This window comes from Sinomicrobium sp. (assembly GCA_029266035.1).
GTDB lineage: Bacteria > Bacteroidota > Bacteroidia > Flavobacteriales > Flavobacteriaceae > Sinomicrobium.
This window is the reverse complement of record JAJUFH010000007.1, coordinates 57,672-102,382: the sequence shown is the minus strand read 5'-3', so window position 1 is coordinate 102,382 and position 44,711 is coordinate 57,672. Positions and strand designations below refer to the sequence as shown.

Annotated in this window: 40 protein-coding genes, 2 tRNA genes and 1 other RNA gene (1 of these 43 only partly in view); 15 read left to right on the top strand and 28 right to left on the bottom strand. The window is 43.2% G+C overall.

The window, feature by feature from the left end; genetic code table 11:
• Positions 1-490: 490 nt before the first annotated feature.
• From ACYZZR_RS05785 to ACYZZR_RS05760, 6 genes are all read right to left on the bottom strand, one after another.
• Entirely contained in the window at positions 491-1,354 is an 864-nt protein-coding gene (locus ACYZZR_RS05785) for a hypothetical protein (RefSeq protein WP_461533046.1), read from the bottom strand.
• Between the two features lie 145 nt (positions 1,355-1,499).
• On the bottom strand, positions 1,500-7,991 hold the full coding sequence (locus ACYZZR_RS05780; protein ID WP_461533045.1) for a BspA family leucine-rich repeat surface protein: 6,492 nt from the start codon (positions 7,989-7,991) through the stop codon (positions 1,500-1,502).
• 425 nt (positions 7,992-8,416) lie between these two features.
• Positions 8,417-8,869 carry a helix-turn-helix transcriptional regulator gene (locus ACYZZR_RS05775; RefSeq protein WP_461533044.1) on the bottom strand — a complete coding sequence of 151 codons (453 nt, stop codon included), beginning with the start codon at positions 8,867-8,869 and terminating at the stop codon, positions 8,417-8,419.
• Positions 8,870-8,917: 48 nt separating this feature from the next.
• On the bottom strand, positions 8,918-10,297 hold the full coding sequence (locus ACYZZR_RS05770) for a hypothetical protein (RefSeq protein ID WP_461533043.1): 1,380 nt from the start codon (positions 10,295-10,297) through the stop codon (positions 8,918-8,920).
• Positions 10,298-10,999: 702 nt separating this feature from the next.
• A complete protein-coding gene (locus tag ACYZZR_RS05765) occupies positions 11,000-11,512 on the bottom strand; it encodes a hydrolase (protein WP_461533042.1) in 513 nt (170 codons plus the stop codon).
• 88 nt (positions 11,513-11,600) lie between these two features.
• A complete protein-coding gene (locus ACYZZR_RS05760) occupies positions 11,601-12,368 on the bottom strand; it encodes an MBL fold metallo-hydrolase (protein WP_461533041.1) in 768 nt (255 codons plus the stop codon).
• Between the two features lie 421 nt (positions 12,369-12,789).
• Here ACYZZR_RS05760 and ACYZZR_RS05755 point away from each other — a divergent pair, with 421 nt between their 5' ends.
• The 3 genes from ACYZZR_RS05755 to ACYZZR_RS05745 are packed head-to-tail and all read left to right on the top strand — an operon-like array spanning position 12,790 to position 16,338.
• Positions 12,790-14,226, top strand: a complete 1,437-nt coding sequence (locus tag ACYZZR_RS05755; RefSeq protein ID WP_461533040.1) for a TonB-dependent receptor — start codon at positions 12,790-12,792, stop codon at positions 14,224-14,226.
• Positions 14,227-14,272: 46 nt separating this feature from the next.
• Positions 14,273-15,286: a dipeptide epimerase gene (locus ACYZZR_RS05750; protein ID WP_461533039.1), complete on the top strand. Its 1,014-nt coding sequence runs from the start codon at positions 14,273-14,275 to the stop codon at positions 15,284-15,286.
• Positions 15,286-16,338, top strand: coding sequence for a pyridoxal phosphate-dependent aminotransferase family protein (locus ACYZZR_RS05745; protein WP_461533038.1), 1,053 nt, complete (start codon positions 15,286-15,288; stop codon positions 16,336-16,338). The genes ACYZZR_RS05750 and ACYZZR_RS05745 overlap by 1 nt, the downstream gene beginning before the upstream one ends.
• 427 nt (positions 16,339-16,765) lie before the next feature.
• On the opposite strand, the gene trxB is transcribed toward ACYZZR_RS05745, so the two are convergent.
• The 4 genes from trxB to ACYZZR_RS05725 form a co-directional block, all read right to left on the bottom strand.
• Positions 16,766-17,734: a thioredoxin-disulfide reductase gene (trxB, locus tag ACYZZR_RS05740; RefSeq protein WP_461533037.1), complete on the bottom strand. Its 969-nt coding sequence runs from the start codon at positions 17,732-17,734 to the stop codon at positions 16,766-16,768.
• A 159-nt stretch (positions 17,735-17,893) separates the two neighbouring features.
• Positions 17,894-18,964: a sialidase family protein gene (locus ACYZZR_RS05735; protein WP_461533036.1), complete on the bottom strand. Its 1,071-nt coding sequence runs from the start codon at positions 18,962-18,964 to the stop codon at positions 17,894-17,896.
• Between the two features lie 46 nt (positions 18,965-19,010).
• Positions 19,011-20,312, bottom strand: coding sequence for a 30S ribosomal protein S12 methylthiotransferase RimO (gene rimO, locus ACYZZR_RS05730; protein WP_461533035.1), 1,302 nt, complete (start codon positions 20,310-20,312; stop codon positions 19,011-19,013).
• 113 nt (positions 20,313-20,425) lie between these two features.
• Positions 20,426-23,665, bottom strand: coding sequence for a S41 family peptidase (locus tag ACYZZR_RS05725; RefSeq protein WP_461533034.1), 3,240 nt, complete (start codon positions 23,663-23,665; stop codon positions 20,426-20,428).
• Between the two features lie 213 nt (positions 23,666-23,878).
• On the opposite strand from ACYZZR_RS05725, the gene ACYZZR_RS05720 reads away from it, so the two are divergent.
• Positions 23,879-24,973: an endonuclease/exonuclease/phosphatase family protein gene (locus tag ACYZZR_RS05720; RefSeq protein WP_461533033.1), complete on the top strand. Its 1,095-nt coding sequence runs from the start codon at positions 23,879-23,881 to the stop codon at positions 24,971-24,973.
• A gap of 9 nt (positions 24,974-24,982) precedes the next feature.
• On the opposite strand, the gene ACYZZR_RS05715 is transcribed toward ACYZZR_RS05720, so the two are convergent.
• Positions 24,983-26,188, bottom strand: a complete 1,206-nt coding sequence (locus ACYZZR_RS05715; RefSeq protein ID WP_461533032.1) for an NAD(P)-dependent oxidoreductase — start codon at positions 26,186-26,188, stop codon at positions 24,983-24,985.
• A gap of 142 nt (positions 26,189-26,330) precedes the next feature.
• Between ACYZZR_RS05715 and ssrA the strand changes: the two genes are divergently transcribed.
• The 4 genes from ssrA to ACYZZR_RS05695 all read left to right on the top strand — a co-directional run bounded on the left by ssrA (position 26,331) and on the right by ACYZZR_RS05695 (position 29,228).
• Positions 26,331-26,728: a transfer-messenger RNA gene (ssrA, locus tag ACYZZR_RS05710) on the top strand.
• 290 nt (positions 26,729-27,018) lie between these two features.
• Positions 27,019-27,504: a hypothetical protein gene (locus ACYZZR_RS05705; protein ID WP_461533031.1), complete on the top strand. Its 486-nt coding sequence runs from the start codon at positions 27,019-27,021 to the stop codon at positions 27,502-27,504.
• Positions 27,505-27,832: 328 nt separating this feature from the next.
• Positions 27,833-28,483, top strand: coding sequence for a suppressor of fused domain protein (locus tag ACYZZR_RS05700; RefSeq protein WP_461533030.1), 651 nt, complete (start codon positions 27,833-27,835; stop codon positions 28,481-28,483).
• A 595-nt stretch (positions 28,484-29,078) separates the two neighbouring features.
• Positions 29,079-29,228: a winged helix-turn-helix transcriptional regulator gene (locus ACYZZR_RS05695; protein WP_461533029.1), complete on the top strand. Its 150-nt coding sequence runs from the start codon at positions 29,079-29,081 to the stop codon at positions 29,226-29,228.
• A 196-nt stretch (positions 29,229-29,424) separates the two neighbouring features.
• Here ACYZZR_RS05695 and ACYZZR_RS05690 read toward each other — a convergent pair.
• Positions 29,425-29,512, bottom strand: a tRNA-Ser gene (locus ACYZZR_RS05690).
• A 172-nt stretch (positions 29,513-29,684) separates the two neighbouring features.
• Here ACYZZR_RS05690 and ACYZZR_RS05685 point away from each other — a divergent pair.
• Positions 29,685-30,266: a YdeI/OmpD-associated family protein gene (locus ACYZZR_RS05685; RefSeq protein ID WP_461533028.1), complete on the top strand. Its 582-nt coding sequence runs from the start codon at positions 29,685-29,687 to the stop codon at positions 30,264-30,266.
• A gap of 15 nt (positions 30,267-30,281) precedes the next feature.
• On the opposite strand, the gene ACYZZR_RS05680 is transcribed toward ACYZZR_RS05685, so the two are convergent.
• Entirely contained in the window at positions 30,282-30,788 is a 507-nt protein-coding gene (locus tag ACYZZR_RS05680) for a GNAT family N-acetyltransferase (RefSeq protein WP_461533027.1), read from the bottom strand.
• Between the two features lie 174 nt (positions 30,789-30,962).
• Here ACYZZR_RS05680 and ACYZZR_RS05675 point away from each other — a divergent pair, with 174 nt between their 5' ends.
• The 3 genes from ACYZZR_RS05675 to arsB all read left to right on the top strand — a co-directional run bounded on the left by ACYZZR_RS05675 (position 30,963) and on the right by arsB (position 33,005).
• Positions 30,963-31,295, top strand: coding sequence for an ArsR/SmtB family transcription factor (locus ACYZZR_RS05675; RefSeq protein ID WP_461533026.1), 333 nt, complete (start codon positions 30,963-30,965; stop codon positions 31,293-31,295).
• 63 nt (positions 31,296-31,358) lie between these two features.
• Positions 31,359-31,970 carry an arsenate-mycothiol transferase ArsC gene (locus ACYZZR_RS05670; protein WP_461533025.1) on the top strand — a complete coding sequence of 204 codons (612 nt, stop codon included), beginning with the start codon at positions 31,359-31,361 and terminating at the stop codon, positions 31,968-31,970.
• A 3-nt stretch (positions 31,971-31,973) separates the two neighbouring features.
• Positions 31,974-33,005, top strand: coding sequence for an ACR3 family arsenite efflux transporter (gene arsB, locus ACYZZR_RS05665; protein WP_461533024.1), 1,032 nt, complete (start codon positions 31,974-31,976; stop codon positions 33,003-33,005).
• A gap of 59 nt (positions 33,006-33,064) precedes the next feature.
• Here the strand turns inward: arsB and ACYZZR_RS05660 are convergent.
• The 5 genes from ACYZZR_RS05660 to idi all read right to left on the bottom strand — a co-directional run bounded on the left by ACYZZR_RS05660 (position 33,065) and on the right by idi (position 35,484).
• Positions 33,065-33,138: transfer RNA gene (locus ACYZZR_RS05660), tRNA-Thr, on the bottom strand.
• 71 nt (positions 33,139-33,209) lie between these two features.
• Positions 33,210-33,479, bottom strand: coding sequence for a hypothetical protein (locus tag ACYZZR_RS05655; protein WP_461533023.1), 270 nt, complete (start codon positions 33,477-33,479; stop codon positions 33,210-33,212).
• A gap of 47 nt (positions 33,480-33,526) precedes the next feature.
• Positions 33,527-34,498: a type I phosphomannose isomerase catalytic subunit gene (locus tag ACYZZR_RS05650; protein WP_461533022.1), complete on the bottom strand. Its 972-nt coding sequence runs from the start codon at positions 34,496-34,498 to the stop codon at positions 33,527-33,529.
• Positions 34,499-34,546: 48 nt separating this feature from the next.
• The gene (locus ACYZZR_RS05645; RefSeq protein ID WP_461533021.1) at positions 34,547-34,957 is read right to left on the bottom strand and encodes a 6-pyruvoyl trahydropterin synthase family protein; all 411 of its coding nucleotides are present in this window, start codon (positions 34,955-34,957) and stop codon (positions 34,547-34,549) included.
• Positions 34,954-35,484 carry an isopentenyl-diphosphate Delta-isomerase gene (gene idi / locus ACYZZR_RS05640; protein ID WP_461533020.1) on the bottom strand — a complete coding sequence of 177 codons (531 nt, stop codon included), beginning with the start codon at positions 35,482-35,484 and terminating at the stop codon, positions 34,954-34,956. Before idi ends, ACYZZR_RS05645 begins: the two co-directional genes overlap by 4 nt.
• Positions 35,485-35,655: 171 nt before the next feature.
• Here idi and rlmB point away from each other — a divergent pair, with 171 nt between their 5' ends.
• Together rlmB and kdsA are read left to right on the top strand one after the other, a co-directional pair.
• Positions 35,656-36,399: a 23S rRNA (guanosine(2251)-2'-O)-methyltransferase RlmB gene (rlmB, locus tag ACYZZR_RS05635; protein ID WP_461533019.1), complete on the top strand. Its 744-nt coding sequence runs from the start codon at positions 35,656-35,658 to the stop codon at positions 36,397-36,399.
• Between the two features lie 36 nt (positions 36,400-36,435).
• Entirely contained in the window at positions 36,436-37,254 is an 819-nt protein-coding gene (kdsA, locus tag ACYZZR_RS05630) for a 3-deoxy-8-phosphooctulonate synthase (RefSeq protein ID WP_461533018.1), read from the top strand.
• A gap of 89 nt (positions 37,255-37,343) precedes the next feature.
• Here the strand turns inward: kdsA and ftsY are convergent, their stop codons facing one another.
• The 10 genes from ftsY to recR all read right to left on the bottom strand — a co-directional run bounded on the left by ftsY (position 37,344) and on the right by recR (position 44,519).
• Entirely contained in the window at positions 37,344-38,297 is a 954-nt protein-coding gene (ftsY, locus tag ACYZZR_RS05625; protein ID WP_461533017.1) for a signal recognition particle-docking protein FtsY, read from the bottom strand.
• 213 nt (positions 38,298-38,510) lie between these two features.
• Positions 38,511-38,660: a DUF4295 domain-containing protein gene (locus tag ACYZZR_RS05620; protein ID WP_461533016.1), complete on the bottom strand. Its 150-nt coding sequence runs from the start codon at positions 38,658-38,660 to the stop codon at positions 38,511-38,513.
• 8 nt (positions 38,661-38,668) lie between these two features.
• Positions 38,669-38,851 (bottom strand): 50S ribosomal protein L33, encoded by a 183-nt coding sequence (gene rpmG, locus ACYZZR_RS05615; protein ID WP_112373121.1) that lies wholly within the window; start codon positions 38,849-38,851, stop codon positions 38,669-38,671.
• 27 nt (positions 38,852-38,878) lie between these two features.
• Positions 38,879-39,115: a 50S ribosomal protein L28 gene (rpmB, locus tag ACYZZR_RS05610; protein ID WP_461533015.1), complete on the bottom strand. Its 237-nt coding sequence runs from the start codon at positions 39,113-39,115 to the stop codon at positions 38,879-38,881.
• Positions 39,116-39,192: 77 nt separating this feature from the next.
• On the bottom strand, positions 39,193-40,440 hold the full coding sequence (locus ACYZZR_RS05605; RefSeq protein WP_461533014.1) for a competence/damage-inducible protein A: 1,248 nt from the start codon (positions 40,438-40,440) through the stop codon (positions 39,193-39,195).
• Positions 40,440-40,778, bottom strand: coding sequence for an Hpt domain-containing protein (locus ACYZZR_RS05600; protein WP_461533013.1), 339 nt, complete (start codon positions 40,776-40,778; stop codon positions 40,440-40,442). Before ACYZZR_RS05600 ends, ACYZZR_RS05605 begins: the two co-directional genes overlap by 1 nt.
• A gap of 50 nt (positions 40,779-40,828) precedes the next feature.
• Positions 40,829-41,437 carry a fumarylacetoacetate hydrolase family protein gene (locus ACYZZR_RS05595; protein ID WP_461533012.1) on the bottom strand — a complete coding sequence of 203 codons (609 nt, stop codon included), beginning with the start codon at positions 41,435-41,437 and terminating at the stop codon, positions 40,829-40,831.
• A gap of 44 nt (positions 41,438-41,481) precedes the next feature.
• A complete protein-coding gene (locus ACYZZR_RS05590; protein ID WP_461533011.1) occupies positions 41,482-42,258 on the bottom strand; it encodes an exonuclease domain-containing protein in 777 nt (258 codons plus the stop codon).
• A gap of 154 nt (positions 42,259-42,412) precedes the next feature.
• Positions 42,413-43,723: a dihydrolipoamide acetyltransferase family protein gene (locus tag ACYZZR_RS05585; protein WP_461533010.1), complete on the bottom strand. Its 1,311-nt coding sequence runs from the start codon at positions 43,721-43,723 to the stop codon at positions 42,413-42,415.
• A gap of 178 nt (positions 43,724-43,901) precedes the next feature.
• Positions 43,902-44,519, bottom strand: a complete 618-nt coding sequence (gene recR / locus ACYZZR_RS05580) for a recombination mediator RecR (RefSeq protein WP_461533009.1) — start codon at positions 44,517-44,519, stop codon at positions 43,902-43,904.
• Between the two features lie 81 nt (positions 44,520-44,600).
• Between recR and ACYZZR_RS05575 the strand changes: the two genes are divergently transcribed.
• A protein-coding gene (locus ACYZZR_RS05575; RefSeq protein ID WP_461533008.1) for a sodium:solute symporter crosses the window boundary here: on the top strand, positions 44,601-44,711 show its start. Its footprint extends 1,383 nt past the window's final position; 111 of the gene's 1,494 nt are visible here — the first part of the coding sequence; its start codon is at positions 44,601-44,603; the stop codon falls past the right edge of the window.

The window sequence follows — 44,711 nt, the reverse complement described above, 5'->3', positions numbered from 1 at the left end:
TTGTAAACCGCTGTAGAACTCAGTCCATAAACTGCACATACCTCTGATACTTTTAATTCTCCCTTTTCAATCTGACTTACCAAACTTAATTTTAAATCCAAGTCAAAAACTCGTCGGGTTCCTGATTTTTTCATGTTGTATCTTGCGAAAAAGGGCAACCTATTTCAGGCGTAGTCAAAACAACTCAACTCCTCCCTTTAGACAAAGGGAGGTGGTATACCGAAGGTATGACGGAGGGTTCTGAAAACCCAGACCATCCCGATATCCCAAACCTTTAATGCTACTCCAGAAATTCAGGCTATCAAAACCCTCCCCCATCGCTGCGCTCGGGTACCTCCCTTCGTCTGAACCTGCACGCCGGCTGGCACTACGCTAGGGCTCCGTTCTGAATGACATCCCACGTCTCCTCATCTCCACGTCTCCTCATCTCCCCTTCTCCATTTCACCCCATCTCCTCATCTCCCAGTCTCAAAATCCCGATCTTCAAGCTTTACCAACCAAATCCGTACCTCAATTTCACTCCTGTGGCAAAGGTGCGTACATCGTCGGTGTATCGTTGGCTGTTGGAGGTGGAATTAAAGACGGGATTATAAAGGAATTCTCCGGGGTTTGCTAGACTGTACTCTACGAGTGAAGCATCGCCCGTGGTGTTGATGGTATTGAGTCCGTAGGTGATAAAAACACCGAGATAAATAGCGCTCTTATTGCCGATAAGTTGCTTGATACCAACCTCTGCAAGCAGACTATAAGAATTGTCCAATTCCAAATCGGCTGCAGCAGATTGCTGATCTCCAAAATTTCCAAAACCCATAAACTTTGGCGCTTCCAGAAAGGCATTCCACTCCGGATAGTAGCCGCCGGTACGTAGTTTACTAATGCTGCTTTGATATTCCGACGCCAAGGCTAGTCCGAGTTGAACTCCGGCAGAAGCGTAAAAACGGGTGTATTGACCTTTGGTCTGATAGCTTACCGTAAGCGGAATATTCAAATAGCTCACTTCTTGCTGTTCCTTATACCCACTGCTGCGGTATCGGAACTCAAAAGCATCTCCTTCACTATCGGTAACAGCCTGACTCCCCTCGAAGTTTTGAAGCAACATTCGGGTATTGTAGGTCTGATATTCTAAACCAAGCCCTAAACTCCAGTACTCGTTAAGGAAATACGCATAAGCAAGCCCCACTCCCATATTGTCGTCTCCGCTGCGCTTGCCTTGATGTACTTTGTACTGTAAGGAGGCAAACACCCCACTCACATGGGCAGACAATTCGTGGCGTTGCTGACCATAGCTTTGAGAGAAAGTCAACACACAGAGTAATAGCAATACACCAATTCGGAATGAGTATGTTGTTGTCATGTTTGTTGTTCTTGTTTGGTTTTTAGTTTTTTTTACTGTTCTTTTTGAGCTCGCAAAGAGATTCTGCACTGTGCTCTGAATGAACCTTTGTCTCCTCATCTCTCCTTCACCACTACACCACATCTCTCTATCTCAAAACCTCCTCCTATCTCACAATTATCTTGAAGGTCTCCTGCCTTCCGGCGGTAGTACATCTCACAATATACACTCCCGGAAGCAAGTTTGACACCGAAAGTTTACTTTTTACATCACTGGTCGTGTAGCGGTGGACTTCCCTTCCTCTCTGGTCAAATAACTGTACCTGCATATCCTTGAGTTCTTCACGAGAAAGATCGGCGCGGATGTTTACTACATCCCCACTGATAACAGGGTTGGGATATACCACTATCTCTCCGCTGCGCTCCAATTCCACCTGACCGACACAGCTGCGAAGCACGCTTCCATCGGAAGTGGTGAGTTCTACCTCATAGAGTGCATTGGGGTCTAATAAATCAGAAGCCCTATCCCCTGCCGAATAGTACTGATCATTACCCACTACACTGCCGTTGCGATACCAGGTGTACGAAACAAAATTATAGCCACCGTTGGTAGCGGGATTGTTGTTCACCAACAGTACGTTGTTAAACTTCTGCTCTACAATATCCGCAAAGCTAAATCGCTTTTCTACACGAATGGTGTACCTCTGTATATGCTGCCCGTCTTGGGTGGTCACACTCAGCTCACGGATGTAGATACCTGCCTGGGGAGTAGATATAGTAAACTCCGGTGACGGAGATACTGTGGCGCCAAGTGTTGCCGTAATGCTTATCGCAACTTCCGTATCCGAACTGCAATCCACAAGGTAATTGATTTCCTCATCGGGATGCGGGTAAAAAACTTGACCTTCTATCACTACAGTCACCTCCGTAGTCGTGGCTGCACTTATTTCTAAGGTAGCGGTCAATTCTTGGGTTTGATAATTCGATCCGCTAATGGTAGCTACTACACTATAAATTCCCACATCGGTAGCGGTATTACCCGGAATGCCATCAATGGTATAGGCCACCGTACTGCCCTCGGGCAGGGTACCTGTAATTTCCAGTGATTTGGACGTGCCATCGTATTCATAGCTGTCGTCTGCCAAAGTAATACCGCTGATCGCTGCAGGGCTTACTTCAAGGGTAGCAATCAATTCTTTGGTTTGATAATTTGATCCGCTAATGGTAGCTACTACACTATAAACTCCCACATCGGTAGCGGTATTACCCGAAATGCCATCAATGGTATAGCTCACCGTACTGCCCTCGGGCAGGGTACCTGTAATTTCCAGTGATTTGGACGTGCCATCGTATTCATAGCTATCGTCTTCCAAAGTAATACCGCTGATCGCTGCAGGGCTTATTTCAAGGGTAGCAATCAATTCTTGGGTTTGATAATTTGATCCGCTGATCGTAGCGGTTACACTGTAAACTCCCGCGTCGGTAGCGCTGTTGCCTGTTTCTCCGTCTATAGTATAGGCTACCACAGTACCCTCGGGTAAGTCGCCGGTGATTTCCAACGATTTTGGTGTGCCGTCGTATTCATAGCTGCCGTCTACCAAGGTAATACCACTGATCACCGCAGGGAGAATTGTAAAGGCATTGTTGTCCTGTTCAAAGTCAATAGCGTAATTGGCGGCTTTTGAACCTTCAAATACCAACAGGATATCGTATTCCCCTACAGCTTCTCCTTCCTCTCGTGATACCTCTGAAACGATATCTGAAAGTACATCGCTAAAGGCCAAGGGCGTATCTTCTGAAAGCTGGTAATCGAAAGTATCAGGATCTGATTCGCCGTATACCTTTTCGCCCACTACAGCTTGCAGGCTAATAGCCTTAGGCGCTACCGTAAGAGGAATCTCAACAGTGACCGCCTCATAATTAGCCGTAGCCTCTTGGGCTATGGTCAGGGTGGCTGCTCCCGCCTGTATGGCAGCTGCATTAGTGAGATCGCTCATATCCAGTATTTCCGGGTCTTCTGTACCCAAAGTATAGCTTAGTGGTACTTCTTCATTGGTCGTCTCAAACGTCAACGCTCCGATATCCCCATAGGTAAGTGCAAGGCCGTCTTCGGGAGATATACCTGTACCCTTCCAGGCGACTGAAAGCTCGGGAAGTCCTTTACTTAGGGTGATGGTCAACTCGGCGGTCAGATGATTGGGATTGGTAAAATAAGGGGTCTCGTCTACCTCCGGTAATACAAGAGGTATAGAAAACTCGTAGGTACCGGCTACTTGGGCGTCGTAACTACCTCCTTCGGGACTGGTAACCGTCCAAAGAGAGGGTTCGGAAAGCGCTACAACTAGCGGTGTATCATCACTTAAAACAACTTCAACTTCTTCCGGAAGGTTTTCTACAGCATCCAGCTCCGTACCATAGGCTACCTCAATGGATTCCAGAGGTGTCACCTCTTTTACAATAGGAACCGGTTCCCCTTGATATTCGTAGTCGCCCATATCGATGATATCACTATCGGCCAGGCCATCGTATAGACGAGGATTGCCCGTTAAATCGAGGTCATTATCCAAATCTCCTCCGGCATCGAGATAGGCTTGATTGTCTCCGGCATTGATGGCCAAACTGGTATTAAGCAAACTAAAATCACCGCTGGAAGGATTGGCAAAGCCCGGGTCAGTATCCGGAGCGAGATTGTGGTTAGCTTCATCAAGGTACCCCCCGGTCTGTCCCTGCACCAGACTATATTGTGTATTATATAGCTGCCCATCGACACCATTGCCCCAAATAATACTATTGCGAATTACTGGAGTACCACTACCATTATACCATTCCGAACCACCATCGGCTGTATTGGCTGTGATGGTCACATTGGTCAAAACTGGAGAACTATTAAAATTATACACACCACCCCCTTGATTATTAGCCTCATTACCCGTAATCACCACATTGGTCAAAACGGGAGAACTATTCAAATTACGCACACCGCCGCCACGACCATCAGCATTATTCCCCGTAATCACCACATTGGTCAAAACGGGAGAACTTCTCATATTATACACACCGCCGCCATTACCATTAGCCACATTATCCGTAATCACCACATTAGTCAAAACTGCAGAACTATATCTATTATACACACCACCACCGCTGTTTGAATCCCCTCCCGTAACAGTAAAACCGTCCAATACGGCGGTATCGGTCAAAGGATTGTCTTCGGTGTACTCATTGTGAATCACACCACTACTATTGCCCTGTAAGGTGGTTTTATTGTTTTCCCAATCGCGGTCTTCAAAACTGCCTCCTTCTGCGGGAAAACCGCCGTATATTTTTACGTTATTGACCATAGTAAAGGACGCGCCTTGCTCGGGTTGGTAGGTTTCTGCAGCTACCCATATTTGAAGCGGTTCTGTTTCCGTCCATCGCTCTTCGTTTTCTTTGGCCCAGGCCAAGGCATCGCTAAGTTCGAGTATGGCGTTATCCCAATTACGACCACTGCCATCGCTATTGGGAGCTTTTTTAGCGACATAGAGGATGTTGTTGTCGGGGGTGATCGTCACAGGGGTTCCCTGATATTCGTAGGCGCCTATATCGACAATCCCACCGTTGTCAAAGTCATATACCCTAAGTTCGCCGTCTAGATCAGCTTCGGCTCCATTTAATGTTCCTCCATTACCGTAAAGAGCCTCTGCCAATAGTTGGTTGTCTCCGGCGTTAACAGCGGGGCTTTCGAGAAACAAATGACCCGTTGCTTCATCCACTACACTACCCGAAAGTGTTTGTTGGTCTCCCGCTTGATCGTACAAAGTGTTGTTGACCACGGTATTTCTCAAGATGTATTCTGTGGGAAAGGACTCCTGATTTTCATCTCCTTGTACAATGCTATTGTATATCTTCGGGGCTACCGGCTGGTTTGATGTCCCTATGGTCCAATTGTCGAGCATAGTAACATTGGTCAAATTAGGACTACCATTGGCGTGATACCAGCTTACACCATTATCTTTAAACAACACATTGGTCAGACTGGCGTTGCCGTCATTATTATACCATCCACCGGAATTATTTCCTTGATTTCCTGAGATCTCTACATATTTCAATACCGGATCACCTATCAAATTCCCCCATGCGCCGCAAATCGTTCCTCTGTTTTTTGTGAAATTGGTATAGACTACCTCAATAGTACTGGCATTGATCATTCCCCCACCTACGGCAGGGATAATCCCTTCCACACCTCCTACAGTGATGGGGCTATTAAAGCTTCCATTGGCATTTCCTCCCTCTACCGTAAAGCCATCGATCAGAGCATTTTGCATCTCACCGACAGCAATCAACACATGATAGGCGTTATCTTCGTAATTTGTAAAATCCGCTGCATCATCGCCATTCAAATCACCACTAAGTGTCGTTTTGTACATTTCCCGATTGCGGTTCTCAAAACTGGCTCCTCCTTTGGGAAAACCACCGTAGAGCTGTACGTTATTCACTATTACAAAAGCATTGTTGCGGTCATTGGGAGTGGCTGTGGTATAATTGCCATCTTCGGCTCTGTACAAAGGTTTATAGATTCCTTCGGCTACGTATATCTGCAGACTGTCGTTTTGCAACCAGGTGTTGTCGGCATCGTATTGCTCCCGGGCCCACTTTAGGGCATCGGCCAGCTCGGGTATGGCATTTGTCCAACTGCTGCCATCGCCGATATAGTCCACAGCATCGGTATCCACATTGATATCCACGAAGACAACACCTTTGTTGTTGGGGTTAACGGGAATTGTGCCATCACAATCCGCTGCCTGTCCCCCATCGGTGAATGTCCAATTGTGTTCTGTTTCCAGCGTCGCCCGGGCAACTGCACTGGCACAATAGGCGACACCGGATGCCCCAAAAGTGATTCCCTGCGGTATATCCTCCTGCCCTGCCCAACCCGTTAAGGTGGCATCGTAATTTGCGGTCGACATACCCGATCTATTAAGCATTGTAAACATATTGTTCACCTTAGATATATCCCAAGTTCCCAAGTTCTGGTCGAAGGATGCTGCATCAAGGAACATACCGCTTAGAGTACAGCTGGCATCCAATGACAGCCCCGGTGTCCAGCCTGACAGCGAACCATTGAAAGCTTTGGCACCCCTGAACATTTGGAACATACTGCTTACCTTAGATACATCCCAGCTGCTCAGATCCTGGTTGAAGGATGCTGCGTCAAAGAACATACCGCTTAGAGTACAGCCAGCGTCCAATGACAGTCCTGGTGTCCAGCCTGACAGCGAACCATTGAAAGCTTTGGCACCCCTGAACATTTGGAACATACTGCTTACCTTAGATACATCCCAGCTGCTCAGATCTTGATTGAAGGATGCTACATCAAGGAACATACCGCTTAGAGTACAGCCAGCGTCCAATGCCAATCCCGGTGTCCAGCCTGACAGCGAGCCATTGAAAGCTTTGGCACCCTGGAACATTTGGAACATATTGCTTACCTTAGATACATCCCAGGTACTCAGATCCTGGTTGAAGGATGCTGCATCAAAGAACATACCGCTTAGACTACAGCCAGCATCCAATGCCAATCCCGGTGTCCAGCCTGCCAACGAACCATTGAAAGCCTTGGCACCTCGGAACATTTGGAACATATTGCTTACCTTAGATACATCCCAGGTACTCAGATCCTGGTTGAAAGATTCTGCTTGAAGGAACATATTGCTTAAATCACAGCCAGCATCCAATGCCAGTCCTGGCGTCCAGCCTGCCAACGAACCATTGATGTCCTTTGCACCTGCAAACATCTCCTCCATCGTCGTCACTTTGGATACATCCCAACTACTCAGGTCTTCCTGAAAACCTTCTGTACTTGCAAACATCCGGGTCATATTGGTTACCGATACTGGCTGCCAATCGCGGATATTCGCACTAAAATTCTTTGCACCTGCAAATAGCTCCATCATCGTAGTCACTTTGGATACATCCCAATTACCCAGGTCTCCCTGGAAGCCCTCTGAATTTGCAAACATCCGGATCATATTGGTCACATGGCTCAGGTTTGGTGCTCTTGTATCCTTGATAAGCAGATCGACCGTGGCAGAAAACGCACCTTCCATAGATTTCCACTCCAAATTTCCCCACTGCTCAATGGTTTTCAACTTTGGCCCGGGTTGATACAATGCAGGGAAGTCTCCACTGATGGTTATGGTATATTCATTAGCTCCATCGGCATAGTGGTGGTTTAGATTGCCATTTTGGTTTTCGCTTACATTGCCATCACCCCAATCCACGGTAAAATTATAACCTGACACATTGGGATTGACAATAATCTCAACCATTCGATCTTCATCAGTAACTTCCCAAGTGGTGATAAAAGCATCCCCTTGATCGTATATCACCAAATGTAGCGTGCTCTCCTTTTGTACGTTGTAATCCGACAAAGTGCGTTCGTCTTCCAACAGTTTTCCATCAAAAATGAGCCGCTGCAGCTCTACTGGAAAACCTTCTTTATCTTGTATTTTCTGTTTGACTTGTTCAATAGTATCACCGCTCTCCACCTCCAGAGTAAAGGTATGATCTGTCAGTGTTTTTACAAAAATTTCCATGGCTTCGGCTCGAATTCCTGAAGCCAATAACAAAATTAAAAGACTGGTGTATTTCAGTTTTAAGAGGTAGCTGTTTATCATAATTTTTTACTCATTTACAAACACCCAATATTCCAAAGCCCAGTCAAAACTGTAGCAGTTGTTAGTTGTAATTGGTGTTTAAGTTGAATTTTAGAGTATCTGAACCAACTTATTTTACAGTAATATCGACTATGCCTACCACAATTGACAATATGGTAGCGGCATGCCTATAGCGAACTCTACTGCTGATACTAGATAAGAGATGAAATACAAAAAACACTCTCCAAAAGAGTAGCTGAATTGGGGTGCGTAAAGTATTTTTCACATGTTTAGATTTTTGGATGTAACATTTGTTGTGCAATAGTCCATAAAAAACCTAAAAAATGTAATATTTCGAGCGTTACAAAAGCGTTACATTTCACAACACACTGATTACAAGTGCCTTAAAAACCAATTCCTTTATTCTAAAAAGATAAGAGATTGCTCTAATTTTGAGGTTTTTCGGTTTGCATAGACGACTGTTTATCCAATTTTTCAAAGCGTTTGAGAAATTCTTCCGGTGTTTTAGTCTTGTCTATTTTGAGCTTTTTGCGTATTCGATGCCAGGTAACTCTTATGGTGGAGTCGGACACAGCCAGAGCTGAAGCGATTTCGCTTTGACTCAGGTTGAGCTTTACCAAACACAGATAACGAAGTTCCGATCGGGAGAGTTGAGGGTAAGTTTCTCTCAGCAAATAATAGTAGTTAGGGTAAACTTTGTTAAACTGCTTTTTAAAATTGTTCCAATCCTCTTTGGTGAGTATTGTAAAGGTTCTGATTTCAGCATAATCTGACTCATCGAATTTTTGACTGTCTCTTTTAAGCTTTGCGATCAGCTCACTATTTTGTTTTAATTTGGTACGGAAAAGTTGAAGTTGCTCTCTCGCTTCCTTTATCATTTCCTGACTCTTGCGGTAGTTTTCTTTGGCGATTTGGTGTTTTTGATTCTATTTGAGGATTTTAATCTGTTGTCTTTGCCGGTAACGGTAATAGAAGAACCCTCCCAAAGCCAGGCTTAGAAGACTGGCGGCAAGTATAAGGTTTCGTATGTTTTTCTGACGATTGGCCTTGCTCTCTGCCTGACTTATAGCTGTTTGTGTTTTTTCGTGTTGCAGCCGACTTTCTACCGATAGAAGCATACTGTTGTTTATGGCCTGATTAGACTGACTCTCAAATGCGTGTAGCTTTTTGCTGTAAAAATAGGCGCTGTCGTATCGCTGTTGTTGTATATACAGATTTTCGATTCCACGGGTTGCCACTATAAGTTCGCGAAGTCGGGGAGCTTTTGAGGCATTACTATAGGCCTTTTTTCGCATCAGCACAGCCGAGTCCAGACTATTTTGCTGTTCATAAACCTCGGCGAGTAAGTTTTGGGCTTTTGCAAGATCACCAAATAAACGGTGTTGCTCACTCTTCTCAATATTGTGCTTTAGATAAGGAATAGCCTCTTCATACTTTTTCTGCATCACCAAACCTCTTCCAATCCCTCCTTCTGAAATTCCAGTCCATATCTCATATAGCTTAGAATCGTAAGTATCATAGCCTTCTTTGTAATTCTTGTAATTTACAGCGTATTTCTCCAACTCCTTATAAATATTTTCATAGGCCTCTATACCTTGGTCTACTTTACCCAATTCATAACTTGCAGCCCCAATCAAATCGGAGTTGAGAATGTAAATTTTGATATTTTTTTCGGGAGCTCCTAAGTTTTCGAGGCTTTTTTGAGTATAGCTCAAACTCTCGTTGTAAAGAGATAGATTGTAATAACTGATACCGGCTGAAAGCAATCTGAGGTAGAACTTAGGAAAGTATTGGGCACCTATTTTCTCCTGTATTTCAATGGCTTGAACGATGTAAAAAAGACGGTCTTCTAAGGTTCCTTTTCTGTCTTGACTGTGGAGGGAGTAGAGCTCGGAAAGGAGCTGTTCGTCTTTTAAACGCTCCGCTTCTATAAACAGACGCGAAATATCTATTTCAGTTTCCCTTTCTTCTCCACTCTCAAACTTACTCAAGAATTCATACATCGTCAGGCGAATAGACAGTCGAGTATCGGGATGCTGCTCGAGATAGGCTTTTACTTCGGAGATGTTTTTGGCTAAGGCTTGAGGGTTGTATTCTGTTTTTAGATCTGTATAGGTTTTTTCAGCTGCTGTAGTTTGCTCTAATCCCGTAATTTGCCGCTTTTGAATAAGTTCAGTCGAACTCATCTTCTGAGCGTGTAACACCGAACCTATACACAAAGTAAAAACAACTATAAAAATAGTACTGTACTGCTGCTGCAATTTTGATCTTACAATCTTTCTTTTATTCAGGTAGATTGGATTCATATCAACTTTTAAGATTTTCGGCACAGCACGAGTATTTACTGATAACCATGGAGAAAACCACAATTTAAATAAAACCTTGGGAGCACAATTTATAAACAACGATATCTCTATTGATAGAGTGATGAGTTTAAAATTGCTGCACACTCCTAAGGCTTGGGGAATTATCAATAAAACACCCCATCTCTAAGCTTTCTATCTAATAATAGCTGACAGTTGGCCTTGTTTTTCCAAAAAGTTTAATGAATGTAAAATGAGTAGTTTTATTTTCATAAATACAGGTTTAGGTTGAGATTTTTTCCGGAATTCTAATTGGATTGGCAGGGTTTACCGCATCTTTATATCCGTATCAAAAACAAGAATTAAGCTGTTTGCCACAAAAACATATCAGACCTCCAAGGGTTCAAAAATCATAAATAAAACCCCAATAAACAAATATTTAACAATATTACCCTTATAAATATTGTTTTTTTAATGGACGTGTGTTGTGACTTGGAGACATAGAGATTAGGGGATGGGGAGGTGGGGTAGTTGATTAGTTCTTAGTTCTTAGTTCGCAGTTCGTAGTCGTCAGACTTCTATGTACTATTCCCAAAATAAATTGGACATCCTTTCACAGCTCCTCCCCTTAGACAAAGGGAGGAGTTTTTGTTACACTCCTGCGAACACAGGATCACATTGGCTTCTCAAAGAGAAGATTGCAGGTTATTTTTTTGCGTATAAAAGGTGATCTACCAGCGTAAAGTCGACACCGAGATCTTTTTTGAGTTCGTAGCGTATAAAGAGCTCCCCCCAGTGTTTCCCATCTGAAAAGTCGGCTATTATCCACCGGTGATTCAACACCTTGATCTTGTTAATTTTTACCGGTCCTTCCATACCTGCGTAGGGCACTAAGGGGTTATCCCCTTCCCTTTCATTGGTTTCCAGAAGTTTATCTGCTATATATCCGGCGGGGTTTTCTACGTCGTAATCGTCGAAATAAGCCAGTGCTTCATCGTTGTTTTCCAATGAAAAGTACTGTAAATCTGCAGTGTCAATCAAAAGAGATTGGGTGGAATCTAACAGCTTCTCTGCATCGTTTTCCAAATTGGAAATCTTTGTCTGTAGTCGTTCTATTTCTGTGTCCTTCGCCTTCAACATACCGTTTGAACTAACATACAGAAAAAGAGCTAGAAGAGCAGTGAACACAAACAGGTATAAAAACAAACTTTTTTTCATAGTTATAATATTACAATTGCCAGAAGCTTATTTGTTTCGAGTATGGCAGTTGCAAAGATACGATATCCCTGCACTCGACAGTGTATCCTTAGAGCTGTAATTGCAAATTGTCGTAGGCCAAGAACACACCTTCGGGCAGTTCCTTTTCCACTTCAGCATGAAATCCGAGCAAGTGGCTGATATGAGTAATATAGGCTTTTTCGGGTTTTAGTTTTTCTATAAGTTGGAGGGCTTCTTCAAGGTTTAAATGAGAGGGATGTGGCTCTGTACGAAGGGCATTGATCACCAATACCTTTAGCCCCTTAGCTTTTTCCATCTCCTCATCTGAAATGGTCTTTACATCGGTGAGATAGGCAAAATCCCCAAAGCGATAGCCGAATACTTGGAGTTGGTTGTGCATAGCACTTATCGGCACTACGGAAATACCTCCGAGTTGGAGGGGGCGATTGTCGACTACCTCGATTTCCTTTACGCCCGGTGCTCCCGGATATTTTTCAGATCCACTTACAAAAATATAGGGGAAGCGTTTTCTGAGTTCGCCCAGCACTCTTTTATGAGCGTAGATAGGAATATCGCCCTGGCGAAAAAAGAAGGGGCGAATATCGTCGAGCCCCATAGTGTGATCGGCGTGTTCGTGAGTAAAGAGAATCCCGTCTATACGACTAACTTCTGCCCTGAGCATCTGCTGCCTGAAATCGGGGCCACAGTCTACCACAAAACAGAAGTCATCCCACTCTACCAATACAGACACCCGAAGACGTTTGTCTCTCAAATCTGTACTGAGACAAACGGGATGACTGCTCCCGATTACCGGAATACCCTGTGAGGTGCCTGTACCTAAAAATGTAATTTTCAACGGAGAAGCCTTTGCGTGATTAATGTCTTTTTGCAGACTTTGTAAAACCATAGGCTAAATTACAAAAAAACAGCGACTGGAAAACGGATACACAGCAAAATTCACTTTAACACAATAAGTCGTTTCTCCAAGTGCGGATTATTCAATTCAGCTACCCTTTTTTTGCACTATATTCACCGCAATACTTGGCGATAATTTTTAACTTTGTCTGACCAAAAACGCTCCTAACTTAATGGTTTTAGTTAAAAAAAGAGAGTGATTTTGCAACAGTTATACAGTTGTTGAAACTATTGGTTATTCCAATAAAAATCAACAACTTAACAAACCAACTATTTGACCGTAGAACGTTTACAAAGGATCTACACTGTAGCAGTTGCAGTTACAGAACTCAGATTCAACTCGACAACAAAACACTTAGACGATGACGATTGTTTTAAAGGGAGACAAAGAGATAGAACACATTCCATCTACCAAATCCAAAACCCTTAGGGTAAACCTTAACAAGGATATCTATGGCACCTTTGCAGAGATCGGTGCAGGTCAGGAAACAGTCCGCAATTTTTTCAGAGCTGGAGGGGCTTCCGGTACAATTGCCAAGGCGATGAGTGCCTACGACAAGGATTTTAGTGACGCTATATACGGACTTGAAGACGACGGTCGCTATGTCACTCAGTCGCGACTAAAAAAAATGCTGGATCACGAGATACGGCTGGTTGAAGATCGCATCTCGAGAAAAAGGCATCCCAATAAATTGTTTTTCACCTATGCCAATACCGTTGCTACCATAGATTTCAGCAAGAAGTACAAAGGACACGGCTGGGTAGGTCTGCGGTTTCAGGCCGACCCCACGGAGAACTACAACGAGATTATCATTCATATCCGATTTCACCAAACCGATACGCAGATGCAACAGGAGACCCTTGGTGTTTTGGGGGTAAACCTGATTTACGGGGCTTATTATATGCACGATCAACCCAAGAAGTTGCTAAAAAGCCTGTACGACAATATAGATAAAGACGACTTGGAGATCGATCTGATCAATTTTTCGGGACCGAGGTTTCTAAAGGTAGACAACCGATTGATGAGCTTGCAACTGCTAAAAAATGAAATGACAGAAGCAGTAATGTTTGGTCCCGACGGAAACAATATCTTTCCCGAAGCATTGCTCTACAAGAAAAACCTGCTCACACTACGAGGCAGTTTTAGACCGGTTACCAAGGTAAATATGACCATGTACAAGAAGGCCTACGAAATGTTTATACAAGAAAACAAGGTAGACCGAAAAAACACCGAAGTTATTTTTGAGATTACCTTGTCTAATTTAAGTGCGGAAGGTGAGATCGACGAACAGGATTTTATGGATAGAGCAGAATTGCTGTGTTCTCTCGGTCAAACCGTTATGATATCAAATTTTAGAGAGTATTACAGGCTAGTAGAATACTTCTCCAAACACACCAAACATCGCATGGGGCTGTCTATGGGCGTAAGTAGCTTGGTGAATATTTTTGATGAAAAATATTACAGGCACCTTAGCGGTGGTATGTTTGAAGGTTTTGGAAAGCTTTTTTTCAAAAACTTAAAAATATACCTCTACCCCATGAAAGATGCGGAAACCGGAGAAATTTTAAACAGTGAAAGCCTGAAAGTGCATCCTGATATGGAAGACTTATACCATTATTTCAAGTTGCACGACAAGGTGGCGGATATAACTGATTTTGACCCCGATACCCTCGACATCTATTCTAAAGAGGTGCTCAAAATGATATCGGAAGGCAAGAGCGGCTGGGAAAATATGCTTCCAAAAGGTGTTGCTCAACTCATCAAAGAAAAAAAATTGTTCGGATATAACTGCGATTAAGAAATAAAGAAATTAACCAATAAATCCACAAACTTAAATTGGCATTATGGAGATTACACTAAAAAAACACCAACTGGAACTAAAACATACTTTCAATATTTCCAGAGAATCTCACGACTTTCAAGATACTCTTATTGTCTGTCTGTCTCTAAACGGAAAAACAGGCTACGGTGAGGCGACTTCCAACCCTTATTACAATATTACCTTGGACTCTATGACCCGCGAAATTCTGACCATAGAAGATCGCATCAAAAACTTTGAATATAGTACTCCCGAAGCTTTTCACGAATTTCTTACCAAAGAAAATTTGAGCAATTTTGCCATCTGTGCACTCGACCTTGCAGCTCATGACCTCTACGGAAAATTACAGGGGAAACCTCTTTTTGAAATATGGGGAACCAATACCGACAAATACCCCATTACCAACTATACTATAGGTATTGACACCATAGAAAAAATGGTGGCAAAAATGCAGGAACAACCCTGGCCGTTGTACAAGATAAAGCTGGGTACCGATCGCGATGTGGCCATTGTACAGGCACTTCGCAAACACACCGATGCAACCTTTAGGGTAGATGCCAACTGCGCCTGGACTCCGGAAGAAGCCATAGAAAACTCTCACCAACTCAAAGAACTCGGAGTAGAGTTTATAGAACAACCTTTAAAAGCCGATAACTGGGAGGGTATGAAAAAGGTTCTGACAGAGTCGGCTCTTCCGGTGATTGCCGACGAAAGCTGTATAGTGGAGAGCGATGTGGAAAAGTGTAAGGATTACTTTCACGGAATCAATATTAAACTCACCAAATGCGGCGGACTAACCCCTGCGCTGCGAATGATAGAGAAAGGGCGTTCTTTTGGGTTGAAGGTTATGGTAGGCTGTATGACAGAATCTACTGTTGGAATTTCTGCCATTGCACAACTGCTGCCACAACTGGACTATGTAGATATGGATGGAGCTATGTTGCTGAAAGGAGATATCGCTACCGGAGTAGTTATAGAAGATAACGGAAAAGTCATCTTCCCGAAAATACCAGGATCGGGAATAACGCTCAATATATAATGTTTACCATTGATTCCTCTCCCGGCCGCCTGCTGGTGTCCGGGGGAAAACAATACCTCTATTTTGGAGGTACTGCCTATCTGGGACTCACTACCCTACCCGATTTTCGCGATATCCTAATTCGGAATATCCACCGCTATGGCTCGGGCTATGCTGCATCGCGAAAAGCTAATGTAAGCATCGATATTTACGAAACATCGGAAGCGGAGTTTGCCACACTCATAGGAAGTGAATCGACTCTTTCGGTATCTTCCGGATTTCTCGCAGGACAACTCACGCTCAAGGCTTTTGAAGAAGACATCTACTCCTTATTTAGCCTAAAGGGAACGCATCCAGCACTTTATCATCCAAATACAATCGTAGCAACTACAGTAGAAGATCTTATAAGCTCGGTAAATACCTTTGCCTCTTCCCATCCCGATAAGATTGCCGTGGTGCTATGTGATTCGGTCAGCACCAAAAACAATCTTTACGAAAACGACTGGTATACCAAATTACCCTTAAAACAAACTGTTTTTGTAGCCGATGACTCTCACGGATTGGGGGTGATGGGCGAACGAGGAGGTGGTGTTTTTAAAAAACTGCAAAAAACACCCTTTCGCGAACTTCTGGTATGTGCATCCGCAGGCAAGGGATTTGGAATACAGGCAGGGGTAATATGCGGGATTTCATCCCGTATCAAAAATTTACAGAATCACCCCTTCTACGCCGGTGCCAGTCCGGCAGCTCCCGCTGCCATGGCCAGCTTTGTCGACGCGTTACCTTTATACGACAAACAACGGGAAAAGCTACAGCGCAATATGAAGGTATTCGACCGGTTTCTGGCCGACTCCGATATTGCTTTCAACCGTATAGAAGGACATCCAGTATACGCTCACAATCAGGACGTCCTCACCCATCATCTGATAAACAACAATATAGTGATCACTGCATTTCACTATCCGGACAATACCACTCCTATGGTACAGCGCATAGTGCTATCGGCCGCCCATGAAGAAGAGGATATAGCAATGCTGTGTAATGCTTTGGGGAGTTTGGAGTTTGGGGGTTGAAGTTTGGAGTTTGGAGTTTGGGGTTTATGGTTTATAGTTGGCTTCAACTACCTTTTCAGGGCGATGTGTAGAACAGCGATACGATATAAACCAGACGCTGTAGAGACGCAAAATTTTGCGTCTCCCCCCCATAGACGAATTAGTGTGGTACCATTTGTAGTTGATTAGTTCGAAGTTCTTAGTGTTTTTTGCTTAATAGTTATAAAAAAGACTCCTCCCTTTAGACAAAGGGAGGTACCCAAGCTTACAGTTTGACCTTAAGATGCTTTGAGCTGGAGAAGAGATTCTTCCCAGCCTGCCGGCTGGCAGGGACAGGCTCAGGACACCGGCTTCATACATATTATTCCTATTATACAGTAATAAAAAACTCCTCCCATTTTGTCCACCGGACAAACAGGAAGGAGTTTTTTGATTATAGCGTAATATTTTAGCTTTCTACTTCTTCCGGAGCTTTTACTTCAGCTAGGTATCTCTCGGTATCGAGTGCGGCCATACATCCTGTTCCGGCGGCTGTAACGGCCTGACGGTAGTCTTTGTCTTGTACGTCGCCACAGGCAAATACTCCCGGTTTACTGGTTTGAGTGGTTTTTCCTGAAGTGAGTATATAACCGGTTTCGTCCATATCCAACTGCCCTTTAAACACATCCGTATTCGGTTTGTGACCGATAGCGATGAAGAGTCCGGTGATCGAGATTTCTTCTTTTTCTCCGGTTTGATTGTTTACAATTCGCAGTCCTTCCACCACTTGATCTCCGAGCACTTCGTCAATTTCTGAAAAATACTTCACTTCCAAATTGGGCGTACTGTTAACTCTATGCTGCATAGCTTTGGAGGCTCTCATCTCTCCCTTGCGCACCAACATAGTCACTTTGGAACAGATATTGGCGAGATAGGTAGCTTCTTCGGCAGCGGTATCCCCTCCTCCTACGATGGCAACGTCTTGCCCTTTGTAGAAAAAGCCATCACAAACGGCACAGGCAGAAACTCCACCTCCTCTAAGGCGCTGCTCACTGGGGAGTCCCAGGTACTTGGCAGATGCTCCTGTAGCTATGATAATGGCTTCAGCTTCTATTTGCTTGTCGTTGTCTACCACAACCTTGTGTATTCCTCCTCTTTCTTCGCTGAGCTCAACCTCAGTCACCATTCCTATTCTCACTTCCGTCCCGAAACGCTCTGCTTGTTTTTGCAATTGCAACATCATAGTAGGACCGTCTATCCCTTCCGGATATCCGGGAAAATTATCTACTTCTGTAGTGGTAGTAAGCTGTCCGCCCGGTTCCATTCCTGTATACATCACAGGCTTGAGATCGGCTCTCGACGCATAGATGGCCGCCGTATATCCGGCCGGACCAGACCCTATAATAAGACATTTGATTTTTTCTACTTGATCTGACATAGCTGTTTTCTTATTTATTGTACCTAACAAAATTAGAATAATTTATATAGTAATAGTCATAAAAGACAATCAAAAGTTATTATGACACCATTGTGTAAAATGATATTTTATTATTCAGGGGGCAATTGATTTGCTCAGACTTGCAATGCAACCTTCTCACTAATTGCTCGTGTTTACACCATTTTTGCGGAGCAATACTCTCGCCACCCTCCCCTTACCAGCAGCATAGGCTGTGGAATCGTTGAGAAACCTTATGGTGTAAAAGCCCTCATCCGACAATTGCTTCCAGTACGCTCCTCCATCTTGAGAAAAGGCTATTCCCTCAAAGCCCACAGCTACCAACTCATTACCTTTTTGGTTGGGAACGTACTGCACACACGATCTATATCCCGGACCTCTGTTATTGGCTGCGAGTTGCCAAGTTTTTCCGCCATCTTCGGTGCGCAGCTTATTGGCGGTATGATATTCCGGTCGAGTATAATCTCCTCCTATGGCATATCCGTGATCTTTGTCCCAAAAATCTACCGAATACATCCCCATAGTAGGTTCTCCTTGAACTACCGGTGTATCGTACACTTTCCAGCTACGCCCCTTGTCGGGGGAATAAAAAACCCTGCTTCGCACTCCTCCGGTAATCAGCCAAGTATACTCACCCGAAATGGCGATGTTGGTATTACTGGCAGCAAAGGCAGCTTCTCCTTTTGCTAAAGGAGGCAGGAGATCACAAGGCACTTTCGACCAAGAATTTCCGCCGTTGCGGGTAATCAATACCGAAAGACATCCCTCCTCAACGGGATCGCCCATCGCTATTCCCTCTTCACTGTTCCAAAATTTCACCGCATCGTAAAAAACCGCCGAATCTTTTTCCTGATACACTAGGGTAGCTTCTAATTTGTCATCAATCTTGTACAATAGCGCGGGGTTGCCTATACTCAACAGAAAGATATTCTCGCCATTTGATGCTATTGCTCTAAAATGAGGCACTATGGTATCGTATTTTACAGAGTCCATAACCACCTTATCCTTATAGTCGAAATAACCAAACCTCCCCCTGTTGTCGGCAAACCACAGGCTTCCATCTCGAGCTATTTCGACGGCTCTGACACTCATAGAATCTTCCCATATCGTATTCACCTCAATTCCTGATATATCTCGGAGCTCATAGTTCTGGGTAGAGTTACCACAGCTAAGCAGTAATAATAGGGCTCCTGCAAAAAGCAAGCTCTTCATAGCTCAGACATTTTAAAAATTGCCTACAAGATAAGACAAATTATTCTCAGGCAGGATCTCCGTACAGATCAAAATCGGAAGCATCTGTAATTTTTATATCGGCAAACTCTCCTATTCTCAGATAGTGTAGGCTCGCATCGATAAGCACCTCATTATCCACATCGGGCGAATCGAACTCCGTACGTCCCACAAAGTAGTTTCCTTCTTTGCGGTCTATGATACAGCGGTAGGTATTTCCTATCTTTTCCTGATTGAGCTCCCAAGAGATACGAGACTGTATTTCCATAATCTCTGAAGCTCGCTGTTGTTTTACTTCTTCGGGGACATCGTCTTCCAAGCTATAAGCATGTGTGTTCTCTTCGTGCGAATAAGTGAAACAGCCTAACCTTTCAAAACGCATTTCCTCTACCCATTCTTTCAGTACTTGAAAATCTTCTTCAGTTTCTCCGGGATAACCCACGATAAGCGTGGTACGGATAGCCATTCCCGGCACTGCTTTTCGGAACTCCTGTAACAGTCGAGTGGTCTTTTCTCTCGTAGTTCCCCTTCGCATTGATTTGAGTATAGGATCGGCGATATGCTGGAGGGGAATATCCATATAGTTACATATTTTGGGCTCTTCTCGCATCACTTCTAACACATCCATGGGAAAGCCAGTAGGAAAGGCATAGTGCAGGCGAATCCAAGAAATTCCTTCTACAGCTGCCAGTTTGCGGAGCAATTCGGCTAGATTGCGTTTTTTATAGAGATCGAGTCCGTAATACGTCAGGTCTTGTGCAATAAGGATCAGCTCTTTCACTCCGTTTGCTGCGAGTTTTTCAGCTTCCTTCACCAAGTCTTCCATAGGAGTACTTCGGTGTTTTCCCCTCATTAGAGGAATAGCACAAAACGAACAAGGACGGTCGCAGCCTTCGGCTATTTTTAGATAGGCGTAATTTTTAGGAGTTGTGGTGATTCGCTCTCCGATTAGCTCGTGCTGATAGTCTGCTTCCAACGCCTTGAGCAATATAGGAAGATCAGAGGTACCAAAATACTGATCCACATCGGGGATTTCCTTTTCCAAATCGGGTTTATAACGCTCGCTAAGGCAACCGGTAACAAAGACCTTGTCTACCTCCCCTACTTCCTTTTTTTGAACGTATTCGAGTATGGTATTGACACTTTCTTCTTTGGCGTTGTTGATAAACCCACAGGTATTGATAACGACAATATTTCCTTCTTCTTCGTGAACCACCTCTTTTCCTCCGGCCTTTAACTGCCCCATCAGCACCTCACTGTCGTAAACATTTTTAGAACACCCTAGGGTTACTACATTTATTTTATTCTTTTTCAGAGACTTGGTTCTCATATATTCGCCGTTTTAAAGGATTGCAAAAGTAAGGAAGATAAGCGACATTTTACAAGTAATGCCCAAAAAACAAAACTCCCGATTGCAGGTCGTACCATCGGGAGTTTTTAGTATTACTTCAAGTCTTTTAGCAATTCGTCGACAGCGGTTTTTAGCTGCGGATCTTTGCCTTTGAGAAAATCGTTGTAGGGAAGTGTCACCTTTATATCGGGATGAAGTTCCATGTTTTCAGTAGTTCTACCTTCCTTTCCGATAGTGCCTATCATAGGGATACCGAAAACGATGGTAGGGTCTATCTGACGTTCCCACCACACAGCTGTTCCGGTACCGGCTACGGGCATTCCCACCAATTTGCCTATACCGTTCTGTTTGTACACATAGGGAAAGATAAAGGCATCGCTATAATTGCCTTCACTCATTACCACTATACTGGGTTTACTCCATCTCGACACAGGCTCTCCTCCTTTTATCACATTGCCCTGTGGAGAAAACTTCAGGTATTCTTTTCCGCTGAGGAATGTATTGAGATCGTCGTGAAGCCATCCTCCACCATTAAATCGGGTATCTACTACCAAGGCTTTTTTGTCAATATTTTTCCCGAGTACATTTTCGTATACATCCCGGAAACTACCGTCGTTCATACCTTGTACGTGCACATAACCCAACTGACCTCCACTCAAAGAGTCTACCATTTTTTCCATGGTTTGCACCCATCGCCGGTACATCAGATTGTTTTCCATTCCGAGTGAAACCGGTTTTATGCGCTCTTCAAAAGTTCCTGATTTTCCCCTTACAGTAAGCAGTACATTCTCGTCCTGCAGATTGAGCAAATATTTGTTCCAATTCTCATCGGCCTTTATATCCTTACCGTTGATTTTCACAATGACATCTCCAACTTGTATTTTGCTCTCCGACTTGTGCAAGGGTCCTCCTTTAATCACTTCAGATACCTTGATCCCCTCTCCTTCGAAGGTCTCGTCGAACAGTAATCCTAGAGATGCAGTTCGGTCTGCATTCTTATTAGATGCATAGTAACGCCCACCGGTATGCGAAGCGTTGAGTTCGCCAAGGAATTCACTCAACAGCTCCTGGAAATCGTAATTATTGTTGATATGCGGTAAAAACTTGGTATACTCTCTATAGTACATATCCCAATCTACGCCGTGAATCTCAGGGTCGTAGAATTTCTTTTTCACCTGTCTCCAAGCGTGTTCCAATATATAGCTTCGCTCTGCGCTGTGATCTACTGCCATATCGGCATCGATAGCGATATTGCTCACTTTTCCACTCTCAGCATCCACCTTGACCAGTCGCCCTCTATTGCTTAGATAGAGGGTTTTTCCATCGTCGCTGATTTCTATTCCACTCGGACTCCCTCCTAGTTTTGCTAGGATTTTAGTTTCGCGAGTGCGAGGTTCAGTAACCCAGAGGTCGTATCCTTTTTCAAAAGCCGCGAGATAAAAGACCTTATCCCCTTCTTTAGTCAATACATAATCGCTGATACTAGAGCTATTTATAGTGAGTTTCACTTTTCGAGTGTCGAGATCTTCAAGATCCAGCACTAGAGTTTCGACCTTATCTTTCTTGTCTGATTTTTTATTTTTCTTTTTGGAATTCTCCTTCTCTTCCTCCTCTTTTTTCTTCTCGTCTTCCTCTTTGTCTTTAAGAAGTTTAAATTCTTCTTTACTAAGCGTATAGCGATCGTAAGCATCCCTATCGAAGAAAACCGCGTATATATCCGACTCTCGACTTCCTTGGTATGCCAGAGATTTTCTTCCTTCCCGACTACTCATATAGGTCATCATCTTTCCTTTCATCGCCCACTTCGGACTATCTTCTCCAAAACCTCCGTTTACAGGGTGAAAAATTTCACCCGAACCATCGGCCTTTATCAGTGCGGCATTGGTCTGCATAAAATATCCACGACTGTCGTCTACCAACAGCCATTTGCTATCCGGACTCCACTGATAAGACCAGTCTCCATCGGAATAGGAATAGTTTCTCCCTTCGGGGAATACCGTAACTTTCTTCCTGCTGTCGAGATCGAGTACCTTGAGGATATTGCGCTCTTCTATAAAGGCTATCTTTTTTCCGTCGGGGGAGTATTCTGCCTGAAATTCTTCGGCTTCGGTAGCTACCACGGCTTCGGTATTGACCACTGTCGCAGCGTAGAAATATTTTTCGTCAGCTCTGCTCAAAGTAGCCTTATAAATATTCCAACTCCCGTCTCGTTCACCTGAAAAAAGTAGTGTCTTTCCGTCGGGTGACCAACTGATCATACGCTCCTGCTCGGGTGTATTGGTGATGCGCTTGCTGCGCTTGTCATCCATCCCGGTTACAAATACCTCTCCGCGGTTTACAAAGGCAATCTCCTTGCCATTCGGACTGACTGCAAATTCGGTAGCGTTGGAAATATCGGTATTCTTTACCACCTGATAAGCTGCATCGTCCATTATCTTGACCTCCAATTTTCGGGCTTGCTCTCCAGGGGGTTGGACATAGATATCTCCTTTCCAAGTAAAGGCCAATGTATTGTTGTCAGCTATACTGAGATGGCGTACCGGAAAATCGGTAAACGAAGTAATCTGTTCTTCGCTACTATCAGAAAGTGATCGTTTATACAGATTTTGAGTACCGTCTTTTTCATTGAGGTAATATACCACTCCTCCGGAATGATCAAAAACCGGATTGCGGTTTTCACCTTTAAAATCGGTGATTTGCTGATAAGTATCAGCTTCTGTGTCGTATATCCAAATATCTCTAGTCACCCCAGATGTATGGTGCTTTCTCAAGGCGTCTTCATAGCCTTTGCGGTCTTCAAAAACGATGCGCTTACCATCGGTACTGTAATGCGCCTCGTCCGCACCTGCTGCAGTGAGTAAAAGCGGCCTGCCTCCGTTAACTTCTATGGTATAGAGGTTTTTAAAAAGTCCTGTACTCGGAAAACGCACACTCGATGCCGGAGCGGCTCTTCCACTTCCGAAAAGCACTTTGCTGCCGTCGGGAGTAAAATCGTATGGGTAATCTGCTGCACTGTGATAGGTAAGCCGAAGCGGCGTACCTCCCGTTGCCGGCATGGTAAATACGTCGAAGTTACCGTAGCGATCACTGGCAAAAGCAATAGTCTTTCCATCCGGACTCCATACCGGGCGCATATCGTAGGCCTCCCCTACAGTGATAGGGATAGCGGCACCTCCAGATGTACTCACACGGTATAAATTTCCCATGTACCCAAAAACAATGGTTTGCCCGTCAGGGGAAACAGCCGGATATCGCAACCAATGAGCGGTTTCCTGTGCTCCGACCCATCCACTTAAAAGGCAAAAAACAAAAGCTATAGTAATTTTCCTCATGAAGTTGGTCATTTAAATTAATTAAGGTTGTGAAATTATAACAATAGACATCAAAACCGTAATTCTGTTACATCAAAACCTTTAAATTAACACTCTTTAACACATCCCTTATCGGTAATAATGTTCGAATATTGCTCACTTACCTAGAATACCGTATCTTAGATTAATTAAGCTATAGATTTGCCCCCATGTACTAACACTATTAAAAACACTATGACAATCCTGCAAATAATCTCCATTGTACTCTCATCTTTTTTTGTATTTGCCACACTGGCCTCGCGTATTCGGTGGGACAACTGGTGGATACGCATATTCGATTTCCCCAGAGTACAGCTGTGGTGTATGGGAGTGATTGGACTTATTTTTACTGTGTATTCTTTCAGCTCCGTTTCTCCATGGCTCTATATCATATCTGCAGTAGTTGTACTACTCTTGGTATATCAAGGGGTAAAAATATGGCCATACACCCCTTTGCACCGAAAAGAAGTGTATCGCTTTAAGGGAAAAGAGGACAAGAACAACCGCATTGCTGTACTGGTAAGTAATGTGCTTACCCCAAACCGAAATGCCTACAAACTGTTGCAACTAGTAGACAGAAAACAACCCGATATAGTGCTCACCTTAGAATCGGACTCCTGGTGGGAAGAGCAATTAGCCCCTTTGGAAAAACACTATCCATATACTGTAAAAATTCCGCTCGACAATCTCTACGGTATGCATCTGTATTCAAAACTCGAATTGGAAGAGGCCAAAACCATGTATCTCGTCAAAGACGATATACCGTCGATTGAGGCTTATGTACAATTGAACTCCGGTAAAAGAGTTAAAATATACTGCCTGCATCCCATGCCGCCCAGCCCTACCGAAAGCGACACCTCTACCGATCGGGATGCCGAATTGCTATTGGTGGGAAAAAAGATAAGTAAACGCGATGAAACCACTCTTGTTTTTGGTGACCTCAACGATGTAGCTTGGTCGAATTCTACAGTGCTGTTCCGCAAAATAAGTGGATTGCTCGACCCCAGGATAGGCAGAGGCATGTTCAGTACTTTTCACGCCGGGTATTTTTTTTTGAGATGGCCCTTAGACCATCTATTCCACTCCAACGACTTTATGCTAAACAACATAAAGCGTTTGCCCAGCATAGGCTCTGATCACTTTCCTATTTACGTCGATTTACAGTATAAACCAATCGCTGAAAAAGCGCAGAAAGAGCCTGAAGCTGACAGAGAAGATAGGGAGCTGGCAGACGAAAAGATAGAAAAGGCAGAACCAGTACGCAAAAAAGACAACACCCAATACCTATAGGGTCTACCCTTATTCCTCTGCGTCTACATAATCCTGGAGATAGGTATAAGTAGGTGTTAACCTACCTTGATATGTCATCCTTGCCCGATCGAGTATCCCATTTTTATCACCGTCAAAAAAGGCCGGTATAAGGTGTTCTTCAAACATCTTCCCAAAGCCTTCACTGGCATCACGCGGCAGTTCGCAAGGCAGATTGTCTACCGCCATTACAGCTATGGCATTTTTGGCATTGTACTCCACCTCCTCCCCACTGTTGGGGTCGTATCCGTACAGTGGATCGGCTATGGTAGATGCTCTGATGGTCGAGGCTATTGGTCCGTCTATATCACAACTGATATCGGCAATCACCCGAATGCGAAAATCGGGCGACTGCATCTCTTGTCGCGTGATAATAGAAGGCGCTCCCTCACCGTAAAAATGTCCCGCAATATATAAATCGGTCGTTTTGGCAAAACGAAAAAAATCGGAGACATAATCACTTGGATTTTTGTAAAAATCGCTTGAATCAAACTCCTTCCCATCTTTTCTCTTGTTGTATTCCGCTACATCAATTTGGCAATATACAGGGCCATCACTCTCAGAAGTCAGATATTCTTCATACCCCACCTCTTTAATTCCTATTCCTTCCAGGATCTCTCTTGCACCGCCACCTACTCTGCCTTTTCCGGTAAGTAGTATTTTCATATTTGGAAGTTGTACACTCCTTAACTCAGTCAGCAATGCCTCCATATCAGACAAAGTCTCCGCCTTGGGCAATTCGAAAAGATCAAATTTCAAACCGTAGGCTCTAAAACCGTTGTAGGCACCTACAATACCGGCATAACGCCCAAAAGCCACTAAACGCTGTCCCGAAGGTGCCGTAATCAACTCGTGATCGTAGAGCTCTATGTTCTTTTGGAGGATAGCGCGCAACAATTCGCGGTTATAGGGTTGTTTTTTTATAGTATGTGAAAAGAAAAAATACTTCTTTCCCTCGATCAGGGCATCGACAGGGACTTCTTTTACCCCGAGCAGTACGTCGCAATCCTGCATATTTTCGGTAATCGGAATATTGACAGCCTCGTATTCTTCATCGCTAAACACTCGTATTTCAGATGGCTCCACATACCACTCTATTTCCGGAAACCGTCGTCTAATCCTGTCGCAGGCTAAAGGAGAAAATACCACCCTTCTGTCGGGCGGATTTTTTCGCTCCCTGATGATTCCTATCTTCATATAGATGTAATTTTATAACTTTATGGCACACTATTTGTTTCAAATGTAACCGTTGTAAATATTTTCTACAAGGTTTCCGGTGAATAATTTTTGTCGTAACTTTGCAGTGTTGTTCAAGTTACAACTACGTTCTATACTTATTGGGGTCGACTGGTTTTGACAGCGGGTCGAATTGAATTGTAAGCATACAGAGCGCTGAAATACAGCTCTTAAATATCATGTTTCAAACCTTTTAAATGGCGAGAATAACTACGCTCTTGCTGCCTAATCTGAATTACAGTAGGATTTAGCCACGTTTCCGCAAGGCGGAAAAGCGAGATGTCTCCAGACAGCCCTTGTTGACGGCGGTCTGCAAGGAGGCACCATAAAAGTCAACATAGGAACACTGTAGCTTCGCCGGTGTTTCAAACCTTTAGAAGCTAAGCATTGGGTGGGCGGTTTCCGGTCAGCCCCATGTCGAAAATCAAACGGAAACTAAGTATGTAGAAAGCTTTTTGGTTGCCTGTTTGGACGAGAGTTCGATTCTCTCCGACTCCACTAATACCTCCCTGTAGACAACGAGTTTACAGGGGAATCCTAAACCATAGGTAAGCCACTCCCCCGGAATGTGGTACTTTGATAATCTACTCGATGTAGGGCTGCATAAATATTTTCGGGGAGCACCATGAGTACAAATGCGATGAGTAAATAGGCAGTCAATCACTCTCCTTTAGCTATACAATTTGCAGAATTGTATACTATCTTCTCAAAAATCAAATCAGAGCGATATAGCGGAAAGCAGGGATTTTATTTGTGCAGACAAGCCGATATCTTTGTTGAAAATCACCTCTATGAAATCCATACAAAAGATATGCTTTTCGATTGTTGTACTGTGCAGTACTTCCGCTTCCCTTGCTCAGGAAATGGGATTTATATTCCCGAGTAGATTGGGAGTATCCGTCCAACAGACCACAAGTATAGATGTAGGGCTGATCTCATTTAACCAATACAACGAACGCGGAGCTCTTAAATACTACGATATTTCGCTCGGTGTGGAGTCGTATTTCACCAAACCCTTTACTATGGCTCCTAAGCTCAATTTTGACTTTGGGGTCGGACTGCTGGCCGGAGGGGTAAATGTATCGCTACCTACCGATTTTTCACAGACCACCTGGATGGTCACTCCTAAAATTGGTTTAAACCTGTTCTCCATCGTGAGAGTGTATTACGGCTATCATATATTTCACGAAATGGATGGTTTTCCAAACTTAGGAAAACATTATATGTCGTTGGAAGTGAATATTGCGGCCTTTCACGATTTTAAAATTGGCTTGTAAAACACATAACTTTCGCAGGACAAATACCTATAATATGTTTTGCTCTTGCGGTAATTTCTATGTTACAACCATATTATTTCCCTAACATAAAGTTTTTTACAGAAAAACAATATCTTCAATTTGTGGTTTGACCATTTTGAGGATTGTTAATAATGTATTGTGATATGCGCTCGTATATCGTCGGGGCAACAGCTCCCCCAACTTGTAAATTCTCAGTAAACAAATGGTTATCTTTCTCGTTCTGAGACAATGTCACTATGTTGTTTCAGACAGGTTTTCTATTTTCACATCAATTATTAAACAATGGATAAAACTAAAATATAATGCTATGGACTTAGAAACTTATAAAAAGCAATTTACCGAAGACGACGCTGTGGGATGGGACTGTATTGACGAAAAACTGGCTGATATATACGGAGAGCAGGAACCAGGTCATTACGCCGCAGAGCTGCCTTATGAACTTGGAGGGGAAGACCCGTTAAACGGGGTGAGTTTTTATACCAGCGCAAAACAGCAACCACATTTTCATTTTGTCACTTATGGGTTTTCAGAACTTTATTACGACGAGAACAGTGCAGGATCGGAGTACAGCAAATTTGGTTTTGAACTGACTTTCCGGCTAAAATTGGAGAGTGAAGAGGACGATGAAATTGGCTGGGTTTACAATATGCTGCAAAACATTGCGAGATATGTATTCCAAACCGGAAAATGGTTTGAACCATTTCATTTCCTACCGGCAGGAGCGCCTATAAAAATGGACTCCGACTCAGAAATAACCGCCTTGGCATTTGTGTCCGACCCCGAGTTAGGCAAAATTGACACTCCTCACGGCGAGGTTGCGTTCTTGCAGATCGTGGGTTTAACCACAGCCGAATTTCAGGAGCTGAAAAAAAATCCAACAACCACCGAGGTTGAAAAGCTTATTGATAAACTTCAGCAAAACAACAAACTATTGATTACCGATCTGGAACGGAAGTAAGTTGAGCTGATTTACCCCCCTTAACCATTTTGAAAATGAAAGAAAAAAAGAGGGACTTCTTGATGAAGCCCCTCTCAGCGGAGGAAGAGAGATTACAGTCGAACACCTTATTCCGTTTTTGACGTTTATGGATGAGCTTAAGTAGTCTTAAAAATAAAAGTTAATAAACTGAGCATTTAAACACTCATATTACTCTCGACCAATTGGTTCCATTCCATTCGCCTTTTCTTTCTGATATGTCGGCTATAAGGTTGAAACTTTTATTATTACTGAATGATTGTACAAAACCATTAATACGTTCAGTTTTAAAAGTGTCAACAAATGGGGCTTACACAAATAAAAATATTTTCACCGTTAAAATTGGATTTAATCAACTTGATCAGGTCGGCCATAGAGAAACCGTGGGGCAACCCCTTGTGGGTTCCCCTCCCCATTTTGGACGCCCATGAGGGGCGCCCTACGATTTGCAATAATCCGTGAAAATGGTCTGCCATGATAACGTATTCGTGTAATTCAATATGGGGAAGGATTAATTGTTTACGAAATCAGCAATATCTTGCAGTGTTTCTTTCGATACTTCTGAATCAATATCAGTTTGGAAACAGACGGTTTGGTAGAACGGACAGTATACGCAACCGTACCTCCAACTGTTGAGTACAAATTGACAAAGGTGGGCAGGTCTATAAAGCCAATGATAAACGAGTTGGAAAAATGGGGATTGTATCATCAAAATTTAAAGAGATAAGATTGTAATTTATGTGCGATCGGATAAGACGGGATTACCTACGCAAGGCTCCGGTGATCCCTAAGAGGGAGGCTTTAATGAGAGCAAAACCTGGCACACTGCGTGTGTGGTTTTGTCGTTTATAGCCGTGCTCAAGTGAAAACTTGGCGCGGCTATAAACGACAAAACCCCGCTATTCGCGAGGTTTTGTTCTCATTGGCGGAGGAAGAGGGATTCGAACCCCCGGAGGTGTGACCCTCAACGGTTTTCAAGACCGCCGCATTCGACCACTCTGCCATTCCTCCTGAACAATCTTGCCTTTGTCTTACAAGCGGGTGCAAATATAGAAAGCTTTTCTTTTTCAAACAAGAGATTTTTTGGGCTTTTTACAGCTTGACAATTTCCAAATGCTTACATTTATATTTTAATCACACCAAGACTTTCTCCAATTAACTGAAAAATACTTAATTGACTATTATGAACGGACAAGCGGAACAATTTTTTACGAATGCGAAAAAATGGAAAGATGAATTTCTGTTATTGCGCGAAATCGTAAGTGAAAACAAATTGCTTGAAGAAGATTATAAATGGATGCACCCTTGCTATACTTTTAAAGGTAAAAATATAGTGCTCATTCACGGGTTTAAAGAGTATTGCGCCTTGTTGTTTCACAAAGGCGCTTTGCTCAAAGACCCTGATGGCGTTTTGATACGGCAAACCGAAAATGTTCAGTCGGCCAGACAAATCAGGTTTACCAGTGTAGAACAGATTTCAACATTGAGCACTACCATTGCCGCATACATTAATGAGGCTATCGAAAACGAAAAGTCGGGAAAGAAAGTGGCGGTAAAAAAGGTCTCAGACTACCCTATGCCTGAAGAATTTCAGAGGGTATTAGATGGAGACCACAACCTAAACGCAGCATTTTACGCATTGAGTCTGGGGAGGCAAAAGGCCTACCTCTTCTACTTCAACCAAGCTAAACAAGCTAAAACAAGAGAGGCGAGAATTGAAAGGTACTACACCCACATTCTAAACGGCAAGGGTATAAACGATTAAGTCAAAGCCCGATGCTTAACTCAGTTTTATTTGGAAGTAACAAACATCTGCATCGTGATAATGCGATGGTAAGTTTCCGGCTTCTTCGAGTTTTTTCATACCCAAAAAGTCAAACCCGCAACTCTGGTAATGAGCGATTAGCTTCTTGTTGTCGCCACAGGTGTCCATCCGGATGTATTTTTTATCCTTGGCAAATGCCTTGGCCCAATCGACGATTATCTTCACGTAATTATTCCCTCTAAAATCGGGGTTTGTAGCTATTCTGTGAATATAGACTGAAGATACACCGTCATCGTCTGCCCACAACTCCGGGTCGCTGTAAGTTATGGCCCATACGCAGGCAATCTCACCGTCGATGATCAACTTAAACTGCCGCTTTTCCGCAACTTCATTTTCTATGAGCTCTCTCTCAAACTCCGGCCATAGATTTCCCGGAAATCGCTCTCTTTGGAATTCAGTAGCCAATTTGTAAAGCCTGAATATTTCGGCTATATCGCTATCTGTACTGTTTGTTATTGTCATCGCCAGTTGATACTTATCTGTTACTTACCACATGAGAAATGATAAAAATCTCTGTCCAAAACAAGGAGTATAAGCCGCAAATGTGTGTATTTTTTCTTCCGAAGACAAATTATAATCTAAAGTTTTGTCTCTTTTACTTTATTATCGTAATATTGCGATATAAAAAATAGAGTTATGGGACTCACTAAATCGGAAATTTTTACGGACGAACAAAACAGTTTAGCTTCTCTGTTTAAGGCTTTAGCGCATCCTGCAAGGATAGCCATACTGCAGCACATCATCAATCAGCAAGCCTGTATCTGCAACGATCTGGTGGAAGAATTGGGATTGGCACAAGCTACTATTTCACAGCATCTAAAAGAACTCAAGAGCATTGGTATTATAAAAGGATCAACCGAAGGCAAGTCAATTTGTTACTGTATAGACGAGCTGGTCTGGGGAGAAATCCAGAAAAAATTAAATGCGTTTTTTGATCAGGAGGTCAAAATAACTCAATGCTGCACATAGTGTTTTTTTAGCGTCTATTATCGCAATATCACAATACATAAACTACAAATATCTACAGTCAAAATGTTTGAAACACTATCGCAAACCATCGGGCAGCTACAAGTTCAAGATATCAGCGAAGAGCGCAAGGCCGTCCTAAGGCCACTGATTGATTTTGTACAGCAAAAAGTAGACGACAACCAGGAGATCAACCTGAATTTTATCTGCACTCATAATTCGCGTAGAAGTCATCTCGCCCAAGTATGGGCACAGACGGCAAGTGCTTATTACCACATTCCCAACCTGCATTGTTATTCGGGCGGAACGGAAGAAACAGCCTTATTTCCCAAAGTAGTGGAAACACTGAGCGGTCAGGGTTTTTCTATTGCAAAGCTCACGGAAAAAGACAATCCTGTATATGCTGTCAAATACGATGAGAATGCCCTGCCGATTATCGGTTTTTCAAAGAAATACGACAATCCTTTTAATCCTGTATCGGCATTTGCGGCGGTTATGACGTGTTCTCAGGCCGATGCTGGCTGTCCGTTTATCGCAGGTGCAGAAAAGAGAATCCCCGTCACCTACGAAGATCCCAAAATTGCCGACAGTACTCCTGAACAGACAAAAGTATATACCGAAAGGAGTTTGCAGATAGCCGCCGAAATGTTTTACGTCTTTTCCTCCATCAATAAATAATCTATGCAACCTAAACTAAAATTTCTCGACCGTTATCTCACGCTGTGGATATTTCTCGCAATGGCCATTGGTGTAGGACTGGGATATTTCTTTCCGAACATCTCTAACATCACAAACAGTCTGTCGGTGGGCACCACTAATGTTCCCCTCGCCATCGGACTGATACTGATGATGTACCCTCCCCTTGCGAAAGTTGATTACTCCTTGCTTCCCGCAGCATTCAAGGACAAGAAGCTTATCGGTCTATCGCTACTTCTAAACTGGGTGGTCGGCACGGTGCTGATGTTTGGCCTTGCTATCTTGTTTTTGAGAGACGAACCCGACTATATGAGCGGACTCATACTGATTGGGTTGGCAAGGTGCATTGCAATGGTTATTGTATGGAGCGATCTCGCAAAGGGCAACAGAGAATACACGGCCTTATTGGTGGCTTTGAATAGTATCTTCCAAATATTGAGCTACAGCTTTTTGGTCTGGTTGTTTATCAATGTCTTACCAAACAAACTGGGCTTGGCCAATTTTGATGTAAGCGTATCGATGAGCGATGTTACCGAAAGCGTCCTGATATACCTCGGCATTCCCTTTTTAGCGGGGTTTATAAGCCGCTATCTCCTCGTCAAAGCAAAGGGAATACGCTGGTACAACACTAAATTTGTACCCAAAATATCGCCAATCACCTTGTACGCTCTGCTATTTACTATAGTGTTGATGTTTAGCTTGAAAGGTGACAAGATACTGGAGTTGCCTACAGATGTGATAAAGATTGCCGTCCCATTGATCATCTATTTCGTCTTGATGTTCTTTGTGAGTTTCTTTATAGGCAAGGCCATGAAGATTCCATACGACAAGAACGCGTCTGTAGCATTTACAGCTACGGGAAATAATTTTGAATTGGCTATAGCCGTAGCTATCGCTGTATTCGGCATTCACTCACCTCAGGCATTTGTAGGAGTTATTGGTCCGCTGGTAGAAGTTCCCGTACTCATACTATTGGTAAAGGCGAGCTTGTGGTTAAAGAAAAGGTATTACCCCTGAGTCCGTTTAAGTCCAAATAGTCCCAAACAAAAAACCCTCCGTTTCCGAAGGGTTTTTTGAGCCGGCAGAGGGATTCGAACCCACGACCCCGAGATTACAAATCACGTGCTCTGGCCAACTGAGCTATGCCGGCTTCTACGCTTTAAAAGCGGTGGCAAATATAAAATGGTTTTTATTTTTTACCAACCTTTTTTAGAAAAAAAATTACGCCAAAGCATTTACTTTTTCTATGAGCGCATTAGCGCGCTTTTCAAGCTCTTGATTTACCTCCTTTAAATGGGCTTTTCTGTTCTCTTGATTTCTGTCGTTTACTTTTTCGATCAGGCTATCAAAGACTTCTATCGATTCGTCTATAATAGCATTGCCAGCTTCCGAATTGTGGTTTCCGGTAGCGGCCTCCCAGAGATATACTGCTTCTATTATATCGCCTAGAACGTTGTTGATATTCTTTTTAAGGTCTTTTACACTTGCCATAATTACACTATTTATTTTCCTGCAAAGTTACATCAAATTAATCTATCCTATCCGATAAATACCTCGAGAAGTTTAGCTCCTTCGGCAATAATTTCTACTTTATCGACACTTGCTGGAATAAGGATGGTCTCTCCTTTGTTCATCTGTTCACTCACTCCTCCCGCAACTACTGTAGTCTTCCCCCCTACACACATATAGATGGTAAAGGAATCTCTTTGAGACAAATCGTGCTCCAAATGTCCTTCTACTTCCATATAATCGGTGTTGAAATACGGGCAGTGTACCATTTTGTTCGACACGTTCTTCTCTCGGGTATAGTTTACCTTAAAATCGTCTTTTTGCGCGTAATCTATAGCGTCTAAAGCCAATTCGGTATGTAGTTCTCTCAGTTTTCCTTCTTTATCTCTCCGATTAAAATCGTATATGCGGTAGGTAATGTCGGATGTTTGCTGTATTTCGGCCAGCAATACCCCTGCCCCAATGGCGTGTACCTTTCCAGTATTGATAAAAAAGGTATCTCCCGACTCTATTTTCTCATAATTTAGAATTTCCGAAAGTGTATTGTTGTTTAGGTGAGTGGTGTATACTTCACGGCTCACATCTCTGTTAAAACCCACGATAAGCTCAGCTCCTTCATCGGCCTGTACAATATACCACATCTCCGTTTTCCCAAAGGAATTGTGACGCTTGCGAGCCAGCTCGTCATTGGGGTGCAACTGTATAGACAGGTCTTGTTTGGCATCGATAAATTTGATGAGAATAGGAAATTCTGCACCAAACCGTTTGTAGACCTGTTCTCCTAGCAATTCTCCTTTGTAGGTATCAATCAGCTGCTGCAAGCTTTTATCTTTATACACCCCATTCATCACTACAGACACATCTCCTTCTACAGCAGAGAGCTCCCAACTCTCTCCTGTAATCTCACTTTCAATCTCCTTTTTGAATTCGTCGCGCAATTTGGTACCTCCCCAAAGACGCTCCTTGAGAATGGGAATAAACTTTATAGGATAAGATTCCATAATTTAAATGGTTAAATATAATACCTTGATTTTTTCTTCGAGATTTTACTACCCGCCAGAATAGGTGACAAAATTTCGGGCTGTTTCGTATAAAACAACCTCCAAATCGTGTTCTTTTTTTATAGAAGGCCTCAATTTGTTCCAAATTACCACAGCAATATTCTCGGCCGTAGGGTTCAAATTGGCAAAATCGGGCACATCGAGATTGAGGTTTTTATGGTCGAAAGCTGTCTCTATCTTATCGGCTATAAGATCTTTGAGCACCTTAATATCTATTACAAAACCTGTTTCCTCATCAATTTCTCCGGTAACACTTACAACGAGTTCGTAATTGTGTCCGTGATAATTTGGACTGCTGCACTTGCCAAATACTTCTTCATTTTTTTTCGCTGTCCAGTTTGAATTATACAATTTATGAGCAGCATTAAAATGTGCCCTCCGGCTTACTTTAACCCTCATAGCGGTACATTTTGCATTAGGTGATCGTAAAATTTTCCAAATATAATCCTAAACCAAGCCGTATACCGTTCGGGGTGGGCTTCCATATCTCTCCTCACCTCTTCGGGGTACACCCACTTCCAGTTTGCTACCTCATCAGGGTTGAGACGAGGAGTTCCCTCGTATTTTCCCACCAATACATGGTCGTATTCGTGTTCGGTAAGTCCGTTGTCGAACGGAGCTTTGTATATAAACGAGAACACCTCTTCCAATTCGGTAGTAAACCCCATCTCTTCTACCAATCTTCGCTTTCCGGCTTCTACTGAGCTCTCGCCTTCTCTTTGGTGGCTACAACAGGTATTGGTCCACAGTCCCGGCGAATGGTATTTTCCTTCCGCTCTTTGCTGCATCATGGTCTGCCCTTTGTCGTTCATCACAAATACGGAAAAGGCGCGGTGTAACAATCCCTTTTCATGGGCTTCCATTTTTGGCATAAGCCCTAGAGGCTCGTCATTTTCATTAACCAGAATCACTCGTTCTTCTCGCATAGCTGTACTTTTATCCGTTGACACTTTCTCAGACAAGAGGGTTTTCACCTCCTTCTCTGAGTGGAATTCAAAAATACAAAACCCCATCCAGCTGTCATAACGAATTAAGAGCTCTTTTAGATTTGCAGCGGGAATACACAACCACAACTTCTTTTTCCTACCTTTGCACCTATGCAAAAAGACCATCAGATATTTGGCATCAGGGCAGTAATAGAAGCTGTAAATGCCGGCAAATCAATAGACAAAGTATTCCTTCAGAAAGGACTTAGAGGTCCGTTGTTCACCGAATTGGAAACACTGTTGCGACGAGAACAAATCAATATGTCGTTTGTTCCCGTTGAAAAACTCAATCGCTTTGGCAACAAAAACCATCAAGGAGTAGTGGCTCACATATCTCCTGTAGAATTTTATGAGCTTGAAAATCTTGTTCTGCAGACGATAGAATCGGGAGACACTCCTCTTTTTCTGCTCCTCGACCAGGTATCTGACGTAAGGAATTTCGGAGCCATTATACGCACCGCCGAATGCACAGGAGTACACGGCATCATCGTCCCAAATAAAGGTGGTGCTCCGGTTACGGCAGACACTGTAAAAACTTCGGCCGGAGCTGTTTTTAATGTTCCACTGTGTAAAGTGTCCCATATAAAAGACGCTGTATATTACCTACAAGCATCGGGGATACAGGTAATAGCGGCTACCGAAAAAACAGAGACCTCTGTATACGACACTCCTTTATCGCAACCCACAGCCATCGTTATGGGAGCCGAAGACAAGGGAATATCTCCCTCCATCCTCAAAGTTGTAGACCACAAGGCTAAACTTCCTATGTATGGCAATATAGGCTCTCTCAATGTATCGGTAGCCTGTGGAGTATTTTTATACGAAACGGTCAGACAAAGGCAAAATAAACTGTAAATTTGACATTGCGACAACACTTTTAAAATCGTACTTATGAACATCAATGCCATCCCTCAGATAAAACACACCGCCTCCGGAAATTTCTTTCTCCTCGCCGGCCCCTGTGCCATCGAAGGAGAAGATATGGCGCTTCGCATTGCAGAAAAAGTAGTCGGCATTACCGACAAGCTGCAGATACCCTATGTTTTTAAAGGGAGTTTTAAAAAGGCCAACCGAAGCCGTATAGACAGTTTTACTGGTATTGGCGACGAAAAAGCGCTCAAAATACTACACAAGGTTTCTGAGACTTTTCACATACCTACAGTTACTGATATTCACGAAGTAGAAGATGCCGCCAAGGCTGCCGAATACGTCGATGTACTGCAGATCCCTGCATTTCTTGTACGCCAAACCGACCTCGTGGTTGCCGCAGCAAAGACGGGAAAAACAGTAAACCTCAAAAAGGGACAGTTTATGAGTCCCGAAAGTATGCAGCACGCTGTACAAAAAGTATTGGATTGCCAAAACGAACAGGTAGTAATTACCGATAGAGGTACCATGTTTGGTTATCAAGATATGATAGTCGACTTCCGAGGCATACCCACTATGCGACAGTATGCACCAGTGGTATTGGATGTGACTCACTCACTACAACAACCCAACCAAAGCAGTGGGGTTACAGGTGGAAGACCCGACATGATAGAAACCATAGCTCGAGCAGGTGTGGTTAACAATGTAGACGGAATTTTCCTAGAAACACATTTCGATCCTGCCAATGCCAAAAGCGACGGAGCCAATATGCTTCACCTGGATCACTTGGAAAAACTGATGACCAATTTAGTAAGTATCAGAAAAACGATAAACGGGCTGTAGGCTTTTTGGTCAGCGGATACGGATCAAAAAATCTCAGCGTCGACTCCTATCGTCATCTCTTTGTGCTAAAATTTTAACCGAGGAGACTTTTACTTAAAGAAAGAATCTACAAACTCGTATTTGTTAAACACCTGTAAATCTTCTATCCCCTCACCTACGCCGATATACTTTACCGGGATGCGAAACTGATCGGATATACCGATAACCACTCCTCCTTTGGCGGTACCATCTAGTTTGGTCACGGCAAGTGAAGTCACCTCAGTAGCTTTTGTAAACTGTTTCGCTTGTTCAAATGCATTTTGTCCGGTAGATCCGTCGAGTACAAGAAGAACATCGTGAGGAGCGTCGTCTACCACTTTTTGCATCACTCGTTTAACCTTGGTGAGCTCATTCATCAGGTTGACCTTATTGTGCAGCCTTCCAGCTGTATCGATAATCACCACATCGGCATCCTGGTTTACGGCAGACTTAAGGGTATCGAAAGCCACGGAGGCCGGGTCGCTTCCCATCTGTTGCTTTACAATAGGCACCTCTACCCGATCTGCCCATACCTGCAACTGGTCGATTGCTGCTGCACGGAAAGTATCTGCAGCTCCCAGCACTACTTTTTTACCCTGCTTCTTAAATTGATAGGCGAGCTTACCTATGGTAGTAGTTTTACCTACGCCATTTACCCCAACCACCATAATCACATAAGGTTTTTTGTCTGAAGGAATAGAAAAATCGGTGGCTTCACCTATATTGGTTTCGGAGAGCAAACCAGCTATTTCTTCACGTAAAATACGATTGAGTTCGTCGGTCCCGAGATATTTGTCTTTAGAAACTCGCTCTTCTATGCGCTCTATAATTTTCAAGGTTGTATTTACGCCAACATCACTGCTCACCAATACCTCTTCCAGATTGTCGAGAACTTCGTCATCTACCTTCGACTTGCCCGCTACGGCCTTACTCAACTTGCTGAAAAAACTGGTCTTGGTCTTCTCCAATCCCTTATCTAGGGTTTCTTTTTTCTCTGAGGAGAATATTTTCTTAAACAAATTCATTTAATAAGACTATTGAGTTGATATACTTTGATACTGTAATGCTGTGTTACAATATCAGCTACCAGAAAAATATTTAACGACTTTTCCCATCAAAGATAAAGAACTCGCTTAAACTTTTTAGATTGAAGCCAAAAAGTTTAAGGGGAACAAAAAACAAAAAGCTACTTCCAATTTGGAAGTAGCTAATATATAAAAGTATTGTGATCTTTTCTATTATTTGTTTAACCAGTCATTGACCTGTGTAGGATCCATAACTGATTCCACAAAAGTATAAGCTCCTGTTTTAGGAGATTTCACCATCTTAATGGCCTTAGTCAGTCTCTTAGACTTGGTCTGTAAGGTTGCTACGGTCTTCTTTGCCATGACTCAGATTATTTTATTTCTTTGTGAACAGTCATTCGCTTCAAGATAGGGTTGAATTTCTTAATCTCCAACCTATCGGGCGTATTCTTCTTGTTCTTGGTTGTTATATATCTCGACGTTCCAGGCATACCAGACTCCTTGTGCTCAGTGCACTCCAATATTACCTGTATTCTATTACCTTTCTTTGCCATCTCTCTATGCTTTTCTTAAAAAAACGATTATTTGTAATATCCTTTAGCTCTGGCTTCTTTCAGCACGGCTGAAATTCCTTTCTTGTTGATGTTTTTCAACGCAGCGGTAGATATCTTCAGCGTAATCCAACGATCTTCTTCTGGAATGTAAAAGCGTTTTTTGGTAAGGTTGATATCGAATTTACGCTTCGTCTTATTCATAGCGTGAGAAACATTGTTTCCCACCATTGCCTTTTTTCCGGTAAGCTCACAAACTCTTGACATTTCTTCTATACTTTTGTGTTTATTTAAAACAGGGTGCAAATTAACGAATTTTTTTAGTGACGGACAAGAGAGACCAATCAATTTTTTAAAATTTCTTTTCCGAGTATTTCCAAAGCCTTGGTCACAGCTCTGTTCACAACTTTCTCCCGGTGGTTTCCGAAGTTAAATTTTTGGGCATACACTCGTTCTGGAGTAGCTAGTCCTATAAAGGCCGTTCCAACAGCAGCGTCGGATTCTCCCTTTGAAGGACCTGCATTTCCTGTAGTCGCTAAGGCATAGTCGGTTTTTAGCAACTTGCGAATGCTCTTTGCCATGGCACATGCTACTTCTTCACTGACTACGCTGTACTTATCGATAAGAGAAGATGGTATGCCGAGTATATCCTTCTTGAGCTCGGTGGCATAACTCACTATTCCTCCTTTAAAATAAGCCGAAGCTCCCGGAACGGAGGTCAGCTGTGCAGCGATTCGCCCACCGGTACAACTCTCCGCCAAAGCTAGGGTATTCCCTTTTTCAGTCAGCAATCGTTTGAGCAGTATTTCCAATGGTTGCCCCTGTTCCACATCGAAAATCACATCGCCAAGTATAGCGTATAGTTCTTTCAACTTCTGGTCTACAACTGCCTCTATCTGTTCTCTATCACTTCCTTTGGCGGTGAGTCGCAATCGAACCTTTCCTATATCCGGAAGATAGGCCAGTTTCACAAAGTCGGGAAGTGCATCTTCCCAAGCTTCCAACATATTGGCAATATCACTTTCCCCCATACCATAGGTGATAAGGGTGCGATGTAGTATAAATGGGCGTTCGAAAGCATCTTGCAATCTAGGCAACACCTCATCCCTTACAAGCGCCTCCATTTCCAGAGGCACTCCGGGCAGAAAAATATAGACTTTACCAGCCTTCTCCATCCACATTCCGGGAGCGGTTCCAAAGCGGTTTGTCAATACCTCAGCTCTCGAAGGCACTAGAGCCTGACTGCGGTTTAATTCGGATAACTCACCGTTCACACGTCCTTTAAACAATTCTTCTATATGCCTTAATACCTCCTTATTCTGAACCAGGCTATCTTCAAAAAAGCGACATAAGGTGCGTTTGGTAATATCGTCTTTGGTAGGCCCTAGACCTCCTGTAATCACAATAATATCCGCTCTCTCTCCGGCTTCCTTCAAGGTGGTTAATATGTGCTGTTCCTCGTCTTGCACAGAGGTAATCTGACATACAGAAATTCCAATACTATTGAGTTCACCTGCAACAAAAGTGGCATTGGTATCCACTACCTGCCCTATCAGCAGCTCATCGCCTATAGTTATTATTTCAGCTTGCATCAGTTTCCGAAATCAGCGATTAATTTTTTTATCGTCTCTTCTATCACTTTGCCAACGCGCTCAGTCTTCTCTTCTATAGCCGAAAGAGGGGCGCTATTCTTGGCGTCCTTCTCAATTTCGAGAATCAACTCTATTCCTTCTTCCATCCCCAACAGATCGAGGTTGGGTTTTATCTTGTGCGCTTTCCGGTATATCTCCTCAAAGTCTCCCGACGCCACCGCCAGCTTCAAGTCCGCGAGATCGGCAGGAGTATCGTCTACAAAAACAGTGACAATCGAGTTTATAAACTCCTGATCTCCCTCTGACAGCTCTTGTAGTTTTTCCAGATTATACATCATATCCTAAAAGATCGGGCATCGCCCTTCATTTCACCAGTATTGAAATTGCTTTATTTTATCCCGAGAGAAAAAGACATTTCGTCTTCAAGAAAGCCTTCCAGACGATCTCCAGCCGTTACCGGTCCTACCCCAGAGGGAGTTCCGGTAAAAATAACATCTCCCTTTTTCAAGGTGAAATACTGCGATATATAGGCGATAAGTTCGTTTATTTTCCACAACATAAGAGCGGTATGCCCCAGCTGAACTACCTCCCCGTTCTTCTCTAATCGGAAACGGATATCATTCAGATCTTTAAAACGCTCTTTGGGATACCATTTACCCACTACCATAGAACCGTCGAAACCCTTTGCTATTTCCCACGGCAAACCTTTCTCCTTCAGCCTACTCTGAAGATCTCTGGCGGTAAAATCCAACCCAAGCCCCACCTCGTCGTAATACTTATGCGCAAAACGGGCGTCTATATACTTCCCTACTTTTCCTATCTTGACGAGTACTTCCACTTCGTAATGCACTTCCTTGCTGAATTCTGGAATATAAAAATCCCTCTCCCTTAAAAGAGCCGTATCTGGCTTCATAAACAATACCGGATTCTGTGGCCTTTCATTAGCCAACTCTTCAATATGTTCGGTATAATTTCGCCCTACACATATAGTTTTCATGGTTTAGTTTGTAGTTTGTGATTTATGGTTGCGGTTTGATCTTCTCAAGACAATTTGTTGTTTAGCTTGCGAAGTTTTATTCCTGTGAGCACTTTTTTGGTGTACAGGGGAAAATCGGCATTGAGCAACCAGCCGAAGTATCCGGGTTCTTTTTCCAAGACTTCCTCCACCAATTTGCCTTTGTGTTTTCCGAAACCAAAAACCTCTTCCTTATTTTCGTTATACACTATATAGCCCGCAAAATCTGCAGTTTGCTTACGGGTTGTAAATTCAGAGAGAAAAGCGATGTCGTTTTGCAATTCATCATAGCGATCCAACTGTGCCTTAAGCACTTCGTAGGTAGCTGTAGTATCGGCTTCTGCAGAATGTGCATTTTCTAGGGTCTTGTCGCAATAAAATTTGTAAGCTGCTTCGAGCGTCCTTTTTTCCATCTGGTGAAAAACAGTTTGCACATCTACGGCAAATCTGTTTTTCATATCGAAGTCTACTCCTGCACGCAGCATCTCTTCTGCGAGTAGAGGAATATCGAAACGATTGGAATTATACCCTGCCAAATCGCTGTCTTTTATCATATTGTAAACCTCTTTAGACAAATCCTTAAAAAGCGGTTCTCCAGCTACCTTATCGTCGGTAATCCCGTGAATAGCCGAAGAGTGGGGAGGTATTGGAACTCCGGGATTAACCAGCCAAGTTCTGCTCTCTTTATTTCCATTGGGGTATACTTTGAGTACCGATATTTCTACAATACGATCTTTTGCCACATCAGTACCTGTGGTTTCCAGGTCGAAAAAACAGATGGGTCTGGTGAGTTTAAGTTCCATGAATACGATAAAAATTTCTGTGTATAAATATCGGTAAAGATAAAAATTGTAAAAGAAAACCCCGGACAATGCCGGGGCTTTTTTCCAATAAATCTAAGAGTGCTAATATTGCTTTTTCGGGTATATGCATCTGTTCGTCTATACCATTACTCCTCTACACTGTTCTATCCGTGTCCCAAGCTTCGAGATACTCGGCAACACGCTTTACAAACATTCCGCCGAGAGCGCCGTCTACCACCCTGTGATCGTAACTGTGAGACAAGAACATTCTATGTCTTATTCCTATAAAATCTCCTTCGGGGGTTTCGATAACTGCCGGCACTTTTCTTATAGCTCCCAATGCCAATATACCCACTTGCGGCTGATTGATAATCGGTGTTCCCATAATACTGCCAAAGGTACCCACATTAGTCACCGTATAAGTTCCATCCTGAACCTCATCGGGCTTCAGTTTATTCTCTCTCGCTCTTCGGGCAAGATCGTTTACTTGTCGGGCCAGCCCCACCAAGTTCAGCTGATCGGCGTTCCGAATTACCGGAACTATGAGGTTACCACTCGGCAAAGCTGTAGCCATACCGAGATTGATATTTTTCTTTTTGATAATCTTGTCTCCATCCACCGAGATATTCATCATCGGATAATCGCGTAAGGCCTTGGCTATCGCCTCCATAAAAATAGGAGTAAAAGTGAGCTTTTCTCCTTCTTGTTTTTCAAATGCCACCTTAGTTCTGTTGCGCCAGTTTACAACATTGGTCACATCGACCTCCACAAAACTCTGAACGTGGGCCGAAGTTTGCACACTTTGTATCATATGGTGCGAAATAAGTTTTCGCATCCTATCCATTTCTATGATTTCATCCTCTCCGGTAGCCGTATTCGTCAAGCTCACAGCAGTAGAGACTGCCGCCACCGCCTTCTGTGGTGCCGATTTTTCTTTTGTCGGAGCCGCTGTCCTGTTTTCGATATAGCTCAGCATATCGCTTTTAGTCACCCTTCCGTCTTTTCCAGTACCGGATATTTTTTCGAGTTCCTCAAAAGATATCCCTTCTTCCCGGGCTATATTCCTTACTAAAGGAGAATAAAACCTCCCCGAAGTTGGCAGGTTTGAGGTTCCGGGAGCTACTACAGACACTGAAGCTTTTGCAGTTTCTACAGCTTTTTCTACTTCAGTCACAGAACCCTCATCAACCGTCTCAACTTCTTCACTGCTCGCTACGTCTCCTCCTTCTGTTTCTATAATCGCTATGGTTTGCCCTACTTGAACTACCTCATCTACTCCAAAACACTGCTCTACCAACACCCCTTCTACCTCGCTAGGCACCTCAGAATCGACCTTGTCGGTAGCTATTTCCAAAACAGCTTCATCCATCTCTATACGGTCTCCTACCTCCTTCAACCACGAAGTAATCGTTGCCTCAGCGACACTTTCACCCATTTTGGGCAACTTGAGTTCAAATTTTGCCATAGTACCGATTTAAAATTTATTGTTGCGAAATTAATTAAAAAAAACGTATTTCATTGAAAAAAAAGTATTCTAACCTCGAAAAAATAGCCCTCAATCGTCAAATCATCAAATTTCGATGTTTAAAAAATCGAAATCCTCAGCTTCTTCTTTCAAGATATTGGCTCTCCATTTACCACTTTCAACGTTTTAGCGAATTCTCAAAAGGGATGCGATTCAGTATACTTCTACCCAGTGTCACTTCGTCGGCATATTCCAGTTCATCCCCTACAGCAATACCCCTCGCTATAGTGGAGGTCGTCACCCCATAAGCCTCTATCTGCCGATAAATATAAAAATTAGTAGTATCCCCCTCCATGGTAGAGCTCAAGGCAAAAATAACTTCTTTTACCTTTCCTTCCTTCACCTTATCTACCAACGAGGAAATAGTCAGATTATTAGGTCCAACACCATCCATAGGAGATATTTTGCCTCCCAATACGTGATAGTGCCCGCGGTACTGACTTGTGTTTTCAATCGCCATCACATCGCGAATATCTTCTACCACACACACCAACGAGCTGTCTCTTTTCGGATTGGCACATATCTCACACAGGTCGCTGTCCGAAATATTGTGACAATTGGAACAGTACTTCACCTCATCCCTCAAACTCCTAAGAGCATAAGTGAGACGCTCCGTTTGCTCCGAGGGTTGTCGCAGCAAATGAAGTACCAATCGCAGGGCTGTGCGCTTTCCTATACCCGGAAGCTGAGACATTTCCCTGACCGCATTTTCCAATAAGCCTGAAGAGAATTCCATAAGCACAAAAGTAAAAAATTCGCAACAGATATTAGGGTACTGTTTAAGTTTTGTATTTTGGTCTCCTTAAAATTTCACCTTATGCAACCCGCTTATATCCTCTTAATCATAGCTGCTTACTTCGGACTTCTCATTCTGATTTCATACTTCACCGGAACAGATGACAACGACAACGACACCTTTTTCAAAGCC

Bases quoted from the DNA above. Each gene is read 5' to 3' on its own strand.
- ACYZZR_RS05685 (WP_461533028.1), top strand. From the start codon at position 29,685: ATGAACGGACAAGCGGAACAATTTTTTACGAATGCGAAAAAATGGAAA.
- recR (WP_461533009.1), bottom strand. From the start codon at position 44,519: ATGGAATTCTCTTCAGGCTTATTGGAAAATGCGGTCAGGGAAATGTCT.
- trxB (WP_461533037.1), bottom strand. From the start codon at position 17,734: ATGTCAGATCAAGTAGAAAAAATCAAATGTCTTATTATAGGGTCTGGT.
- ACYZZR_RS05650 (WP_461533022.1), bottom strand. From the start codon at position 34,498: ATGGAATCTTATCCTATAAAGTTTATTCCCATTCTCAAGGAGCGTCTT.
- ACYZZR_RS05750 (WP_461533039.1), top strand. From the start codon at position 14,273: ATGGAGATTACACTAAAAAAACACCAACTGGAACTAAAACATACTTTC.
- ACYZZR_RS05725 (WP_461533034.1), bottom strand. From the start codon at position 23,665: ATGAGGAAAATTACTATAGCTTTTGTTTTTTGCCTTTTAAGTGGATGG.
- ftsY (WP_461533017.1), bottom strand. From the start codon at position 38,297: ATGAATTTGTTTAAGAAAATATTCTCCTCAGAGAAAAAAGAAACCCTA.
- rpmB (WP_461533015.1), bottom strand. From the start codon at position 39,115: ATGTCAAGAGTTTGTGAGCTTACCGGAAAAAAGGCAATGGTGGGAAAC.
- ACYZZR_RS05745 (WP_461533038.1), top strand. From the start codon at position 15,286: ATGTTTACCATTGATTCCTCTCCCGGCCGCCTGCTGGTGTCCGGGGGA.
- ACYZZR_RS05680 (WP_461533027.1), bottom strand. From the start codon at position 30,788: ATGACAATAACAAACAGTACAGATAGCGATATAGCCGAAATATTCAGG.
- ACYZZR_RS05700 (WP_461533030.1), top strand. From the start codon at position 27,833: ATGGACTTAGAAACTTATAAAAAGCAATTTACCGAAGACGACGCTGTG.
- ACYZZR_RS05720 (WP_461533033.1), top strand. From the start codon at position 23,879: ATGACAATCCTGCAAATAATCTCCATTGTACTCTCATCTTTTTTTGTA.
- kdsA (WP_461533018.1), top strand. From the start codon at position 36,436: ATGAACATCAATGCCATCCCTCAGATAAAACACACCGCCTCCGGAAAT.
- rpmG (WP_112373121.1), bottom strand. From the start codon at position 38,851: ATGGCAAAGAAAGGTAATAGAATACAGGTAATATTGGAGTGCACTGAG.
- ACYZZR_RS05755 (WP_461533040.1), top strand. From the start codon at position 12,790: ATGACGATTGTTTTAAAGGGAGACAAAGAGATAGAACACATTCCATCT.
- ACYZZR_RS05705 (WP_461533031.1), top strand. From the start codon at position 27,019: ATGAAATCCATACAAAAGATATGCTTTTCGATTGTTGTACTGTGCAGT.
- rimO (WP_461533035.1), bottom strand. From the start codon at position 20,312: ATGAGAACCAAGTCTCTGAAAAAGAATAAAATAAATGTAGTAACCCTA.
- arsB (WP_461533024.1), top strand. From the start codon at position 31,974: ATGCAACCTAAACTAAAATTTCTCGACCGTTATCTCACGCTGTGGATA.
- ACYZZR_RS05780 (WP_461533045.1), bottom strand. From the start codon at position 7,991: ATGATAAACAGCTACCTCTTAAAACTGAAATACACCAGTCTTTTAATT.
- ACYZZR_RS05675 (WP_461533026.1), top strand. From the start codon at position 30,963: ATGGGACTCACTAAATCGGAAATTTTTACGGACGAACAAAACAGTTTA.
- ACYZZR_RS05765 (WP_461533042.1), bottom strand. From the start codon at position 11,512: ATGAAAAAAAGTTTGTTTTTATACCTGTTTGTGTTCACTGCTCTTCTA.
- ACYZZR_RS05770 (WP_461533043.1), bottom strand. From the start codon at position 10,297: ATGAATCCAATCTACCTGAATAAAAGAAAGATTGTAAGATCAAAATTG.
- ACYZZR_RS05585 (WP_461533010.1), bottom strand. From the start codon at position 43,723: ATGGCAAAATTTGAACTCAAGTTGCCCAAAATGGGTGAAAGTGTCGCT.
- ACYZZR_RS05670 (WP_461533025.1), top strand. From the start codon at position 31,359: ATGTTTGAAACACTATCGCAAACCATCGGGCAGCTACAAGTTCAAGAT.
- ACYZZR_RS05775 (WP_461533044.1), bottom strand. From the start codon at position 8,869: ATGATAAAGGAAGCGAGAGAGCAACTTCAACTTTTCCGTACCAAATTA.
- ACYZZR_RS05605 (WP_461533014.1), bottom strand. From the start codon at position 40,440: ATGCAAGCTGAAATAATAACTATAGGCGATGAGCTGCTGATAGGGCAG.
- ACYZZR_RS05785 (WP_461533046.1), bottom strand. From the start codon at position 1,354: ATGACAACAACATACTCATTCCGAATTGGTGTATTGCTATTACTCTGT.
- ACYZZR_RS05655 (WP_461533023.1), bottom strand. From the start codon at position 33,479: ATGGCAAGTGTAAAAGACCTTAAAAAGAATATCAACAACGTTCTAGGC.
- ACYZZR_RS05715 (WP_461533032.1), bottom strand. From the start codon at position 26,188: ATGAAGATAGGAATCATCAGGGAGCGAAAAAATCCGCCCGACAGAAGG.
- ACYZZR_RS05595 (WP_461533012.1), bottom strand. From the start codon at position 41,437: ATGAAAACTATATGTGTAGGGCGAAATTATACCGAACATATTGAAGAG.
- idi (WP_461533020.1), bottom strand. From the start codon at position 35,484: ATGCGAGAAGAACGAGTGATTCTGGTTAATGAAAATGACGAGCCTCTA.
- rlmB (WP_461533019.1), top strand. From the start codon at position 35,656: ATGCAAAAAGACCATCAGATATTTGGCATCAGGGCAGTAATAGAAGCT.
- ACYZZR_RS05600 (WP_461533013.1), bottom strand. From the start codon at position 40,778: ATGATGTATAATCTGGAAAAACTACAAGAGCTGTCAGAGGGAGATCAG.
- ACYZZR_RS05645 (WP_461533021.1), bottom strand. From the start codon at position 34,957: ATGAGGGTTAAAGTAAGCCGGAGGGCACATTTTAATGCTGCTCATAAA.
- ACYZZR_RS05590 (WP_461533011.1), bottom strand. From the start codon at position 42,258: ATGGAACTTAAACTCACCAGACCCATCTGTTTTTTCGACCTGGAAACC.
- ACYZZR_RS05620 (WP_461533016.1), bottom strand. From the start codon at position 38,660: ATGGCAAAGAAGACCGTAGCAACCTTACAGACCAAGTCTAAGAGACTG.
- ACYZZR_RS05735 (WP_461533036.1), bottom strand. From the start codon at position 18,964: ATGAAGAGCTTGCTTTTTGCAGGAGCCCTATTATTACTGCTTAGCTGT.